Below are 57,019 nucleotides of genomic sequence, written 5' to 3'. Positions count from 1 at the left end.
CATCCTCGATCACCTCGGAATGCATGGGCCGGCGTGCATAGCGCTGGGCCAGCACGGCGCAGACCATGAGCTGCAGCTGGTGGAAGATCATCAGCGGCAGCACGATGGCGCCCACGGCGCTGGACTCGAACAGCACCTTGGCCATGGGCACGCCGCTGACCAGGCTCTTCTTGGAGCCGCAGAACACTAGGGTGATCTCGTCCTCCTTGGAAAAGCCCAGGCGGCGCGCCGTCCATGACGTGATGACCAGCACCAGGGCCAGCAGGATGGACGACAGCAGCAGCAGGCCCAGCAGCGCGGGCAGGGGCGTCTGCTGCCACAGGCCGCTGATGACGGCGGCGCTGAAGGCCGTGTACACCACCAGCAGGATGGAGCCCTGGTCCACGAACTTCACGCGCTTGGCATGGCGCGAGATGAAGCCGCCGATCACGGGCCGCAGCAGATGGCCCAGCACAAAGGGCAGCAGCAGCTGCAGCGCGATCTTGCCGATGGCCTGCAGCGCGTCGCCCCCTTCGGCGCTCTTGTGCAGCAGCATGCTGACCAGGATGGGCGTGATCACGATGCCCATCAGCGTGGAGGCCGATGCGCTGCACACGGCAGCGGGCATGTTGCCGCGCGCCATGGCCGTGAAGGCGATGGCCGACTGCACCGTGGCCGGCAGCGTGCACAGAAAGAGCACGCCCATGTACATCTCGGGCGTGACCAGGGGCTCCAGCACGGGGCGCAGCGCCCAGCCCAGCAGGGGAAAGAGCACGAAGGTGGCGGCAAAGATGGTCAGGTGCAGGCGCCAGTGGCCTATGCCGGCAAAGATGGCCTCGCGCGAGAGCTTGGCGCCGTGCAGGAAGAACAGCAGGCTGACCATGAGCGTGGTCGCCACCTCCAGCCATTGCGAGACGGTGCCCGAGGCGGGCAGGAAGCTGGCCAGTGCCACGGTGGACAGCAGCATCAGCGTGAAATTGTCAGGGGCGAAGCGGGGGCGTGCCATGGGAAAACTCTCTCCAACTAACTATCGGTTCGTGCAGCCAGGCTGCAAGGCCCCGATTGGACGCCACGGCCATTGAAAAGAGAAATGGATTTATCTGATGGTTTTATAATTTTTCCGTATGAATATCAGCCTGCGCCAGCTGCGCGCCTTCCTGGCCGTGGCGGAAAGCCGCAACTTCAGCCGCGCCGGCGAGCTGATGGCGCTCACCCAGCCCGCCGTCAGCCGCAACGTCACTGAGCTGGAGCAGGCCCTGGGCGTGCAGCTTTTGCACCGCACCACGCGCGAGGTGGAGCTGACCGACGCCGGCCGACTGCTGCAGGGCCATGCCACGCGCGTGCTGGACGCGCTGGATGAATGCCTGCTCGAAGTCAGCGGCCTGGCCACCCAGCGCCTGGGCAAGGTGCGCGTGGCCAGCAGCCCCACGCTGTCGGCCCACCTGATGCCGCGCTGCATTGCGCGCTGCCGCGAGCAGGCGCCGGGCATCGAGCTGCTGCTGCTGGACCGCATCCAGAGCGATGTGCTGCAAAGCGTGCGCAGCGGCGAGGTGGACTTCGGCGTGGTCATCGACCCGCAGGGCCGCGATGACCTGTACTGCGAAACCATACTCAGCGAGCCCTTTTGCCTGGTCTGCCCGGCCACGCACCGGCTGGCCCGCAAGCGCCAGGTGGCCTGGAGCGACCTGGCCGGCCAGCCGCTGGTACTGTTGGACCACGCCTCGGGCAGCCGCCGCCTGATCGACGCCGCGCTGCAGGCCCACGACGCCGAGGCCGCCGTGGTGCAGGAAGTCGGCCACACCACCACCATCTTCTGCATGCTCCAGGCGGGCCTGGGCCTGAGCGTGGTGCCGGAACTGGCCGTGCCGCAGGCATGGCGAATTCCCGCGAGTGGCGCCGCCCCCGACGCCCTTGCCAGCCGCCCCCTGCTGCCGCGCGTGCAGCGCGACATCATGCTGGTGCGCCGCCGCCAACGCGAACTGTCGCCCGTGGCGCAAAGCGTGTGGGATTTGATCAGGGGGGAGGCGGGGCAGCTGTGAGGCTCGCGTTGCAGGCTGCCGCATACGGCCGTATCGCCTCGCGCACGCGGTCCAGCACCAGTGCGTGGGGCGAGGGTGCCAGCCGCCCGGCGCGCACGGCCTGGTATTGGGCTGGGAGGAACTGGCTGAGCATGTTCTCGGGCAGGGTGCAGGCGGACAGGTTGTCCAGCAGCCGCGCCACGGCGGCGTTCACCGTGGGGTCGGCCCAGTAGTAGCGGATGCGGTCGCTGTAGCTGTAGATGCGCAGCAGCCTTTGGGCGCCGGGATCGGGCTGCTCGCCGCGGTAGTAGCGCTCCCAGTTGGCGGGGCGGCCCAGCATGGCCGACTCCAGCACGGCGGGCAGGTGGGAGCGCTGGGGTGCATCCACGAGCTGCTCCTCGATGGCGGCCAGCGCGAACAGCGCCTCGCGCAGCGCAAAAGTGGCGCCGGGCCCGACCTTGAGGATGGCAAAGCCGTCCTGCACCAGCTGGCGCAGGGCCTCGGGCCGCTGGTAGTCGGTGGAGTGGGCCTCGAAGACCAGGTGCGGGTGCCGGCGCAGCAACTGCTTGAGGTCGGCCGCTTCGCCGGGCGCGTAGTCCACCACGCGCGTGTGATCGAACTCCACGCCGGGCTGGACCACCATGGCAATGATGCGCGGCCAGACGGGGTCCAGCCCCTGTTGCGCGAAGACGTCGCGGTGCACCTGCAGCGTGCGCTGGGCGTCGGCGCGGGCAGTGACTTGCACATGCTCCAGCGCATGCGCGGCGCCGCCGGGCACGGGCACTTCGGTGCCGATCACGTAGACGGGGCCGGGCGCCGGGCAGGTGCTGCCGCGCTCGGCCGCCTGGCAGAGCAGGGCAGCGCGGCGGGCCACGGTTTCGTCGTCCAGCGCCTGGGGGTCGTCTGCGCAGGCCATGCTGGCGTCCAGGTGCAGCTTCACGAAGCCGGCTGCCGCATAGGCGTGCACCAGGTCCTGCGCCAGATCCATGGCCTCGGCGGCTGGAAGATCGGTCCACGCCGTGGGGCCCAGGTGGTCGCCGCCCAGCAGCACGCGGTCGGGCGGCAGGCCGACGCGGTGGGCGATGGCCAGCACGAAGCGGCGGAAGTCGGCGGGCTGCATGCCGGTGTAGCCGCCGAACTGGTTGACCTGGTTGGCGGTGGCTTCCACCAGCAGGGGCGTGCCGTCGTCCAGCGCCTGGTGCATGGCGGCCTCGATGACCAGGGGATGGGCCGAGCAGATGGAGTAGATGCCGAGTGCGCTGCCTGTTGCGCGCGCATCGCCTGCGGCTGCTGGCGTTTGCCCGGAGCGTGACTGCGCCAGGCGGGTGAAGTGGGTGAGATGGGTGGGGTGGGTGAGGTGGGCGGGCATGGTTTCAGCCCTCCATCACCGCATGCCGCAGGTGCTGCGGCTGTTGTGCCAGCAGTGCGTCGAGCCCCGCAAAGCCGGATGTCCCCTCCATCGGCCCCTTGCTTGCGACGGCCAGCGCGCCAGCCGCATTGGCGTAGCGCAGCGATTGCAGCGCGGTCTTGCCCAGGCGCCGGCAGGCGATGAAGGTGGCACCGAAGCAGTCGCCCGCGCCCGTGGGGTCGGCCACGTCCACGGGGAGGGCGTCGAGGTCGATGCGCTCGTCGGCACTGAAGTAGCTGCAGCCGTCGGCGCCGCGCTTGACCACGATTTCGCGCACGCCGCGCGCAAAGATCTCGGCGATGGCGCCGGCCTCGTCTGCCGAGCGGGCCAGCTGGGTGACCTCGTGGCCGCTGGGCAGGAAGATGTCGGTGAACTCCAGGATGTAGGCCAGGGCTTCGCGCATTTCGGGAATGCGCAGCATCTCCTTGCGCACGTTCGGGTCGAAGGACACGGTGCCGCCCTGGGCCTTGACGATTTCGATGGCCTTCTTCATGGCATCGATGATGCGAAACGAGAACAGCGACGAGCCCATGACGTGGAAATGCGCGCAGTCCTTGAGCACGGCCTGGTTGACCTGCTCGGGCTGCAGCTGGGCCGAGGCGCTGTTGGTGATGTTGAAGATGAAGTCGCGCTCGCCGCTGTCGCGGTAGGTGACGAAGGCGCTGCCCGTGACGGCGTTCTGGCACACGGCGATGGCGCTGGTGTCCACGCCGTCGCGGCGCAGGCGGTCGATGTTGAGCCAGCCAAAATCATCATCGCCCACGCAGCCGATGATGGCAGCCGGATGCCCCAGCCGGGCGACCTGGTCGATGAAGATGGCGGGCGCCCCGCTGGCGTAGGGCCCGGCCAGCGGCCCCGGCGCGCGAAAGCTCTGGCCTTTTCGCTCGGCCATGATTTCGACGAGGATCTCGCCCATGGTCATGATGGATTGCATGCTCTCCCTCCCTTTGGAATCAAACCCCGTGCGCCGTTCGCTGCACCGCCGGCCCATGCGTCAGCGCCTGCGCCTGCTGTGCACATCGATGCACACGGCCACCAGAATCACGCTGCCCTTGACGATGAGCTGATAGAAGTAGGGCACGCTCATCAGGTTCATGCCGTTGTTGATGACGCCGATCATCAGCGCCCCTATCAAGGTGCCCGCAACGCTGCCGTGGCCTCCGGCCAGGCGCGTGCCGCCCAGCACGGCGGCGGCAATGGCGTCCAGCTCCCAGCCCATGGCCGCGTTGGGCTGGGCCGAGTACAGGCGGGAGGTGAGCAGCAGGCCGCCCACGGCCGCCATCAGCCCCGACAGCATGAAGATGGCGATCTTCAGCTGCCCCACGCGTATGCCTGCATAGATGGCCGCCTCGGCATTGCCGCCTGCCAGATAGGTCTTGCGGCCGAACACGGTGCGCGACAGCACGAAGTGGTTGGCAGCCAGCAGCGCGGCCAGTATCCAGATGGGCACGGGCATGCCCAGCAGCTCGCCATTGCCGATCCACAGAAAGGCTTCGCTGTCCACCGGCGCCGGCATGCCGCCCGAGACGATATAGGCCAGCCCCCGGAAGATGCCCATGGTCGCCACCGTCACGATGAAGGACGGCAGATGCAGCAGCGCCGACAGCGAGCCGTTGACCGCGCCCAGCAGCAGGCCGCACAGCAGCACGGCGGGCAGCACCAGGGCAGGTGCCAGGCCCTGGCCCAGCATCAGGCCGGCCGCGCTGCCGGCCAGGGCGACCACCGACCCCACCGAGAGATCGATCTCGCCCAGCAGCAGCACATAGGTCATGCCGAAGGCCACGATGGCGATGATGGACACCTGCAGCAGCACGTTGCGCAGGTTGCCGCCCGTCAGAAAGGCCGGCGACAGCAGGGAAAACAGCGCCACCAGGCCGGCCAGGCCCATGAGCGTGCCGGCATGGCGCCGCAGCGGCTTGCAGGCATGCCGCCAGCCATGCCTGCCGTCATAACGCCGGTCGCCGGGAAGGCGTTCTTCGGGCGCGCCCGTGGCGGGGAGGCCTAGGTCGGAATGGTTCATGGCAGTCCTCCTCCGGTGGCGTGCGCCATCACGGTCTCCTGGCGCAGATGGAGGGTGTCCAGGCTCTGGACCAGGCGCTTGTTGCGCATGACCAGCAGCCGGTCGCTCATGGCCAGTGCCTCGGGCAGTTCCGACGACACCAGGATGACGGCCGTGCCGGCTGCTGCCAGCTCGCGGATCAGGGCATAGATCTCGAACTTCGCGCCCACGTCGATGCCGCGCGTGGGCTCGTCCAGCACCAGCAGCCGGGGGCGCATGGCCAGCCACTTGGCGAACACGATCTTTTGCTGGTTGCCGCCCGACAGCTGGCGCACGGGCTGGTACAGGCCGGCAACGCGTATCTTCAGCCGCTGCACGCAGGCGCGGGCCAGCGATTGCTCGGCGGCCTCGTCGGTGAGCAGTGCGCCACCGCGCCCGCTGTGCACCTGCACCATGCAGATGTTGTGCTGCACGGACTGGTCCAGCACCAGGCCTTGCTCCTTGCGGTTCTCGGTCACGAAGGCCATGCCCTGGCCAATGGCGTCGGCCGGCGAGCGCAGGCGCAGCGGCCGGCCGTGCATGAGGATGCTGCCCGTGCAGCGGTGCATGCCGAACAGCGCATCCATGACATCGGACCGGCCCGAGCCCACCAGCCCGAAGAAGCCCACGATCTCGCCCGCGTGGACCTCGAAGTCAATGCCTTCGAAGCGCCCGGCCAGGCCCAGGCCGCGCACCTGGAGCAGGGCGCGCGTGCTGCGGTCAGGGGCGGGGCCGCGCGGCGGATAGATGTCCTGCATCTGGCGCCCCACCATGAGCGCGATCAGCGCCCCGATGTCGGTCTCGTCCCGCGCCAGGGTGCAGATGGAGCTGCCATCGCGCATGACGGTGATCTCGTCCGAGATGCGCATGATCTCGTCCATGCGGTGCGAGACGTAGATGATGGCGCGCCCCTCGGCCTTGAGGCGGGCGGTGAGGGTGAAGAGAATCTGCGCCTCGCTGTCGCTGAGCGAGGACGTGGGCTCGTCCATGATGACGATGCGCGAGGGCTGGGCCAGCGCCTTGGCGATCTCCACCAGTTGGCGCTGGGCCAGCGACAGTTCGGCCACCTGCGCGTTGGGGTCCAGGTCCATGCCCAGTCGGGCCAGTAGCGCGGCGGCGTCGCGGCGCAGTGCGCGGCGGTCCACGCAGCCGGCCCGCTGCGGGAGGCGCGCGGCAAACAGGTTGTCCGCCACGCTGAGGTTGGGCGCCAGGCTCAGCTCCTGGTGAACGATGGCGATACCGTGGCGCTGCGCATCGGCGGGGCTGGCCAGCTCGGTGCCGGCACCCTCGATCAGCAGCTGGCCGCCATCGGGCCGGTGCACGCCGGCCAGGATCTTGAGCAGGGTGGATTTGCCGGCCCCGTTCTCGCCCAGCAGCGTGTGCACCGTGCCTGCGCGCAGGCGGAAGGAAACGCCTTTGAGCGCCTGCACGGCGCCGAAGGATTTGGCCAGCGCCCGGGCCTCGAGCATGGGGGGCGGCGCAACGGCGTCGAGCATGGCACGGCCTGGGCGGCCGTGTGCAGTGGGGCCTGGCATGGCGGGCTCCGCAGGTCCATTTACCTGGCGGCAGCCGTGTACACGCCGGGCAGCACGGGGTGGAGTTTCTCCACCGGCTTGCCCGACAGCAGCTGCGCGGCAATGGCCACGGCTTGCAGTCCCAACTGGTCGGGGTACTGGCGGATCACGCCCACGAAGGCCGGTTCGCGGTCCACGGCCGCGCGCGCCTCGGCCATGCCGTCAAAGCCGACGATCTTGACTTGCTCCAGCTTTCTTGCGCCCTTGACGCTGGCCAGTGCAGCCAGGGCCGCATCGTCGCCAAACCCGAAGATGCCCGCGAGATCGGGGTGGGCCTGCAGCATGTTCTGCGAGGCGGCCAGGGCCTCGGCCCGCGTGATGCCCGGCTGCACGGAGACGATCTTCATGCCAGGGAAGGTGGCGATGGCGGCCTTGAAACCCTCCACGCGATCGACCACGGACTGTATGGACGGGTAGTGCAGCACGCCGATCTGGCCCTTGCCGCCCGTGGCGCGGCCCATGAGCTGGCCGGCCAGCACGCCGCCGGCGCGGTTGTCGGTGGCCACGTGCGATGCGACCTCGACCCCGCTGGCCGCAATGTCCACGGTGATCACGGGAATGCGGGCGGCGGCAGCCTTGAGCACGGCGGCCTTCACGCCCCGGGAATCGACGGGCGACAGGATGATGGCATCGACCTTCTTGCTGACGAAGTCCTCCACATCGGAGATCTGCTTGCCCAGGTCCTGGTTGGCAATGCTCAGGTCCAGCTTCAGCCCCTGCCGCGCGGCTTCCTGCTGCATGGCCTGGGCCAGCTCCAGGTAGAACGGGTGCTGCTGCGTGAGCAGGGACACGCCGAGGGTGCGCGCGGGGCCGGGGCCCGGCTGTGCAAGCGCCGGGCTGGCCGGCAGGCCGAATGTGAATGCGCCGGCCAGCATGCGCCGGAGAAACGTGTTGCGGTCCATGGCGGTCTCCCTCCCTCTGTCGTTGTGGAAAAACTCAGCTTCTGGCGAACTCGATGCGGCCCTCGGCCTTGTGGGTGGCCTGCAGCCGGTGGCGTTCCAGCAGATCGAAGGCGCCGGGCTCCATGTCCTGGTGTGCGCACAGGCCGTCGAGTTGAGCGATGTCGCAGACCGGGTGTCCGCCCGAGGTGCTGTCCAGATCCAGTGCCAGCGCCACGGCCTTGGCGCTGTGCTCCACGGCTGCCGCGTACAGCCGTGCGGCGCCCGGGTCGCGGCACAGCAGGCGGTTGCGCTCGTCGATGCCACAGATCTCGAAAAGGCAGATGTCCAGCGGCCGGCCGCGCAGGCCCGTTTCAGCGCCGGGGCCGATGAGGCAGGGCTCGTCGCCGGCCAGCGAGCCGCCCGTGACGTGGATGGTGCAATCGAGAAACTGCCGTGCCGTCGCCACCATGGACAGGTCGTGCAGCGTCAGCGCAATGCCCTGGCGGCTGGCCAGCAGCGGCAGCACGCGGTGGGTGATGCGTCCGCTGCCCAGGAAGACCGAGGCGTCGTCCTCGATCCAGCCCAGGGCGCCCTGGGCCACCTGGGCCTGTGCCGGGCCTTGTGCGGCGGCGTGGGCGCCGGGCAGCTCGGCCGCCGTCTTGAGCAGGGCCGGGTTGTAGCGCGCCTTGCCGAAGGCGCGCACCACATAGCCCTGCTGCTCCAGGTAGTGCAGGTCGTTGCGGATGGTGACGGTGGAGACGCCGAAGAGCACGCTCAGCGCCTCCACCCGCACCTCGTCGGTCTTGCGCGCCAGCTCCACGATCTGCAGCCTGCGCTTGAGTGAACTGTTGCCTTGTTCCTGCATGGATTCTTTCGATTCGAAAGGTTTCTATTTCGTATCGAAAGTTTCCCTGCACGCAAAAGCTGCGTCAAGCGCACCCAGGGTATTCACCAGGGATTGCCTGGCCTGGAAGGTTTACCGGCTGGCCGCGCTCAGGGGCACGACCACGGGCCGCTGCAGCTGTGACGTCCAGGCCCGGTAGGTGCGGTGGGCCAGGGCATGCAGCACGGGAATGCGCAGGTCCAGGTGGCGCAGGATCTCGCTCTCGGTCTGCGCCGCGGGGCCGCGTGCGCGCAGCAGCTCGTCATGGCCTTCGGCGCACCAGGCAGCCACGCTGGCGGCAGTCACCTCCATGTGGCCCTGGAAGGCCCAGTGCCGGCCATGTCGAAAACCCTTGTTCAGGCAATGGCTGCCGTACATGGTGCGCACGGCGCCGCGCGGGATCTCGAAGGTGTCGTAGTGCCAATGGAAGATCGTGGCCTCGCGCGGCAGGTCCATGAGCTGCTGGGCGGCGGCCGTCACCCAGATGCGGCTCCAGCCAATGTTGGGGCAGGGGTTGCGCCAGACCCTGGCGCCCATGGCGCGCGCCAGCATCTGTGCGCCGAAGCAGTGGCCGAGCACGGGAACGTCATGCCGCAGCGCGTCGGCCAGCAGGGACTGTTCATCCTCCATCCAGGGCAGGCCCTCGTTGACGCAATGGTTGCTGCCCAGCACCACGATGCCGCTGTAGTCGGCGGCATGCACAGGGGCTCTTCCATCGAGGGCGGGCTGCAACATTCGGTAGGGAATGCACTGCTGCTCCAGGTGTTCACGCAGAACGCCGGGGCCCTGGGTGGATTCGTGCTGGAGGATGGCGACAGGTCTCATGGCGGCGCGGCTTCATCGGGAAGCCATTTGTTGTGAGGCCTTGACTCTAGGGACGGCTGCCTCAAGGGCGGATTGTGTTTGCGCACAACGCCATCAAGGCCGCATCAAGGCAGCACCGGGACAGCACCACGGATGTCGCCCCCGTCCCTCTCAAGCCGTGGATGCTCCAGCCTTGCGCCGGCTCCATTTCAGCTCGCTGACCAGCACCCCGCCCACGATCAGCACTGCCCCCAGGATGGCCAGCCCCGGCAGCCGGTCGCCGGCCATGCGTCCCACGATGCCGGCCCAGACCGGCTCGCTGGCATAGATCACGGTCGCACGCGTGGGCGACAGGGACTTCTGGGCCCAGTTCATGGTCAGCTGGATCAGGATGCTGGCGCAGGCCATGGCCACGGCGGCCGTCAGCCAGATCCACGAGAAATCCGGCACCGACTCGCCAGCCACGGGCATGGCCAGCAGCGCCATGGTGCCGGCCGCCAGCAACTGCACCGTGGTCACGCGCCGCGCATCGACCTTGCCCGCGAAATGCCCGATCAGGAGCACCTCGGCCGCAATGGCCAGCGTGCTCAGCATGGTTGCCATCTCGCCCACGTTCAACTCCATTCCCCCGGACTCGGGCCCCGCCACCAGCACCAGGCCCGTGAAGGCCAGGCCGATGCCTATCCAGCTCATCAATCGCGGCGGCTTGCCCATCACCAGCCATTGCAGCAGGGGCACGATGGGCACATACAAGGCGGTCAGAAACGCCGACTTGCTGCTGCTGATGGTCTGCAGGCCGAAGGTCTGCAGGCCATAGCCCAGAAAGATGCTGGCGCCGATGGCCGTGCCTGCGACCAGCTCGGTGCGCGTGAGCCCGGCCATGACCTTGCGGAACACCAGCAGCCCGATCAGACCCGCCGTGACGAAGCGCAGGCCCACAAAGAACAGCGGCCCGCTGTGCTGCATGGCCAGATGGACCACGAGAAAGGTGCCGCCCCAGACCATGGTGACGGCGATCAGGGCCAGCTCCTGCCGGCTGAGCAGCGGCGTGCGCGAACTGTGAGAAGATGACGTGTGCAACATATTGCGCAGATCATATGAGAAATATATTGCACAGCGCTGGCGAGCGCTCCGATGTCCTGGCTTTCGTCAGCGAAAACCTGCGCCGCCTTCGCCAGCGTGCAGGACTGAGCCAGGCGGCCCTGGCCGAGGCCGCAGGCCTGAGCCGGCGCATGGTCGTGCAGCTGGAAGGCGGCGACACCAATATCAGCCTGTCCAGCCTGGATCGGCTGGCCGATGCGCTGGGCGCCAGCTTCATAGAAATCGTCAGCGACCCGGCCGCGCAGCGCCTGCGCATGGACGCCATGGCCTGGCGCGGCACCCGGCCCGAAAGCCAGGCCATGCTGCTGGGCAGCGTGCCCGCCACGCGCGAGGCTCAGCTGTGGTCCTGGTCCCTGGGCCCCGGCGAACGCTACCAGGCCGAACCCGACCCGGAAGGCTGGCACGAGATGATCGTCGTGGTCGAAGGCCGCCTGCTGGTGGACCTGAGCGAAGGCCCCATGACCATCGAGGCCGGCGACTACGCCATCTACGGCAGCGCCCAGGACTACGCCTACGTGAACCTGCACGAAGGCGTGACGCGGTTCATTCGGAATGTGATTTCCTGAGGGCGCTGCAGCGGTCTGTGCCGTGCTTTGGGCAAGGTACCGTCGTCAGTGAAATGCGGTGGCCTGCGGTGCCACTTCAGACTGGCCGTTGAAGAAATACACAAGATCGGATGCAGTCATGACGCGGCCGTAGTAGGGGTTGGACTGCGTGCCTTCCAGTGACCTGCCCGAGCGACGTGCAATGGCTGTCGCAACGCTCATGTCCAGATCATCACCGTCCAGGCCGAGCTCTTCCTCAAGCCGGTCGGATCCGCGGACAGGAAAGCTCTTTTGGTAGCTGAGCAGTTCTTCCTGAAGCTGTTCATACACAGCGCGGATTACCAAAGGATCTGTGCTGCGCAAATCGAAGGAACGGGCGAAGCCGCAGATCGACTCGCCGTTGCGGGTGGCGGCAAGCGCCTGCAATCTGGTTTTCTCGCGGTTGTTCGACCATGCTCCGCAACTGACCAATGCAGTGACTGTGAGAGCTGTGGCAGCCGGATGAGCCACGGAAAGAGTGCCTAGGGCGCACGCCAAGATTGCAATGAGGCTCCAGAAAGCCAAGCGCTGCAAAACGCCGGGCACGGTGCCCGGTACCGTGCGGGCGGGCGAGGGAAGCTGTCGGCGAGAAGATCTGCGCATGGAGAGAATGCAGCCCGTGAACGGATGCAGGAAGAAAACGATTCTTCGTGGCGATCATAGATGCTCAGCGGCTGGGCGCAAGGAGGCATGGATTGCCACAGGCGATGGCCCCAGCCCATGCACCCTTGCGGCCGTCCCTCTGAACAACGCCTTGTCTCCCATACACCGGCTATGGAATGCTGCCGGCCTTGCAGGTGCGCCGTCCTTGCAATTTCGCTCTTTGCTCTGTATTCCTGGGGTTGATACCTAATGTCTAAGCATGTATAGACAACTAAAGTCATCCCATACCAAGGAGATGCAAATGAGGCGAGGCAGACTTTTCCGGGGCTGGTACATCGTGGGCGCCGTCCATGTGCTGCTGGCGCTGGGCTTTGTGGCCAGCAGCCTGCTGTCCTCATCGCTGGTGCTGTTCCTGGGCGCCTTCTGCATTCTGGTCGGCCTGGGCGTGGGCCTGGTGTATGTGCCCGCCGTCTCCACCATTGCGCGCTGGTTCGTGCTGTGGCGCAGTTCTGCCTCCGGCATCGCGCTGGCGGGCACCGGGCTGGGCACGCTGCTCGGCCCCGTGGTGGCGGGCGCACTCATGGAGCACCCGTCCTGGCAACTGACAATGCAGGTATATGCCGCAGCCATCGCACTGACTGGCCTGGCGGCGGCGGTCCTGCGCGGCCGGCCTGAGGAGCTGGGGCTGCATCCCGACGGCGTGCCGCCTTCGGGTGACCCTGCCGCCGGGCAGTCCGCCCAGGGCATGGACCTGGCCCAGGCGGCGCGGCAGGCCCGTTTCTGGTGGTATTTCGCGGCCATCTTTCTGGGCTCCATCGGCCTGTTCCTGGCGCTGATCCACATCAACCCGCTGGCACGCCAGCAGGGGTTGTCTGTCGCTCAGGCCAATGGGCTGATCGGGCTGATCGGCGTGGGCAATGTGCTGGGGCGCCTTGCGCTGGGCCGGCTGGGCGACAGGATGGGGGCGCTGCGTTTTCTGCTGGTGCTCACCGTGTCCCTGGCAGTGCTGTGCGGGCTGTGGGCCATGGCGCGAGGCTTCGTGGCACTGTCCGGTTTCGCGCTGGTGTTCGGCGCGGCCAACGGCGGCTGCATCGCGCTGTATCCGGCTGTCGCCGCGACCTGGTTCGGCACGCGGAACCTGGGTGCCATCCTGGGGGCGCTCTATGTGGCGGTCGGCATTGCTGCCGTGGCTGGGGGCAGCCTGGCAGGCTGGCTGTTCGATGTCTGGGGTGGCTATACGCCATCCATCCTGCTGGCGGGTGGCAGTGCCGCGCTGTCGGCTCTTGCGGTGTGGCGTGCCGAATGCGCCGGGCGTGATGGCAGGGGCTGACAGGCAGGCCCGCGAACCAGATGGCTGCGGGCCCGGGTATGGAAAAGCCGATGCCCTGGGGGCGTGCCTGAGAAGTATTGAGAGGGAGGGAGGAGAAAGACCTCAGGCTCGGCGGAAAGCGGATGCCGTCAGTATGCCCATCAAAGCTCGAAAAAAGCTCTATGGCGAGCGGCTAGCACGGATGGCCGCAGCGCGATCGATTTTGAGGACGCAGTGGGCCTGGCCACGCTATGTCGAAGGCTGCCGGTCACGCCAATCTTGCGCCTGTGAGAAGCTTCTCTGTGTGATGTCGATGTGGGCTGGTGCGTGGAAAGGCGATTGCCTCCAGATCAAGACATCTTCGTTGTCGCAGGGGCGCTGCGGCGTAAATCGCAGATCATCGGGTAAAGAGCTATCGGGAGCAGGAAGTAGGTCAATAGATATCTGTATTCCCCGGCGCTGGAGAAGAGAAAAATCGCGAACAACTGCAGAATTAGAGAAGCATAGATAACCAGATGGTCGGCCTTCAAGCGTTTCCATGCCATTATGGTGGCAACAGCCAGCATGGCCATGCCGAAAAAAGGTGACCAGAGAATAAACCTGTATTTCCATGAAATGGAATTGAGAAAGGTGATCCATTTGCTAAGAAATGGAGGGGGCGACAGCTCTGAATAATAATCCTGGAAATTCTTCAGAACATAGCTCTTTGTCTCTGCCGTGGGAAAGTGGCCATCAGCCAAGGCGGAAACCATAAAGACATTGACCCGGCTTGACAGGAATGCGGGAATATTGTGCCAGAGATTGTATCTGGAAAACTCCTTGATCAGGATCTCCTTGTCCTCTGGGAGTATTGTAAGAACGTTCGGTGAGTTCGGTTGGTGTACAAGAGAATCCCAGTAGTCTCGATCGTACCAATCGTTGAATTTCTGAATGCCACCGTATTTTTCAAGTACTTCGACGGTGGTCTTGGAGACATTGTATGCAGGCAGGCCGAAGGCCACGGAAAACGGGCGTGGTTGAACAAAGTTGGCTGTCTCGAAAATAACCAATGGATAAGTGGCCTCTTGTGGCTTTCCTGCTTGATGCAGAGTCAGGAACGTGGATGTCAGAGTCCAGAAAATGCCGATTGTGGCGATAATGATGCGGCCGAATCGATCTGTTTTGAATAAAAGATATATAAAAGGTATCAATAATACTATCCCATTCGACCTTGCGAAGATGGTGAAAGGCATGCATAGAAAAATAACGAAAGCGGAGAAGGATGTGACTTTAGAACGCCTCAGGCATATCCATATTTCGAAGATAAATCCAATTCCGCAAATGGCAAATGGTCCGTCCGGGTAGAGCATCCCGGAAAAGTTCAGGATGTGAGGTGTTGCAACAAAGAAAGCAAAAAATATGGCAGATCGCAGTATTCCGTGGTTATTGTAAATGTAGTGGATTATTCTGGAGAAAACGAATGCAGAAACCATCATCTGCAGTGTTGTGATCGTGCCAATACTGCTGTTCAGTGCCAGTGCCAGCTTGATAAAGCCTATCCATATCGCTGTTTTTCCAACCGATATATTTCCTGTTTTATCTGTTGCCTCCATCAAGGCGGCCATGCTGTCATTGCCCAGATTTCCTGGCCAATTGCCATATATCCAGATCCCATAGATAAGAGATATCAATGAGAATATCGTAAGGAAACCTTTGTATTCTCTATGGGTGGTTGTTTTTTCTCTCAAGATAGTGCAAGGTTATCGAGTGATGCTCACGGCATCTTACACCCGCTCTGCATCTGTGGATCTCTATGCACCTGATTTCCGTATTTTCATCAGCATCGACTTTGATGTTCGGGTAATCCATCAGATCCAAGTGCTCTTTCTGTGGTTGACGCAAAGCAATTGGCCGTGTCAATGGTCTTGAACAGTCCATGCGAATTGCTTCACTGTTGGAGACGAACAAGCCCAATCCCGGCCGGTTGGTCTTGGTTCAAGACGTATCGTCGAAAGTCTGTGGGCCTTGTGCCAATACGCCGTGGTCGTGTTCTCGGCAGTAAGGCTTGCCTGCAGTGCAGTGCAACCGGCTGATCGGCATGGGCAATGTCATTGGGATCCTGCTGCTGGGCCGAGTGGGCGACAGGATGGGGCGCTGCGCTTTCTGATGGTGCTTTCCGTGTGCCTGGCCTGGCCTTGCTGTGCGGGCTGTGGGCCCTGACACGGGCTTCATCGCCCTGGCCAGTTCGGCACTGCCAACGGCAGCTGCATCGCGCTGTATCCCTGCATGGCCGCGACCTGGTTCGGCACGCGGAACCTGAGGGCCATCCTGGGGGTGCTCTATGTGGCGGTCGGCATTGCTGTACCGACTGTGGCCGGTGGGCACAGGAGTAGGCCCGCGAGCCGGGTGATTGCGGGCCTGGGTATGGAAAAGCCGATGCCCTGGGGGCGTGCCTGAGAAGTATTGAGAGGGAGGGAGGAGAAAGACCTCAGGCTCGGCGGAAAGCGGATGCCGTCAGTATGCCCATCAAAGCTTAAGAAAAAGCTTTATGGCGGCGCTGTTTTCGGGAATCGCCGCCTTGCTGCAGCCTCTGCGCTGAGGGGGCTCGGGCTCTGGACGGCAGGCCCTGGCTCTTGCGAGCCAGGGCCTGCCGTGCTCCCGGGCGGCCCGCGTGTCAGCGCCGGGCCGTGAACACCTTCCTGCTGCGCAGGGCCAGGCCTCCCAACAGCCCGGACAGCATTGCGAGCGCCCATCCACCCAGCGAGGGAATGGCCTGCGCGCCTCCGGGTGCCACGGCAGCCACCACGGGAACGAACGGATCGCTGACGGAGCCCGTGGCCGGGTTGGTATCGCCCAGACCGTTGTCGGTGATGGTGTAGCTGACCGTGGTGCGGGCAGCGTTCAGGACCACGTTCAGCGAGGTGGCTGCATTTGTGGGGTCGAACCAGCCTCCTGCTCCGTCGGGCTTGCGGAACTGCACGTCCACGGGCAGCGGGCTGGGGTAGACCAGGGTCATCGTCACGGCGCCCGTGCACTGCTCGGCCGTGAAGGCGAATTGGCCGTTGGGCGCCTGCAGGCCTGGCGGTGTGGACGCTGCAGGGCCGAAGCCGCCGGTGGCCTGCAGCGTGCAGGTGGCACCGCCGCCGGACAGCGTCGCTGTTGGCGTGCCGGACATGCCGGGCACGCTGCCTGGTGCGCCCACCAGCTCCAGCTTGCGCGGCGTGGCTTGTACCGCTGCGGAGTCCGCGCTGGTCTGTGCGCCGTTGGTGGCCTTGACGATGAAGTTGTAGACAAATCCATTTGTCAGACCCGTCACGACGATGGGCGATGCCGTGCCCGTCTGCGTTGTCACGGCGGGTGCACCGGGTGCCGCCACTGGCGTGGCGGTCACGGTGTAGCCGGAGATGGGTGCACCGCCGCTGCCCACGGAGGCCGTGAAGTTCACCGTGGCCTGGGCGTCTGCGGCAGTGACGGTGCCGATGGCGGGGATATCAGGCGCGATGGCGTTCACGGCAAAGCTCTGCGTGACCTGGGGTGCGGCGCTGATGGCGGCATCGCCGGCCTGGTCGGCTGCAATGGTGCAGGTGCCCGCGCTCACGAAGGTCAGCGCGCCTGTCGGAGTGACGGTGCATACGCCGGTGGTGGATGACGTGAAGGCCACCGGATAGCTGGCGCCCGCGCTGGAGGTTGCCGTCAGTGTCGGCGTGGTGCCGAAGTTCTGTGCACCGGGGTTGGCAAAGCTGATGGTTTGCGTGGCCTTGGGCGTTACCTGGTTGGATGTGGCCGAGGGCGTGCCGGTACCTGCGGAGTTGGCGCCGGTCACTGTGAAGGTATAGGCCGTGCCGTTGGTCAGGCCGGGCACGGTGATCGGGCTGCTGCCCGTCGCCGTGATGCCTCCCGGGTTGGACGTGGCGGTGTAGGTGACGGCTGCACCCCCCGTGAAGGCGGGCGCGGTAAAGCTCACCGTGGCCTGGGCATTGCCGGCCGTGGCCGTGCCGATGGTGGGCGCACCGGGGGCGACGGCGTTCACGGCAAAGCTCTGCGTGACCTGGGGTGCGGCGCCGATGGCGGCATCGCCGGCCTGGTCGGCTGCAATGGTGCAGGTGCCCGCGCTCACGAAGGTCAGCGCGCCTGTCGGAGTGACGGTGCATACGCCGGTGGTGGATGACGTGAAGGCCACCGGATAGCTGGCGCCCGCGCTGGAGGTTGCCGTCAGTGTCGGCGTGGTGCCGAAGTTCTGTGCACCGGGGTTGGCAAAGCTGATGGTTTGCGTGGCCTTGGGCGTTACCTGGTTGGATGTGGCCGAGGGCGTGCCGGTACCTGCGGAGTTGGCGCCGGTCACTGTGAAGGTATAGGCCGTGCCGTTGGTCAGGCCGGGCACGGTGATCGGGCTGCTGCCCGTCGCCATGATGCCCCCCGGGTTGGATGTGGCGGTGTAGGTGACGGCTGCACCCCCCGTGAAGGCGGGCGCGGTAAAGCTCACCGTGGCCTGGGCATTGCCGGCCGTGGCCGTGCCGATGGTGGGCGTACCGGGGGCGACGGCGTTCACGACAAAGCTCTGCGCGACCTGGGGTGCGGCGCCGATGGCGGCATCGCCGGCCTGGTCGGCTGCAACGGTGCAGGTGCCTGCGGTCACGAAGGTCAGTGCGCCTGTCGGAGTGACGGTACACACGCCCATGGTGGACGAGGCGAAGGTCACCGGATAGCTGGCCCCTGCGCTGGAGCTGGCCGCCAGTGTCGGCGTGGTGCCGAAGTTCTGGGCGCCGGGATTGGCGAAGGTAATGGTCTGCGTGCCCTTGGGGATGACGGTATTGGTCGTGGCTGCTGCGCTGGTCAGGCCGGCGCCGTTGGTGGCCGTGACGTTGAAGCTGTAGCTGATGCCATTGGTCAGGCCGGGCACGGTGATGGTGCAGGCTGTCGGCCCCGTGCAGTATCCGGTCTGGCCTCCGCCCCCGCTGGCCACTGCGTTATAGGTGGAGATGGCCGAACCGCCGTTGCTGGCCGGGGCAGCGAATGTGATGGAGGCCTGGGCATTGCCGGCCGTGGCCGTGGCACCCGTGGGAGCACCGGGGGCCACCGGAACGGCGACCGTGTGAGTCCCGCCGCTGTTGAAGGACGCAGGCGGCCCGTTGCCCACGCTGTCGGCGATGTTGGTGCTGCCGTTCAGGTTGATCTTGATGGTGCCGGTGCCCGTGATGCCCGAAACGTTGACGTTGACGGAGCTGCCCGTGCTGGCCGAGACACTGGATATGGTGCCTGAAGCCGTGCCCGTACCGATCAGGGTGAAGTCGTCGGTGGAGATGTTGGTGACTGGCTTATTGAAGGTTGCCGTGAACGCCACGCTGGCATCGCCCGGGGCTGGCGAGCCGCTGACGGCGATGCTGCTGACGGTGGGGATCAGGGTGTCCACGGTGGCGTTGGCGGTGCTTGCCGTGGTGGTGATGTTGCCGGCGTTATCCGCGGCGCTGATGCTCGCATTGAGGTTGTTTCCTGCAACGCCAGCCTGGAGCGGGTGGGTGGCTGTCCAGATCCCGGCGGCGTTGGTGGCCGGTATGGCCACCGGGCCGTTGAAGGCGGACAGGTTGATGGACACTGCACTGATGGTGTCAGTGTTGTTGTCGCCCGCAGCAGTGTTGTTCCACTGGGCGGTCACGGTGTCACCGGCCTTGAAGGCGCCGCCCACGCCGGACGCTCCCGACAGGGCGATGTTGCCAGGGGTGACGACAGGAGCAATGGTGTCTACCGTGGCATTGTTCGTGCCTGCCGTTGTTGCGGGACCATTGCTGTTGCTTGCCGTGACGGATACGTTGCGATTCGTGGCATCGATGGCGCCAGCCGACAGCAAATGGGTCGCTGTCCAGATGCCTGCAGAATTGAGAGCCGCCACCGAAGCGCCGCCACCGAACTGGGACAAATCGAAGTTGACGCCTGTGATCGGTGTGGCGTTGTAGTCTCCGCTGGCAGTGTTGTTCCAGCGTGCCGTGACGGTGTCACCTATCTTGAACGCTCCGCCTGTTCCCGTGGCTCCTGTCAGGCTTATGTGGTCAATGGAGATGCGTGGCGAGTTCTGCGCCCCTGCGATCGTGAAGCCGCGGAATTCGAAGTCGGCGAACTTGTTTGCCGGGCAGGCGCCACCGTCCCCGCCGCAATCCACATAGAGCTTGAAGCCTTTGAGTTTCTTGCCACTGAAATCGGCAAGCTGGGTTGCCGTGAAGGTGAACGCTTCTCCTGGCGTGGCGCTGCCGTTGATGGTGCTGGACGTGACCGTGCCACCGGATGCCAGCATCCCCACGATACGCACGTTGGTGAACTGGCTGACGGCACCATATTCACCGGCTGACAGGCCCGTCAGCTCGAACTTTGTGGTGTTGATATCGTCCGCTCTGAGATAGAAGTAGGTGCCGGTCGCAGTCCCTCCGTTCTGGATGTAGGCGGCGAAGGGCGCAGCTGAATATATTTGCAGTCCCAGTTGTGTATGTGTGCTGTCCCAGGCGGAGACGCGAAAATCCGTCTGGACTAGATCGAGGCTGTTGACGCTGAAGCTGGAGAAAGACTTTGGTCCGTCACTGGCCAGCAGCACGCCCGAGAAATCAGCCAGAGCCTTGTCCGAAAACGCCAGCTGCGTATCGACGTGGCCGCGCCGCACCTCCAGCTGCCAATCTCCACCCTGGGCCAGGTTGCCTGTGGCATTGCTGGACGCCGCCACGTCCAGCTGCGTTGCATGCTGCACGATGTCCAGCAGTTGCTCGCCTTCGGGCGTGGCTGCGAGATCGCAGCCGTAGAACAGCAGGTCACCGCCGGGACGCACGGCATTGCGCAGTGCGGCCAGCGATTCGATCTCGCCCTTGACGCTTTCGGCCGTGATGCGGCTGCTGCCCAGCAGCAGCACGCCGGCCTCGGCATGCGAGACCACGTGGATGGCTGACAGATTTTTGAACGAAGCCAGGGCCTGGACCAACTGGGGCAGGCCGGGGCGCGAGGCATCGATCTCCACCATCTGCACGCCGGGCTTGAGCGCACGCTGCAGCACGGCCCGGTCCTGCACGGCAGAGTCCACGATCACCAGTTCGCTGACGGGCGACGCCACGACGATCTCCAGCTCTCCCGGGGGGCGAGGCCGCAGGTCGCGCGCCGGCGCGGCACTGCGGGACAGGGGCAGGGCGGTCTGCTCGCCATAGTCCTGGGGCGATCTCAGGTACGAGCGCAGGTACGAGCCCGCTGCCGGGCCTGCGGAACCCAGCAGGCCCAGCGGAAGCAGTGCGGCGGAGAAGCCGCCAAGGAATGTGGTGCCTATCATGGTGTTCCTCTCTGTGTTTCGGTGTCCGTCGCGGACGCTCTCTTGCTGGCGATGATGTGGGCCGAGGTGCCGGTGGTGTCCTGCCAGAAGTCCATGGCCTGGTACCTGGCAAACAGGTCGGGCGGCAGGATGCTGCGGCGCGGCTTGAAGGCCACCTTCCGGCGCACGTCGTGCAGGCCCTTGACGCCCAGTTGCAGGTCGAACTCGCTTTCGGAGTACTCGACGGCATTGAAGTCGTGGGCGAAGGCCTCTTCGCCGAGAAATTGGTAGATGAGTTCCACCGTGCGCCGGGGGTGCTGGGTGAGCAGGTCGTAGTCCACGATCAGCAGGCGCTCGGAAAACTCGCCGTAGTAGGCTTCCTTGAGCGCGGTCCATGCGCTGCCCACGGCACCGGCCACATGGATGAGCGACTCGCAGCGGCTGTACACCGTCTGGCGCGAGGCCGCGTTGAACATGCGGCTGTAGTCGAAGGGGTTCCTGCGGTAGATGGTCTCGAAGCTGTCCATGACCCATGCCGGATTGCGCACGCAGCACACCATCCTGAAGTCGGGCACCAGTTCCACGAGCTGGTGCATGCGTGCCGTCCACTGGCGGTTGGTGTCGAAGAGGACGGGCTGCTGCTGGCCGGCATAGTAGGCATCGACGATGGCCCGGCAGATGGCCTTGCGCCGGGCCTCGTCGAAGAAGGCGTGGGATTCGCTGCCGGCGCCCATCTGCTCGAGGGCGCCGTTGACCAGCCCCGCCACGGGACTGCTCATCGCGGCGTGAAAGCGCGGGTTCTGCCGCAGGATGCCCGCGAGCAGCGTGGAGCCCGAGCGCGGCAGGCCAGAGATGAAATGCAGTGTGCGTGGCATGGGCTGCGGCACGTCAGTTACGTGAGGGGAAGACGCCTTGCAACGCAATGCAGAAGTTCAGCACGAGAAAGGGCTGGCGATTCTCATGCGCGGTGTTGCCTCCGGCCGGAGTCAGCATGTTGGGAGCCATGGCGGCGCTGGGCGTGCCGTTGGTTCGCATGTACCGCACGACCCCAGTACCCCCCCGACCGTCGAACGTCAGGTAGGACGTGCTGTCAGGCGCTGCCTGGGTGCCTGGATTGTTCAGCCCGGTCAGCAAATGGTTGTGCTGGGGCATTTCAGTGGTCAGCAGCGTGACGGAATCAGTGCCTTCCGTGGAGCCGATGTTCCAGGACTGCTGCGGGTCGGCTCCGGTGACGACATGGCCTATCAGATTGGGCAGGCCGAAGGTTGTGGTTCCGTTGCCGCCATAGAAGGTTCCGATGATGGAAAACAATGCGGGGTTGGACTGGATGGCCAGCAACTGGCCATTGCACAGCGCCCAGTTCTTGGGGGCGAAGTTGAACGGAAATTGGCGAATTTCGCCGATGAAAGCGTCCATTGTGCTGTCCTAGTTCCTGGAGGGGTAGATGCCGTAGAGCGCAATGATGTAATTCATCGCCATGCTGGGCATGATGTTGTCGTGCGGTTGGCTGTTGCCTGCGACCGTGACCGATGCGGGTGCCATGGTCTGTGGGTTGGCCCCTGCCACCGGCTGTGGCGCATAGAAGAGATCGGACCCGTTTTGTGCAGGCACCAGCCCTGTGGCCTGTGCTGCGGTAGCCAGGGAGGTGCTGGCGACAAGACCGTGGGAATGGGTGGGGATCTGGTTTGTCGTGAGCGAGACCTGTGCCACTCCGAACTGCTGACCCACGGCGCGACTGGTCAGCCCCGGGCCTGCTCCCTGCCCCACGGGCACGCGGGATCGAAGGTCCGGCAGCTTGAAGGTGGTTTGCCCGTCTCCTCCGTAGATCGTTCCCAGCAGCGAGTACAGGGCGTCGTATTCAGAGATGTTGAGCGTCGCGCCATCGCACAGGTGCCAGCCTGCGGGTGCAAAACTGCCTGCGAACAGGCGGATCTCTCCAAGGTAATAGTCCATTGCGTATTCCTGTGGGCGCGTGTCAGTTGCGCGAAGGGTAGATGCCGGTCAGCGCGATGCACGGTGTCAGCACCAGCGAGGGTTGGCAGTTCTCGTGCGGCTGATTGCCGCCGGTGTTGGAGACGCTGGCCGGCGCGATCGGCTGCTGGCCAGCGGTGCCTGGTGCATAGAAATTGGTGGGGGCGCTGGTGGCCACGAGCGTGGCCGTGGCCATGCTGTTGTTGCTGAACGCGGGCGCATCCCCGCTGTCCGTGCTTGCCATGACGAAGTGGGTGTGCTGGGGAAGATTGTTGGCGACCAAGGTGACGCTTTCCACGCCACCGGGCAAGCCTTGCTGCAAGCCGCCGCCCGTGTGCCGTGCGACCCGGCCACGAAGATCGGGAAGCGCGAAGGTAGTGCTGCCGTTTCCGCCGAATTGCGTACCCAGCAGCGAGAACAGTGCCTGGTTCTGGTTGATGGCCAGAATCTGTCCGGCGCACATCGCCCATCCCTTGGGAGGCCAGCCATAGGGATACAAGCGGATTTCTCCAATGAAGTTTTCCATGGAAGCGTTGCCTTTCTGTTATCGCTTTGTGGGGGTGCAGGAGGGGTATGAAGGTGTTCAGGCGGCAGGCGGATGCCAGGCCATGCCCAGTTGAACGGCATCGATGCCCGATGACGCGAAGCCCAGCCGGGCGTACAGCCTTTGCGCGCCGTGGTTGGCTGCATCGACGCTCAGCGTGACCCGGCGGCCCAGCACGGCGGCACTGCCTTGCACCCAGCGCAGCAGAGCCGCGCCGTATCCTTGTCCGCGTACGGCAGGCGTGATCACGATGTCCACGATGTGCAGGTCCGCTCCGTTGTCATGCACCGTCAGTGCGCCTATGGGCACGCCCCTTTCCTGCACGATGAGGCGGGGTGCGCCGGCAAAGCGGCGCTGGTAGTCGGCCTGCTGGAAGTCGTACTGCTGGTCCAGCAGCTGGGCGAGGGCGGCCCCGGGCAGTGGCAGGGATTGCAGGTGCGGGCGCGCGGAGAGAAACAGTGCGCGCTGGAAGTTGCGGTCTTCGGGTTCAGCGGGACGGGTGAACAGGCCGGGGGGGCGCAGCGCTTCAAGCAGCATGCAGGGCCTCCGCATCCATCAGGGGTTGTGCGCACTGCAGCAGCTGTGCGTGCAGCGGGCCCAGGCGCGCTTCGATATCCTGGCGATCGCTTGCGCCAAAGACGGCTGCCTTGTCCTGCCCATCAGGCGAGAAGCGTTGGTCCAGCGCCTTGGCATGCTGGCTGAGGCGCACGGCGATGCGCTGGCGTGCGGCCTCGCTCGCATGAAGGCCGAAGCGCCGGGCTATCTGCTCCATGGCCCCGGCACCCAGCTGGCTGTAGTGCAGCACAGGAACGCCCTGGCTTTCGTGCAGGCCCCGCATCTGCTCCATCAGTGCCTGCAGCACGCGCATGCGATGGTCGAGCATAGAGACAAAGGGTTGGCTGCTCCTGCCGCAACAGAACACCGGACTGGCGCCAGCCAGCGACGGGTCGCCTGACATGTGCCGGCCGGCCTGCCTGTGGTGCGAGGCCAGGATCTCCACAGGATCGCGCACCAGCATCAGGCTGGGCACCTCGGGGTAGAGGTCCTGCAGTAGCTCCCACTGGAAGATGTCCCAGGCATTCCACTTGACCACAAGGTCATGGCGCCCAGGCACGGCGACGGTGATTGCCGACACCAGACCGGCAATGCCCTCGCGCTTTTGCGCACGGTCCAGCGAGGTGTCCAGCAGCAACTCGGTGAACACCGGCGGCTCCGACAGAACCAGCGTGCTGTCCAGCTCGGAAAGGCTGCCCGAGACCAGGGTGGAGCCGCAGCGCGAGAGGTGGAAGATGAAGCCGGCAGGCCGATGGCCCCAGCGCCTGGGAGCGCTGGCTGCGCACAGCTCGGCCAGCGGCGTGCGTGGCCGGATGAACTGATTCAGCAGCCTGCGCTGCAGGCAGCGGCTGATGTACTCGTCATGGAACGGCTCGGTGGCAGGACCGTCCGGCAGGCACCACTGGATGCTGCGCGTGCGTGCCTCATACCTGTGTGGAAGCCAGCCACCGGCCAGCAGCGCGGTGGCTGGCACGGCAGCCTCCTTGCTCAACTGCTCCAGAGTCTGGATGAGCCGGGCATCGCCCCAGCCGTGAAGACGCCACAGCAGCCGCAACTGGGCGAGCACCGATTCCACACTTCCAGCCCGCTCAAACAAGGCCTGCTGCGACGGGCTTGCGATCAGTGCGGCAAAAGCGACCTGCAGCTCATGCATAGGCCTGCCCCTTGCCGATGCGGTCGGCCAGCCAGGCGTTGGCAATGCAGTCGATGACCAGATGGGTGCGGTCCTGCGTGCTCTGGTTCAGCACTTCATGCGTGGCGTCGGCATTGAAGTACCAGAGCTCTCCTGGGGCCATGGGGATCTCCAGGCCTTCCACGATGAATCGCACATCGGGGTGTGTGTAGACGGGCACGTGCAGTCGCGCCTGGCCATGCTCCAGGCTCAAGCCATGGTCGCGATGCGGCTTGATGGATGAGCAGGCCTTCAGCTGCATCAGGCGCACGGAGCGCAGCGGGCATTGCAACTGGTCCAGCACCTCGCGCATCGCCGGGCTGTGCTGCAGCGAGGGCAGATCGTCCCATTCTTCGTCAGGCGCCTCGATGGAGAAGCTCTGAAGAAGGGGGTGGGCCGCCACATGCTGGCGCTGGCAGCGCAGCGGCACCACGCGCCATGCACCTTCGTAGCCGCGGTGGTTCACATGGTCACACCAGTGTGAGGACAGCAGCGCATCGACCTCGTCCCGCAGTCCCTGCAGCCGTACCTCGGCCTCCAGCCGGGCAAACAAGGGTGCGTCGGCGCATGCGTCGGCAGGTGTGCAAGACGGAATGGCCCTGGCATTCATTGCAGTGCCTTGGCCAGCGGCAGGGGTGAGTTCACCAGCGGCACCACGCCACATGCTGCCGGGCCTGGTTCGGCCGCCTGCTCCATCTGCAGCAGCGCCTGTATGCGCGAGACGCAGGCAGCGATGCTGAGCTGGTGCGTGGCCAAGGCCAGGTCCGGAGCCGGGGGGGCCTCGTAAGGAGAGTCGATGCCGGTGAACTGGCGCAGCTCGCCGCGGCGCGCTTTCCTGTACAGGCCCTTGGGGTCGCGCTGCTCGGCGACGGACAGGGGGACATCCACGAAGATCTCGAAGAAGTCGCCCTTGTCGAACAAGGCCCGTGCAGCATCGCGCTCGGCCCGGAAAGGGGAGATGAAGGCGGCGATCACGATGGTTCCCGCATCCACGAACAGCCGTGCGACCTCTGAAACCCTGCGGATGTTCTCTGCACGGTCTTCGTTGGAGAAGCCCAGATCGCGGTTCAGGCCCTGGCGGATGTTGTCGCCATCAAGCACATAGGTGCGTCTGCCGGCGGCATGCAGGCGGGCCTGCAGCGCATTCGCGATTGTCGATTTGCCAGATCCGGAAAGACCGGTGAGCCATATGGCGCATGCCCTGTGTCCATGCAGATTTTCCCTGTCTTGCCTTGTAATGCAAAACGGTTGTGCATGTACGTCGGGCGGTGGGGTATGGCCGGAAAATGGCATGGCTTGGGTGGGAAAGCGGGAAAACGAAAGACGGGTCAATCGGACAGGGCGAATATCTACGAATTGTTAAGAAATTTCAAGAAAAATTACTGACGGCACCATTCGCTGCTTCGCAATGCGAACGCATCCGTCTCCCCTGGGAAATACGTGTCGTAGCGTCCTGTCAGGGGAGTGGGGAGTGTCAATAGCCATTGGCGATGGTTGTTGGCTATTTATTTGTCTCAAGAAGGTGTTTTCAATAGCTTTTCCTGAAAACGTTTATCGACTATTCTCGCAAATGAGATTCTTGTTGAAATGATTTTTCATTTTCATTAATACCATTTGCTCCAATGAATATCGCTGAAATGAGAGGAAGCCGCGATCATAGGAGACGCACGGAAAGTGGTATATCACTGGAAATAGGTATTTGTATGGGACGCTCCGTTGCCGGCATCAAGTTCATATCGGCTGCCGAGCGTTCCTGCGCGTGCACGGGCCCGCAGCCCTTTTTCCGTCCGGCGCCGGCAGGTCACGTGTGATGGAGGTTGGAAGCAGGACCGCTGCGTGTATTTCGCCCGAACGGGCTGCAGGCGGCGCAGGCGGCAAATGACGGGTCCCGGCTGCGACCCGAAGCAATGGCAGAGGCCGGCCCTGCCTGCGAGCCGTTGCGCGACAGAGGGCTGGCAGCGCTCCTACCGGCAGGACGCAGGGGGGTATGCCCGCGGCAGCATGAAAAAAGCCTCTGGCTCTTGCGAACCAGGGGCTTCCTGTTTGGTGCCGGAGAAAGGAATCGAACCCTCGACCTTCTCATTACGAATGAGCTGCTCTACCAACTGAGCTACACCGGCGACAGAAAAAAATTATAACGGCAAATTCATGCCTCGGAATGGTATTGCGTCACTTTTTCGACTTCGTTCTTCGAGCCGAGGATGACGCTCACACGTTCGTGCAGCTGCGTGGGCTGGATGTCGAGGATGCGCTGCTTGCCGTTGGTGGCGGCGCCGCCGGCCTGCTCGACCAGCCAGGCCATGGGGTTGGCTTCATACATCAGGCGCAGCTTGCCGGGCTTGTTGGGCTCGCGGCGGTCCCAGGGGTACATGAAGATGCCGCCGCGGGTCATGATGCGGTGCACGTCGGCCACCATGGAGGCGATCCAGCGCATGTTGAAGTCCTTGCCGCGCGGGCCTTCCACGCCGGCCAGGCATTCGTCCACGTAGCGCTTGACGGGGGTGTCCCAGTGGCGCATGTTGGACATGTTGATGGCGAATTCCTTGGTGTCCTCGGGGATGCGGATGTTTTCCTGCACCAGCACGAAGGAGCCTTGCTCGCGGTCCAGCGTGAACATGGAGACGCCGTCGCCCACGGTCAGCACCAGGGTGGTCTGCGGGCCGTAGATGCAGTAGCCGGCCGCGACCTGCTGGGTGCCGGGCTGCATGAAGTCCTGCTCGGTCACGCCGGGGTGGCCTTCGGGCTTCTTGAGCACGCTGAAGATGGTGCCGATGGAGACGTTGACGTCGATGTTGGACGAGCCGTCCAGCGGATCGAACATCAGCAGGTACTCGCCGTGCGGGTAGCGGTTGGGCACCAGGTAGATGCCTTCCATTTCCTCGGAGGCCATGGCCGCCAGGTGGCCGCCCCATTCGTTGGCCTCGATCAGCACCTCGTTGGCGATGATGTCCAGCTTCTTCTGGACTTCGCCCTGCACGTTCTCGCTGCCGGCCGTGCCCAGCACGTCGCCGATGGCGCCCTTGTTGACGGATTGGCTGATGCGCTTGCAGGCGCGTGCCACGACTTCCAGCAGCAGGCGCAGCTGGCCGGGGATGAGGCCGTCCACGCGTTGCTGCTCGACCAGGTAGCGGGTCAGGCTGACGTTTTTCTTCATGGGTTCAACTCCTAAAAATCCGGGAGCAGATGCGGCATGGCGTATGCATCTGCTGATGAACAGCATTTCAGTGATTCCTGGCTTGCAGCATAAAACAGGCGCTGCTCAAGCCAGGGACACCGAGGAAGAGCCGCCTCGCACCGAGGGTGTCGTCCCCCTGCAAGGGGGAAGGCGCGAAGCGACTCAGGGGGTGGCTCGTCAATCCGCGAGGGCGCGGGTGACGACTTCACGCACGTCGTTGCTGAGTTCGGCGCGAGCCGCCACGCGGGCGATGGCTTCACGTGCAGCCGTGCGGTAGGGCTCGGCCAGCTTGCTCCAGCGGTCCAGGGCACGCGCCAGGCGGGCGGCGACCTGGGGGTTGATGGCGTCCAGCTCGATGACGCGCTCGCTCCAGAACACGTAGCCCGCCGCGTCGGCGCGGTGGAAGGCGCCGGGATTGGCGCTGCAGTAGCTGAAGATCAGGCTGCGCGCGCGGTTGGGGTTCTTGATCTGGAAGTCGGGGTGCTTCATCAGCTGCTTGACGGCCGGCAGCACGTTGCCGCCACGGTCGCAGGCGCCGCCCTGCAGCGCGAACCACTTGTCCAGCACCAGTGCATCGTGCTGGAACAGCTTGTGGAAACGCGCCAGGGCCTGGGCGGCCAGCGGGTGGCCGCTTTGCACCAGTGCCGTCAGGGCGCTCATGCGGTCGGTCATGTTGCCTGCGTCCTTGAAGCGCTGCAGCGCCTTGCCGGGCCAGACCGTGTCGCCCGAGGCGCGCGCGGCCAGGCACAGCATGGACAGTGCCATGCCGGACAGGGCGCGGCGGCCGGAGCTGACGGGGTCGGGGCGGTAGGCGCCGGTGTCGCTGTGCTCCTGCCATGCCTGCTGCCAGTCGGCCTGCAGTTCGGTGGCCAGTTGCTGGCGCATTGCTTCGCGCACGGCGTGCACGCGCTGCGGATCGACCACGGCCAGTTGCTCGGCAATGTAGCTTTCGCCGGGCAGGGTCAGCATCAGTTCCTTGAAGGCTGCATCCAGCTGCGGATGGCGCAGCACGCCGCGCATGGCCTCGACGAAGGAGGAGGGCAGCAGGGCAGCGGCGATCTGGCCGCTGGCGTCTGCCGTGATGGAGGTGTCGCCAATGGCCTGCAGCGCGATGCGTAGGCCCAGGCGCTGGCCGGCTTCCCAGCGGTTGAAGGCATCGCTGTCATGGGTCAGCAGGGTCAGCAAGGCGGCATCGCTGTCGCTGTGCTGCAGCACCACGGGGGCGCTGAAGCCGCGCAGCAGCGAGGGCACGGGCTCCTGGTCCACGTCGGTGAAGACGAAGCTGTGGCTGGGTTCGGACAGCACCAGCAGGCGGCTGTCGCCGGCTGCCTGCGCATCTTCGCCCTGCAGGCGCAGGGTCAGCGCGCGGCCGTCCTGGCCCAGCAGGCCCATCTGCACGGGGATGACGAAGGGCAGCTTCTCGGCCTGGCCGGGCGTGGGCGCGCAGCTTTGGCTCAGGGTCAGCGTGTAGGTGCGGGCGGCCGCGTCATAGCTGCCTTCGGCGCGCAGCTGGGGCGTGCCGGCTTGGCTGTACCAGCGCTTGAACTGGTCCAGGCGCCGGGCCAGTTCGCTGTCGGGGTTGGCGTCGGCCATGGCCTGGGCGAAGTCGTCGCAGGTCACTGCGTGGCCGTCATGGCGCTCGAAATACAGCTTCATGCCCTTGGCGAAGCCTTCGCGGCCCACCAGGTTGTGCTGCATGCGCACGACCTCGGCACCTTTTTCGTAGATGGTGACGGTGTAGAAGTTGTTGATCTCGATGTAGCTGTCGGGCCGCACCGGGTGGGCCATGGGGCCCGCATCCTCGGGGAACTGGGCGGTGCGCAGCACGCGCACGTCCTCGATGCGCTTGACGGCGCGTGCCGAGGGGCTGCCCGCCATGTCCATGCTGAATTCCTGGTCGCGGAAGACGGTCAGGCCTTCCTTGAGCGACAGCTGGAACCAGTCGCGGCAGGTGACGCGGTTGCCGGTCCAGTTGTGGAAGTACTCGTGGCCGACGACGGACTCGATGTTGGCGTAGTCGGTGTCGGTGGCCGTGGACTGGCTGGCCAGGACGTACTTGGTATTGAAGACGTTCAGGCCCTTGTTCTCCATGGCGCCCATGTTGAAGTCGCTGGTGGCGACGATCATGAAGCGGTCCAGGTCCAGCGACAGGCCGAAGCGGGCCTCGTCCCAGGCCACGCTGGCCATGAGGGAGTTCATGGCGTGCTCGGTCTTCTCCAGGTCGCCGGGGCGCACGTAGACCTGCAGCAGGTGGTCGCGGCCTGCGCGGCTCTTGATCTTTTGCTCGCGCGCGACCAGGTTGCCGGCCACCAGGGCGAACAGGTAGCTGGGCTTGCGGTGCGGATCGGCCCACTTGGCGAAGTGGCGGCCGTCTTCCAGCGCGCCTTGCTCGACCAGGTTGCCGTTGGACAGCAGCACCGGGTACGCGGTCTTGTCGGCGCGCAGCGTCACGGTATACATGGCCATCACGTCGGGACGGTCCAGGAAATAGGTGATGCGGCGGAAACCCTCGGCCTCGCACTGGGTGAAGAACGTGCCCTGGCTCACATACAGGCCCATGAGCTTGGTGTTCTTGGCGGGCGCGCAGGTGGTGAAGATTTCCAGATCGACGGGGTCGCCGCCCTCGGGCAGGTTCTCCAGCACGAGCTGGTCGCCGTCCATCTTGAACGAGGTGCCGCCGCCGTTGACCAGCACGCGCGCAAGGTTCAGTTCATCGCCGTCCAGGCGCAGCGGCTGCGCCGGCACCTCGGTGTTGCGGCGCACGCGCATCTTGTTGAGCACGCGGGTCTTGGCCGGATCGAGATCGAAGGTCAGGTCCACGGTGTCGATCCACCAGGCAGGAGCCTGGTAGTCGGCGCGGTGGATGGCGGTGGCAGGGGCCTGCCCGTCACGCAGTTGCAGCATACAGATTCCTTCCTATGCCAATATCAGGGGACAGAGTTCAAGCCCCTGTGCGGCCGGTGCCGCCCAGGGGCTTGAAATCAGAGGCCTTGCTTGAGCGAGGCTTCGATGAAAGCGTCGAGGTCGCCGTCCAGCACCTTCTGGGTGGCCGAGATTTCGACGTTGGTGCGCAAATCCTTGATGCGGCTGTTGTCCAGCACGTACGAGCGGATCTGGTGGCCCCAGCCCACATCGGTCTTGGTGTCCTCCAGCTTTTGCTGCTCCACCATGCGCTTTTGCATCTCGTGCTCGTAGAGCTTGGAGCGCAGGCGCTGCCATGCGACGTCGCGGTTGCTGTGCTGGCTGCGGCCATCCTGGCATTGCACGACGATGCCGGTCGGGATGTGCGTCAGGCGCACGGCCGAGTCGGTCTTGTTGATGTGCTGGCCGCCGGCGCCCGATGCGCGGTAGGTGTCGGTGCGCACGTCCGAGGGGTTGATCTCGATCTGGATCGAGTCGTCGATCTCGGGATAGACGAACAGCGAGGCAAAGCTGGTGTGGCGGCCGCCCGAGCTGTCGAAGGGCGACTTGCGCACCAGGCGGTGCACGCCGGTTTCGGTGCGCAGCAGGCCGTAGGCGTACTCGCCCTCGATGTGGATGGTCGCGCTCTTGATGCCGGCGATGTCGCCCGGCGTCTCTTCCTCGACCGTGGCCTTGAAGCCCTTGCGTTCGGCGTACTTCAGGTACTGGCGCAGCAGCATGCCGGCCCAGTCGCAGGCTTCGGTGCCGCCGGCGCCGGCCTGGATGTCCACGAAGCAGTTCAGCGGATCGGCTTCCTTGCCGAACATGCGGCGGAACTCCAGTTCCTCGATCAGGGGCTGCAGCTTGGCGGTCTCGCCCTCGATGGTGAGCAGGCCGGTCTCATCGCCTTCTTCCTTGCTCATCTCGAACAGCTCGGCGTTGTCGGCCAGCTCGGTGGTGAGCTTTTGCAGCGTCAGCACGACGCCGTCGAGCAGCTTCTTTTCCTTGCCCAGCTCCTGGGCCTTCTTGGGGTCGTTCCAGACGCTGGGATCTTCCAGCGAGGCATTTACCGTGCGCAGTCGTTCGTACTTTGCATCGTAGTCAAAGATACCTCCGTAGATCTGCCGTCCGCTGCGACAGATCTTCGAGGGTGTTGCCGATGAGGTTGATGCGTTCTGCTTCCATGATGTGTTCCGTCTTCTGATGAATGTGTTCTTGGCTGAATCGCCGATTTTCTCATGCTGGGGCACCGTGCCGGGCCAAGCGCCTGTCGCGCGGGGCTGCGGGAGGGCGGCAGACTGGCGAGGGCTTTCAAAACAAGGGCTTGCAGCGGTCGATCATGGCAGATTTGAAGGGCTTGGCCATGGCAGGGGCGTGATCCGCCTGCGAGGCGCCCGGAAAAAAGGCCCGGCCAGCAGGAGCTGGTCGGGCCTTGGCCGGTGTGTCCGCCCCCGGGCGGGGCGGGTGAAAACCTGGTTCAGAAGGTTTCCCAATCGTCGTCGGAGGCCGTGCTGGCCGCCTTGGCCTTGGCCCTGGCAGGTGCGGTCACGGCAGGCCGGGCCGGCTGCGCCGGCTGGGCCGGGCGCGCGGCGCCTGCCGGAGCAGGGGTTGCACCGGCCGCACCAGTTGCAGAAGGCAGGGCGGCCGATGCGCGTGCGGGCACAGCGCCTTTGGGAGCGGCAGGCGCCAGATGCGGACGGGGCGCCGCCGGTGTTTGGCGGGGCGCTGCCACGGCGGCGGCGTGGTTGACACCGCGGCTGCTGCTCAGCATGCCGGTGGACGGCGAGAGCTTGAACACGCTCACCACCTCGGCCAGCGCCTTGGCCTGGGCCTGCAGGGCGCCGGTGGCCGCCGCCGATTCCTCGACCAGGGCCGCGTTCTGCTGGGTCATCTGGTCCATCTGCGTGACGGCCTGGTTGACCTGCTCGATACCGGCCGTCTGCTCATGGCTGGCGGCCGAGATCTCGCCCATGATGTCGGTCACGCGGCGCACGCTGGCCACGATCTCCTCCATGGTCTTGCCGGCCGAATCGACCTGGGCGCTGCCTTCCTCGACCTTGCCCACCGAGTCGTCGATCAGCTGCTTGATCTCCTTGGCGGCGGCGGCCGAGCGCTGGGCCAGGGTGCGCACTTCCGAGGCGACGACGGCAAAGCCCCGGCCCTGGTCGCCGGCGCGGGCCGCTTCCACGGCGGCATTCAGCGCCAGGATGTTGGTCTGGAAGGCGATGGAGTCGATGACGCCGATGATGTCCACGATCTTGCGCGAGGCATCGTTGATGGCGGACATGGTCTGCACCACCTGGGCCACGGCCGTTCCGCCGCGCACGGCGACCTGGGACGCGGCGGCGGCCAGCTGGTTGGCCTGCTGGGCGTTGGCGCCGTTTTGCTTGACGGTGGAGGTCAGCTCCTCCATGGAGGCGGCGGTCTGCTCCAGCGAGCTGGCCTGCTCCTCGGTGCGGGCCGACAGGTCCTGGTTGCCCGATGCGATCTGGCCGCTGGCCGTGGCGATGGAGTCCGTGCCCTGGCGCACCTGGCCCACGATGCGTTGCAGGCTTTCGTTCATGTGCTGCAGGGCCAGCAGCAGCTGGCCGGTCTCGTCCTTGCCATGCACCTCGATGCGGCTGCCCAGGTCGCCTGCGGCCACGGCCTGCGCCAGGCTCACGGCCTGCTGCAGGGGGCGCGCCACGCTGCGGGCGATCAGCAGGGCCATGGCCAGGCCGAAGACCACGGCGCCCACCAGCAGGGCGATCACCCACCAGCGCGCAGCCGTGAAGATGTCGTCACCGGCCTGGTTGGCATCTTCGATGCCTTGGGCGTTGAGCTTGATCAGTTCATCGAGCTTGCTGTTGATGGCGCGGCTGGTCTTGACCGAATCGCCGCGCAGCAGCTCGGATGCCTCGTCGGTGCGCAGGGCGTGGGACAGGTCCACGATCTTTGCCGTGTGCTGCGCGTACTGGCCCAGGTCGTCCTTGATGCCGGCCATCAGCTCGCGCTCGCGTGCCGTATTGGCATAGCGCTCGAAGGCCTGCTGGTTCTTCAGCAGCTCGGACCACAGCGCAGGCATGTTCTTGTCGTAGACGGCCATCTCTTCCATGGAGGTGGCCAGCACATGCTGCATGGTCTGCGAGCGGTAGCGCTGCAGCTGGTAGCGCATCTCCAGGAGCACGCGCTCGGCAGGCATCCAATGGTGGGCCAGGTCGGTGGCGGTCTGGTTGACGCGGTCCAGCTGGACCACGGAGAACAGGCCCAGGCCTGCGGTCAGCAGCAGCAGGGCGATGAAGGAGGCCAGCAGCTTGGGGGCCAGCTTCAGATTGCGGAAAAACATCATGGTGGGGGAGTGCCGTATGGCGAAGAGCGGAAGCGGATGAGCGGCTGGGGCTGGGAGTCGGCGGAAACGGTGGCGATCTGTGGCGATCAGCGGGGCCGACACTCAGCCGCCGCCATGCCGCAGATATCGGTCACTTGCCGGCGAGGCTTAGGGAAAAATAGGTCCAGTCCGAATATTTATTGCGGATTGTTACTTTTGCCGGCCAAGGTCTCCGCGCGCATGGCCTGGTCCGCTCACACGTCCGTCGTCAGGCCGGCCTGCGCGCTCGATGCCTGCAGCCACCGCTCCAGATCAGCGGCCGGCAGCGGGCGCGAGAACAGATAGCCCTGTGCCACCGGATAGCCCTGTTCGCGCAGGATGGTGTTCTGCGCTGCCGTCTCCACGCCCTCGGCCACCACGGTCAGGTGCAGGCTGCGGCCTATGCCCAGGATGGCGTTGCTCAGCGCCTGCGCGGCCTCGTCGTGCTCCAGGTCGGCGACGAAGCTGCGGTCCAGCTTGAGCTCGCTGACCGGCAGGCGCCGCAGGTAGCTGAGGCTGGAGTAGCCCGTGCCGAAGTCGTCCATGGACAGGCGCACGCCCTGGGAATGCACGGCCTGCAGCGTGCGCATGGTGCCCGGGTTGGTGTCCAGCAGCAGGCTTTCGGTGATCTCCAGCGTGAGGTCCTGCGGCTTGAGCGCGTTGTGCTCCAGCGTGTCGGCAATCATGCGCGGCAGGTCCAGGTTGTGAAAGCTGGTGGGCGAGAGGTTGACCGACATGGCCGGCACGTCGATGCCCCGGCTGCGCCACTCGCCCAGCTGGCGGCAGGCCTCGCGCAGTGCCCAGGTGCCCAGCTCGCCGATCAGGCCGCATTCCTCGGCCAGCGGAATGAAGCGTGCGGGCGAGATCTCGCCGAATTCCGCATGGCTCCAGCGCGCCAGGGCCTCCACGCCGTAGAGGCGCCCGTCCTTCAGGTCGAGCTGGGGCTGGTAGTGCAGTCGCAGGCCGCCGCTGCGCAGGGCATCGCGCAGCGCCGTCTCCAGCACCAGGCGTTCCTGGGCCAGGCGGTTCATCTCGGGGCTGAAGAAGCTGTAGAGCCCGCGCCCGCCGGATTTGGCCTGGTACATGGCCATGTCGGCGCGGTGCAGCAGGGTCTCCATGTCGCGCCCGTCGGCGGGAAACACGGCAATGCCGCAACTGGCCGTGCTGGCCAGGGACACGTCGTCGATCATGCAGGGCTCGCCAAGTGCCGACTGCAGCCGCTCTATCACCTCGGCCGCCTGCGCACCGCCGCAGTGTGGCAGCACGATGACGAACTCGTCGCCCGACAGCCGTCCGGCAATGTCGCCCGTGCGCAGCTCCGCCTGAATGCGCTGGGCCACGCTGCACAGCAGCCGGTCGCCGGCCGGGTGGCCCAGCGAATCGTTGACCTGCTTGAAACGGTCCAGGTCGATGAAGACCACGGCCAGCTCGTGGCCCTCGTGCGAAGCCACGGACAGCGCCTGCTCGGCCTGGGCCAGCAGCAGGCTGCGGTTGGGCAGGGTGGTCAGCCCGTCGTAGAAGGCCAGCTGCCGGATGCGGCGGCGTGCCTGCTCGCGCTCCAGCGCCAGCGCGCACAGGTCGGTGCAGGCCTCCACCAGCCGCTGGTGGAAGGGATCGGGGCCGGGCCGGTTGAAATGGCGGTAGTAGAAGGCAAAGGTGCCGGCCACGCCGCCCTGCAGCCCGCAGATGGGCGTGGACCAGCAGGCCGTATACCCCAGCGGCAGGATGAGGTGCTTGTAGTCGGCCCACAGCGGGTCGGTGGCGATGTCGCCCACCAGCACGGGCCGGTTGTGAAAGGCCGCCGCGCCGCAGGAGCCGACATTGGGGCCGATGGGCACGCCGTCCAGCGCCGCCGAATAGGAGGCCGGCAGGCTGGGCGCGGCCAGCGGATGAAGGCGGTTCTGGTCATCGACTTCCAGCACCGAGACCGCGATATCGGGCGCAATGCGCTCGACCTCGCGGCACACCAGGTCCAGCACCTCGGTCAGCGGCTGGTCGCGGGCCATGGCCTCCAGGGCGCGCCGCTGCAGCACCTCATGCATCTTGGCTTCGGTAATGTCGGTGATCACCGTCACCGTGGTCTGCAGCCGCCCGTCCGGCCCCATCACGGGATTGGCCTGGGCGCTGACCCAGTAGCGCTCGCCGTCCTTGCCCACCAGGATCTCCTCACGGTACACGGGCTTGCCCGCGTCCAGCTCGGCACGGTAGGCGGCCGTGAACTCGGGCGAGGCATGGGGCACCAGCAGGGCGATGGGCGCACGGCCCACCACTTCCTCGCTGGTCCAGCCGAACATGCGGCTGAAGCCCGCATTCACATAGCTGATGGTCCAGTTGCCATCGGCGATCACCACGGCCGCGTCGGTGGCGTCTGCCACCAGGGACAGGCGCCGCATGTGCTCCTGCCGCCGGCGGTCGGCCAGCATGCGGGCCGAGACATCGGTGGCAATGCACAGCACATGGCTGAGGGCGCCGGCCGCATCGAGCACGGGCGCATAGGTGGCCTCCAGCCAGCACGTGCTTCCGTCGCGGCGCCGGTGCTCTCCCACGCGCGAAACCGTCTCGCCCGCGCCCCAGCGCTGGCGCCACTGACCGTAGGCGGCCGGGTCGGCCTGGGCCTGCGTGCACAGATCGCTGTGCAGCAGGCCTTCAATGCCGGTGGCCGGATAGCCGAGGATGGCCTCGTAATTGGCATTGGCGCGCATCAGCCGGCCTTCGGGCGTAAATTCCGCCAGCGCCATGGCCTTGTCCAGCGTGCTCCACAGCGCCTGTTGTCCTGCCGTGCCTGCTACCCGCGTTTCGAACATGGTTCGCTCTCCTGATGGATGCTGAGCTGATGATTGATTGTTTCTAAATGATACCGATCCGGCGCAGCAGCTGGATGTCAGCCACTCTGGTCGCACTTGCTCCCACTGTTCGCCTTTGGATGGTCCGCCTGATGGCACTCTTAGGCAAGTGATTCCGCTGGTTACAATGATTTGAGAATGATTCTTGTTTGATGGTGCCTCCCGCCTTCAAGCCATCGGGTCCTACCATGCCATCCGCCCCAGCCTCCACCCCCCAGCACCGAGAAGCCGCCTCCCTGTACGCCGCCCACCATGGCTGGCTGCAGGGCTGGCTGCGCCGCAGGTTGGGCAACGGGGCGGATGCGGCGGACCTGGCGCAGGACACCTTTGTGCGCATCCTGGGCGTGCGCGACCTGGCCGGTGTGCAGGAGCCGCGTGCCTACCTGACCACGGTGGCCAAGGGCGTGCTCGTCAACTGGTACAAGCGCCAGGCGCTGGAGCGCGCCTACCTCGAAGCCCTGGCCGCCTTGCCCGAGCCCGTGGCGCCTTCGCCCGAGCAGCGCGCCCTGGTACTGGAGACCCTGCACGAGATAGACGCCATGCTGGACGCGCTGCCGCCCATCGTGCGGCGCACGTTTTTGCTGTCCCAGCTGGACGGCATGAAGTACGAGGACATCGCGCAGCAGCTGGAGGTCTCGCTCACCAGCGTCAAGCGCTACATGGCCCAGGCGTTTCGCCAATGCCTGGTTGCAATGGCGTGATGGAGACGCCCCTGCAAGCGCGCGTGCTCGACGAGGCCGCCGAATGGCTGATGCTCCTGCACGACAGCGGCGCCACCGACGCCGACCGCGCCGCCTGCGAGCGCTGGCGCCAGGCCGACCCACAGCATGCCCTGGCCTGGGAACGCGCCGAGCGGCTGCTGGGCAAGTTGGGCGGCCTGCCTGCAGCGCTGGCCATGCCGGCGCTGGACCGGCCCCGAAGCCACCGCGCCCAGCGCCGCGCCGCCGTGGCCCGGCTGGCCGCGCTGCTGGCCGTGGCGCCTGCAGGCTGGCTGGCCTGGCAAGCCTGGTATGCGGCGGACCAGCGCGGCTGGGGCGCCGACCTGCGCACCGCCACCGGCGAGCGCCGCACCGAGCATCTGGCCGATGGCAGCCGCCTCCTGCTGGACACGGCCAGCGCGGTGGACATCCGGTTTGATGGCGCACTGCGCCTGCTCACCTTGCGCCAGGGCGCGATTTCCATAGAAACGGCGGCCGATACCGCCACGCCGCACCGCCCCTTTGTCGTGGATACCGCCCATGGCCGGCTGCGCGCGCTGGGCACCCGTTTCACCGTGCGGCAAGAAGGGGGCAGGGCGGACGGCGGCCCCGTGCGCCTGGCCGTGACCGAGGGCGCCGTGGAGGTCACGCTGCGCGGCGCCGCCAGCCCGGCGCTGGTCGTTCAAGCCGGTCAGCAAACGGTATTGCGAGCGGGGGAGGTGACCTCGCCCCAGCCCCTGCAGCCCGAGGCCACGGCCTGGACCCACGGCATGCTGATGGCCGACGCCATGCCGCTGGCCGCGTTCTGCGCCGAACTGTCGCGCTACCGCCCCGGCCTGCTGCAGTGCGCGCCCGAGGTGCGCGCGCTGCGCGTGTCCGGCTCCTTCCCGCTGGGCGATACGGACCGGACGCTGACCATGCTGGCCTCCACCTATCCCGTCGACGTGCAGACGCGCATGCGCGGCTACTGGATCACCGTCGTCGCCAGGAACTAAAAAAATCGAGGCAGGGTGACACTTTTTCGGATCTCGGCTGGCAACGGGGAAAGAGCTTCTTTCTTCACCGCCTCCAAGGACCGATTTCCATGTCTGCCTTACCCATGCCGCATCCCGTCTTCCATCCCCTGGCGCATGCCGCCCGCCTGGCCCTGCTGGGCATGGCATTGGCCGCAGGCGCCGTGCAGGCGGCCGAACCGGCCCCCGCAGCCCAGACCTACCAGATCGCGCCTGGGCCGCTGGGCCGCACGCTGGCCGGCGTGGCCACGGCGGCGGGCATTTCGCTGTCCTTCGATCCTGCGCTGACCGAAGGGCTGACCAGCCCGGCCCTGTCCGGCCACTACGCGCCGCAGCAGGCGCTGCAGCGCCTGCTGGCCGGCAGCGGCCTGGACATGGTGGCGCGCAGCGACGGCAGCTACACGCTGCGCAGGCAGGCGACCCAGGCCCTCCAGGCGGCAGGCGCCACCGCGCTGGGCGAGGTGCTGGTCACGGCGCAGGCCGAGCGCAGCGCCGTGACGCAAGGATCGGGCAGCTATGCCGCCACCGGACCCAGCAGCACGGCGACACGGCTGGGCCTGTCGCAGCGCGAGACCCCGCAATCGCTGAGCGTGATCACGCGCGAGCAGATCGAGGACCGCGGTTTTCAGTCGCTGGAGGAGGTTGCCCTGGATGCCACGGGCCTGAGCACACGCCAGATCGGAGGCGGCGAACGCACGCAGTTCTTTCTGCGCGGCTTCGAGGTCAACTCTTTCCTGGCCGATGGCGTGCCGCTGGCCTTCGACTACGACACGCAGGGCCTGGCCACCATGGCCATGTACGACCGCGTGGAGGTGCTGCGCGGCGCTGCCGGACTGATGACGGGCACGGGCAATCCGTCCGGCACCATCAACCTCGTGCGCAAGCGCCCCACGGATGCCCCTCAGGTCTCGCTGACGGGCAGCCTGGGCTCCTGGAACAACCTGCGCGGCGAAATCGACGCATCCGGCCCGCTCAATGCGGCCGGTACGCTGCGCGGCCGCGCCGTGGTGGCCCTGCAGGATACGGACACCTTCAAGCGGGCGTACCGCCATGAGCGCCAACTGGTCTACGGCACGCTGGAGGCCGATATCGCCCCGCGCACGCGACTGAGCCTGGGCGGCTACTACAACAGGGAAGACAACCCCGGCGCCGACTGGAACGGCCTGCCCACGCGGCGTGACGGCAGCTTCTACCCGCTGCCGAGATCGGCGCGCGTGACGCCTGACTGGGCCTACTGGAACAAGGAAAACGCCAGCCTCTTCGCTGAACTGGAGCATGGCCTGGGCAACGGCTGGAAGACCCAGCTGACCGCACGCGTGCTGCAGGCGAAGATGGACATGCTGGGGACCTACCTGTATCCGCTGGAAGATTCCGCCGACTTCGGCCAGGGCGTGGGAGCCTATGCCTACAAGAAGACCCAATACAGTCTCGACGCCTTCGCGCAGGGGCCCTGGCAATGGTTGGGCCGCACCCATGAAATGGTCTTCGGCGCCAGCGTGAGGCAAAACAGCGACGACGACGGGCCTGGCGGGTGGCCGTCGGACTACCAGCAGATCGTGGACCCCATGACCTGGGACCCGGGCTCCGTTGCCCGGCCGGCCATCAACACCCTGTGGTCGCGGCGCGGCCACCAGCGGCAGCTGGGTGCCTACGGAACACTGCGGTTGAGCGTCGCGCAGCCCCTGACCGCGCTGCTGGGCGCGCGCGTGGATTCCTACTCCTACGACATGCTCACGCGCTCGGGGGAATGGAGCGATTCCAGCAGGTACCGGGTCCATGACCGCATCACGCCCTATGCTGGCCTGGTCTATGCGCTGGACAGCCGGCATTCCGCCTATGCCAGCTGGACCAGCGTGTTCCAGCCCCAGAGCAATCAGGGCGCCAGCGGCGCGCTGCTGGACCCGGTGACGGGACGCAACCTCGAGCTTGGCATCAAGGGCGAGTACGCCCAGGGCCGGCTGCAGGCCAGCGCGGCGCTGTTCCAGATCAACCAGAAGAATCTGCCGCTGCAACTGCCGCAATCGCAGTGCAGTCCCGCTGTGGCGTCCTGCTACGCGCAGACCGGCGAGGTGCGAAGCAGGGGGGTGGAGTTCGAGGTGGCGGGTGCCGTCACGCCGTCCCTGCAACTGATGGCCGGCTACACCTACAACAGGGCGCAGCATGTCCGCGACTCGGACGTCGCCAAGGCCGGCACGCCCTATGACACCCAGACCCCGCGCCATCTGCTCAAGCTGTCGGCCCGCTACCAGCTGCCGGGCGCCTGGCAGCGCTGGTCCCTGGGCGGATCCGTGCGCACGCGCAGCGAGACCCGCTCGGCCGGCTACGGCGTGCGTCAGGGGGGCTATACGCTGGTGGACCTCATGGCGAGCTACCAATTCAGCCGGCAGCTGGATATACGGCTGAACGTCAACAACCTCACGGACAAGTACTACTACCAGGCCATTGGCAGCACCCAGGACAACAACCATTTCGGGGCGCCGCGCAATGTGCTGCTGACGGCGCGCTACCGCTTCTGAAACAGAGACAGGTTGGCATGGATACAATCGAATAAGAATGATTCTTGTTTGATTGCGGGCCCCGCCCTCAAGGGAATCGGGACCTGCCATGCCATCCGCCTCCGCCCCCCAGCACCGAGAAGTCACAGCCCTGTACCTGGCCCACCACGGCTGGCTGCAGGGCTGGCTGCGCAAGAAGGTGGGCAATGCCTTCGACGCGGCCGATCTGGCGCAGAGCACCTTCCTCAAGGTGCTGGGCGCCAAGGGGCTGGACCAGCTCCAGGAGCCGCGCGCCTACCTGACCACCATTGCCCGCAACCTGCTGATCAACCAGGTGCGCCGCCGCGCCATCGAGCAGGCCTATCTCGATGCCCTGGCCGCCATGCCCGAGCCCGTGGCGCCGCCGCCCGAGGTCCGGCTCATGGTGCTGGAGACCCTGGTGGAGATAGATCGGCGCCTGGGCCGCCTGCCCGCGCTGGCCAAGCAGGCCTTCCTGCTGGCCCAGCTCGAAGGGCTCGGCCATGGCGAGATCGCGGCCGAGCTGGGGATTTCCGTCTCCACCGTCAAGCGGCATCTGGCCAAGGCGGCCATGCGCTGCTTCTTCCCGGAGTAGGCGGCATGCAGGCGTTCCCTTCCGCTTCTTCCCCCATTTCTGCCGAAGTGGCCCGCCAGGCCGTGCAATGGTGGCTGCAACTGAACTCCGGCCAGGCCCAGGCCCGGCAGCACGATGGCCTGCAGCGCTGGCGTGCGGCCAGCCCCGAGCATGAGGCCGCCTGGCAGCGCATCGAATCCATGGGCAGCCAGATGGCCGGCATCCCCATGCCGCTGGCGCGGGCCGCATTGGCCGCACCCGGCTCGGCCGGCAGGCGTCGTGCGGTGCAGGCGCTGGCCGTGTTGCTGGTCTCGGGCGCAGGCTCCGCAGCTGTCGTGCGCTCGCAGGCCTGGCGCGGCTGGACGGCCGACCAGGTGGCTGCCGTGGGAGAGCAGCGCCGGCTGCCGCTGCCCGATGGCGGCAGCGTGGTGCTCAACACCGGCAGCGCCCTCAACCTGCGCTACGGCGCGGCCGAGCGCGTGCTGGAGCTGGTGCGTGGCGAAATCCTCGTGCAGACCGCGCCGGACAGCCTGCACCGTCCCTTCATCGTGCAGACCGCCATGGGCGCCGTCCAGGCCCTGGGCACGCGCTTCACGGTGCGCGAGCGCGCGTCCGGCATCGAAGTGGGCGTGCTGCAAGGCGCCGTGCAACTGCGGCCCGCGCATGCCCCGCATGCCGCGCAGCGCATAGCTGCGCGAGAGCAGGGCACGTTCACGGCCCAGCAGGCCGTGCACTCCGGCGCGCTGGACACGGCGGCCAGCGCCTGGGCCGAAGGCATGCTGGTGGCCTCGCGCATGCGGCTCAAGGATTTCCTGGCCGAGCTGGGCCGCTACCGGCGCGGGCGCCTGGGCTGCGACCCGGCCGTGGCCGGCCTGCACGTCTCCGGCGCCTATCCGCTGGCCGACACCGACCGCGTGCTGGCCGCGCTGACTTCCTCGCTGCCCGTGGAAATCCATTCCTTCTCGCGCTACTGGGTGATGGTGCGGCCTGCGGCGCCGCACAAGGCATGAAGGCCTTCGCCTCTCTTTTGAAAAAAATTTGAGCTGATTTGCCGGCGATGGCTGTCAACAGAGACAGGAGCGCACCGCAGCGTGCGCCAACGCTTCTCTACAACCATTGCAACAAGGCCTTTCCATGCGCCCTCAGACCATGCGCCAGAACTCCATGCGGCAGGCTGCCGCCCCCACTGTCCGCCCATCCCAGGCGGCCCCGGCGTTACGTCCGGTGGCGCTGGCGCTGCAGGTGCTGTGCGCTGGCACGCTGGCGGGGCTGGCTGCCGCAGGCGCCCTGGCTCCGGCACAGGCCTGGGCGCAGCCGGCTGCCGGTGCTTCGCAGCAACGCCAGTACGACATTGCCGCCGGCCCGCTCGAAAGCGTGCTCAACCAGCTCGGGCGCGAGGCCGGCGTGCTGGTCACCTTCGGCTCGGCCGTCACCGAAGGGCTGCGCAGCGGCGGCGTGAACGGGCGCTTCACCGTGGAGCAGGCGCTGGACCGCGCCTTGCTGGGCACGCCGCTGGCGGCCGTGCGCTCGGCCGGCGGCGGCTACACCCTGCGCGAGATGCCCGTGGTGCCTGCCACCTCCGGCGCGGCGGGTGCTGCGGGTGCGGCAGGCGCGCCGTCCTCCCAGACACTCAGGACCGTGCTGGTCACGGCCTCGGCCCAGGCCAGCCCCACCACCGAAGGCTCGGGCTCCTACACCACGCCGGCCACGGCGGCGGCCACGGGCCTGAGCCTGTCGCTGCGCGACACGCCGCAGTCCGTCAGCGTGCTCACGCGCCAGCAGATCGAGGACCAGGGCCTGCTCTCGCTCAACGACGCCATGCGCAGCGTCACCGGCATCCATGTCGTCAGCTCGGACAGCGACCGCTCGGACTTCTACTCGCGCGGCTTCTACGTGGACAACCTGCAGTACGACGGCGTGCCCACCTCCATCGGCCTGTCGTTCTACGGCGAATCGGGCAACGACACCACCATCTATGACCGCGTCGAAGTGGTGCGCGGCGCCACGGGGCTGCTCACGGGCGCGGGCAATCCGTCGGCCTCCATCAACATGGTGCGCAAGCACGCCAACAGCAAGGTGTTCACGGGCTCGGCCTCGGCCAGCGTGGGCTCGTGGAACCACCATCGCGGCACGGTGGACCTGTCCATGCCGCTGACGCAGGACGGCCGCATCCGCGCACGCGTCGCCGGCATGGCCGAAGAGCGCGACTCCCATGTGGATCTCTACCACGCGCGCAAGCAGGTCTTCTACGGCGTGATCGATGCCGACCTCACGCCCGACACCACGCTCAGCGTGGGCGCCGACTACCAGGCCAACCGGCCCACCGGCTCGACCTGGGGCGGCCTGCCGCTGGTCTTCACGAACGGCATGCCGGCCGACTGGAGCACCTCCAAGACCACAGCTGCGAACTGGACGCGCTGGAACAGCACCAACAAAAGCATCTTCGCCAACCTGCAGCACCGCTTCGGCAACGACTGGAAGCTCAAGGCCAACTTCGTGCACCGCGACAGCGCCTACGACGCCAAGCTGCTGTACCTCATGCGCCAGCCCGACATCACCACCGGCCTGGGCATGGCGGCCCTGCCCAACTACTCCGAATACAGCTTCCAGCAAAACAGCGCCGACCTGCAGGTGACGGGCGGCTGGGAACTGGGCGGGCGCCGCCATGAGGCCGTGGTGGGCCTGACCAGCAGCCGTGCCCGCGAGCACAAGGCCGGCCATGCGCGCACCAGCCCCCTGCAGGACGTGGGCAACTACTACCAATGGGACGGCTCCTATGCCGAGCCCACCTGGGGGCCGCTGACCACCAGCAGCCTGGACCACACGCGCCAGGACGCGCTGTACGGCGCGCTGCGCCTGTCGCTGGCCGATCCGGTCAAGCTCATCGTGGGCGGGCGCCAGAGCAGCTGGAAGGTGCGCAGCCTGAGCGAGAACCGCTCGCACGATGTCTTCATCCCCTATGCCGGCGTCGTCCTGGACCTGAGCGAAGGCTTCTCGGCCTATGCCAGCTACACCGATATCTTCCAGCCCCAGAACTACCGCGACCGTGGCGGCAGCTACCTGGACCCCGTGGCAGGCAAGAGCTTCGAGATCGGCATCAAGGGCGAGCACCTCAACGGCAGGCTCAACAGCTCGCTGTCCGTCTTCCGCATCCAGCAGGACAACGTGGCCCAGCTGGACGAAGGCCAGGTCGTGCCCGGCACCACCGACTTCGCCTACTACGGCGCCAAGGGCGTGACCAGCAAGGGCTTCGAGGCCCAGGTCTCGGGCGAGCTGGCCACGGGCTGGAACCTGTCGGCCGGCATTGCCCACACCGTCGCGCGTGACGCCCAGGGCCTGTCCATCAACGCCTGGGCGCCCAAGACCCAGGCCCAGCTGTTCACTTCCTACCGCCTGCCCGGTGGATGGAATCAGCTCACCGTGGGCGGCGGCCTGCAATGGCAAAGCCGCACCCGCGCCAGCGTCTTCGTGGCGGGCAATGACCTGGTCTTCGAGCAGAAATCCTTCGCCACCGCCAGCCTCATGGCGCGCTATGCCTTCAGCCCCAGGCTCTCGCTGCAGCTGAACCTGAACAACCTCTTCAACAAGAAGTACTACGTCAACATCGACGGCCAGGGCCAGTTCGGCACGCCGCGCCAGGCCATGGCGGTGCTGAACTACAAGTGGTGAAGCTTTCCCTGTGAGGATGGGGTGGAGTTGGCGCGGCAGCAGCTGAGGACGGCGGTGCAGGCCGCTGGCGCCCATTGCGGAGCCAGCGGCCTTGCAGAGTCATCGCGGGGTAGGCTGCGGATGGGGCTACACCACGCGCCGGGCCTCCACCTTCACATGGCCGGCCAGCAGGTCGGCGCTGTCGCGGATGGCGCGCAGCGCATGGGCCAGGGCCTGCTGGCTTTGGTGCTCCTGCGGTGCATGCACTGCCGCCAGGGCCAGTTGCGCCAGGGCCGAGATCTCGGTGCAGTTTTCCTGCACGCTGCCGTGGATCTCGGTGATGGCGCTGGTCAACTGGTGCAGGCTGGGGGGCTGTGTTCTGGGGATGTCCTTGTCCATGGCCATGCCTCAGCCCTGCGGGCGCACCGGCTCATGGGTGCGGCAGTCGAGCAGTTGCGCCATGGCTTTGGCGGCTGCCTCGGCCGCTTCGGCGCGGCGCATCTCGGCCGCGTCTTCAAACCCGCAGCCCATGGCCTGGGCCTCGGTGCCGGCGTAGTCGGCCAGCGTCTCGGCGCTGTCGCGGATGCTTTGCAGGGCGCGGGCCACCACGTCCATGTGGCGATGGCCCTTGGGCGTCTCCAGCCATGCCAGGGCGAGCTGGGCGATGGAGGAGATTTCTGCACAGCCTTGCTGCACGAGATGGTCCACCTGGGTGAGGGCATTGGACAGTTGCCGGGTGCTGTGGCTGTCCGTGGCGGATTTGGGCTGGGCGGGGTTCATGCCTGGGACCTCCGTGTGGAAAGGGCGGCGCCAAAAGAGGGCGCGCAGGCGAGTGCCAGAGAAACGGCAGTCATGTTTCCGTGCTCCTTACTGAGACTGAAACCACCGACTCCGCGTTTTGAAGCACGAAACAGGTGGACGGGATGTTCAAAACACACAGCAAGATGTGCGGACGCCCTTACGGGTAGCCCCATCCCGCCCGAAACCGCAGGGGCGTGGACGAGCGTCCACAGCCCGGAATCCAGACGTGATAAGGCCTCGCTTTCGGGGAGGCAGCACCGCTTACTAAATGGGTGTTTTGAAGCACCGGCCCCGGGACAGGGGGCTGGTGCGGATGATAGCGCGTGCGGCGTGCGCAAAGTCGCTTCGCGGCCCGTCGCACCTTGCAATCGCGCCCTTTCAGGGATGGCCCAGGAACCGCTGAAAGAGCCCGGCATGCATTGCGTTTATTGAGAATGATTCTTCTTTGCGCGGTTATGATCCAGCCCCATGGATTTGTCCGCCTCCTTCACCGCACTCCGCGTGCAGGGTGAGCGCCAGCCCCATGCCGGCCTGCGGGCGGGCACAGCAACACCGGGCGTAGGCCGGCAACCACCCAGGCCGCTGTCCATTGCGGCTGGCCTTTTTTTCAATCTCGTTTGTCATGTATCAGGAGGGCCGTCACGGCCATTGCTTTCGGCATTTGCATTGCCGCTTTTCTGAACAACCCACTACATGTCCCTCTCCCATTCCGGCCAATCCGGCCAATCCGGCCATTCCGCCAAACCCACCCATCCGGGCCTGCTTGTCCTGTCCCGCCTGCTGGCCGCCGTCTTCGGCGGCTATGCGCTGGCCAGTGCGCTGGCGGCCTTCCTGGCCGCTGCGTTGCCCGGCGCGCGTGTCGATGCCGTGATCGCCGGCATGCAGTGGAGCTTTGCGCTGCACGCGCTGGCGGTGATCTGGGCGTTCTCGCCGGTTTCGGCGGGCCGGGTCTGGCTGGGGTTGCTGGTGCCTGCGGCCCTGATGGGCAGCGCCGCGCTGCTGCTGGCGCGCAATGGCGCGGGAGGCTGAGATGGCAAAGGCGCAGATCAGCAAGGTCCCCGGCAGCGGCGCTGCCACGGGCGGTTTCCGCCAGGCCCAGGCCTGGCTGCATACCTGGTGCGGGCTGTGGTTTTCGTGGCTGCTGTTCGCGGTGTTCCTCACGGGTTCGCTGGCCGTGTTCCAGGAAGCCATCACGCACTGGATGACGCCCGAGCACCATGCCGAGGAGGCGGCCGAGGCGGCAGCGCGCGCCGCCGCACCGGCCGGGCAGGGTGCGGACCTGGGCCAGCGCCTGGCCTGGGGCGCGGCCTACATGCAAAAGCACCACCAGGGCGCGCAGATGTGGGAGATCTGGCCGTCCGACGACAAGGGCGGCGGCGACCTGCGTGTCTACTGGTTCGACGCCAACCGCCAGTACGCCGATGCCGAGCTGGACACCGCCACGGGCGAGGAAATGGGGGCCGGCCACGGCCATGGCCACGGTGCCGCGCGCGCCACCATGGGCGGCAACCATTTCGTGGACTTCCACTATGAACTGCATGCAGGGCAGGTGGGGCTGTGGGTGATCGGCATTGCCGCCATGGCCATGCTGGTGGCCCTGGTCAGCGGCGTGATCACGCACAAGCGCATCTTCAAGGACTTCTTCACCTTTCGCGCACGCAAGGGCCAGCGCAGCTGGCTGGACGCGCACAACGCCGTGGCGGTGCTGACGCTGCCCTTCCAGTTCATGATTGCCTACACCGGCATCGCCATCTCCAGCCTGAGCTTCATGCCCGTTGGCGTCTGGACGGTCTATGGCACGGACCAGGCCGCCCGCACGGCCTTCATCGCCGACATGAACGAGGCCGGGCCGCCCGCGCTGTCCGGCAAGCCCCTGGCGGTGCCCGATCTGGAGCCCTTTGCACGGCGCGGCCAGGAGCTGATGGGCCAGGCGGTGCGCGCGGTGGTCATCGACCATCCCGGCGATGCCTCGGCACGCATCGGCGTCTACGGCTGGAACAGCGATGACCGTGCGCATCAGCGCCTGAGCCCCAATTCGGGCATGGCCATGTTCTCCGCCGCCACGGGCGAGGTGCTGCAGGTACGCCTGCCCGGCGGTGCCGACGGCGGCGCCCCCTCGCTGGCCCAGGCGGTCATGGGCGGGCTGCACATGGTCAAGTTCGGCGGGCTGGCCATGAAGTGGCTGTACTTTCTGTGCGGCCTGGCGGGCGCGGCCATGATGGCCACGGGCGCCATCCTCTTCATGGTCAAGCGCCGCAGCCGCCACCAGGGCGAGTTCGGCAGCGCCACGGCGCGCGTGTACCGGCTGATCGAGGGCCTGAACGTGGCGGCCATCGCCGGGCTGGGCCTGGGCTGCATCGGCTACCTGTGGGCCAACCGCCTGGTGCCCGTCGGCCTGGCGCACCGCGATGACTGGGAGCTGGCCGTGTTCTTCGGGCTGTGGGGCCTGGCGCTGGTGCATGCGCTGGCCTGCGCGCCAGCCACGGCCTGGCGCCAGCAGATGGGCCTGCTGGCCATGCTGTGCCTGCTGCTGCCGCTGCTCAACTGGATCACCGTGGGCGAGCCGCTGTCGGCCCACATGCTGGAGGGCGACTGGGAAAGCGCCGGGGTGGAGCTGTTCTGCCTGGCCACGGGGCTGGCGGCCGCCTGGGCCTGGCGCTGGCTGGCGCGGCGCGGCGCGGGTGCCGCCGCCAAGGCAAGGACGGCCAAGGGGCAGGCCGCCGTGGCCGGCCCGTCGGAGGTGCAGGCATGAGCACGTTGCACGCATCCCTGGCCGCACTGGCCCTGGCCTTTGCAGGCATGGTGGCCCTGGCCTTTGCCATGGACCGCCACTACGAACAATTGACCGGCGCGCGCGAGCTGCCGGCCCGCCGTGGCCCGCAGTTGCGCGGCCTGGGCACGGCGCTGCTGGCGCTGGCCCTTGTGCCCGTTGTCTCGGGCTGGGGCGGCACGGTGGGCACGGTGGCCTGGCTGGGCTTTGTGTCCGCCGGCGCGCTGATGGCCGTGGCCCTGATCAGCGCCCATGCGCGCTGGGCGGCGCGGCTGGCCTGGTTGGCTGGCGTGCTTGCCGTGGCGGATTTGGCGTGGATTGTTTTCAGTTTCGGCATTACGGGGTTTTTCAGATGAGTTTCCTGCTTTCGTTCCAGTTCGGGGTGTGTGTGGTCGGGAGGCAAGCATGACGCGCACGCAGCAACGCTGGAAAGCCATCGCCGTGGCGGTGGTCCTGTTGGCGGCGGCCGGGGGCGCGGCCGCCTGGTGGTCCAGCCGGCCTGCCGTGGCCTATCAGACCGAGACCGTGGCACGCACCGATATCGAGTCCACCGTCACGGCCATCGGCACGCTGCAGCCACGCCGCTATGTGGACGTGGGCGCCCAGGTGTCGGGCCAGGTCACCCGGCTGCGCGTGGAGCCCGGCGCCCAGGTGGAGAAGGGCGCGCTGCTGGTGGAGATCGACCCCAGCGTGCAGCGCGCCACGGTGGATGCGGGGCGTGCCTCGCTGGCCGGCCTGCGCGCCCAGCTGGCCGAGCAGCAGGCGCTGCGCAAGCTGGCCGAGCAGCAGCTCACGCGCCAGCGCCAGCTGGCCCGCGACGGGGCCACGCGCGAGGAAGACCTGCAGACCGCAGAAGCCAACCTGGCCGCCGCCGGCGCCCGCATGGAGCATCTGAAGGCCCAGATCGACCAGACCCAGGCCACGCTCAAGGCCGACGAGGCGCGCCTGGGCTATACGCGCATCTACGCGCCCATGGCGGGCACCGTGGTGTCGGTGGAGGCGCGCGAGGGCCAGACGCTGAACGCCACCTACCAGACGCCCAACATCCTGCGCATTGCCGACCTGTCGGCCATGACGGTGTGGACCGAAGTGTCCGAGGCCGACGTGCGCCGCGTGCGCGACGACATGCCGGTGTACTTCACCACGCTGGGCGGCGCCGACCAGGCCAGGCCCCGGCGCTGGTCCAGCAAGGTGCGCCAGGTGCTGCCTTCGCCCTCTACCAGCCAGGCGCCGGCCGGCGGCAATGCGGGCCAGGCGCCTGCGCCCGCCACCAAGGCCGTGGCCTATACCGTGCTGTTCGATGTGGACAACGAGGACGCCGAGCTGATGCCCCAGATGACGGCCCAGGTGGTCTTCGTCACCGGCCAGGCCGCGCAGGCACTCACCGTGCCGCTGATGGCCGTGGCCGACAAGGCGGGAACGACTGGCAAGGCGGAAAAGGCAGAGAAGGCAGAGACGGCCGAGAAGGCAGGCAGCACGCAGACCGTGCGCGTGCTGGACGCCAAGGGTCAGCCCGAGCAGCGCACCGTGCGCCTGGGCGTGCGCAGCCGCCACCAGGCCGAGGTGCTGGAGGGCCTGAAGGAAGGCGAGCGCGTCATCGTCGGCGAGACGCCTCTGGACCGTGGCCCGCGGTGGCTGCAATGGTGATGGCGCAGGGCATGCAGGCCGGCGCGCCGCTGACCGCACCGTTGATAGAGCTGCGCGGCATCACCAAGCACTACGGCGGCGGCGACAGCGGCCAGCCCGCCGTCACCGTGCTGCACGGCATCGATCTGGAGATACGCGCGGGCGAGTTCGTGGCCGTGGTGGGCAGCTCGGGCTCGGGCAAGTCCACGCTGATGAACATCCTGGGCTGCCTGGACCGGCCCAGCGAGGGCAGCTACCACTTCCAGGGCCAGGACGTGGCCACGCTGGACTCGGATGCGCTGGCCTGGCTGCGGCGCGAGGCCTTCGGCTTCGTCTTCCAGGGCTACCACCTGATAGCCAGCGAAAGCGCCAGCGAGAACGTGGAAATGCCCGCCATCTACGCGGGCCTGCCCAAGGAAGAGCGCGTGCGGCGCGCCCGAGCGCTGCTGGAGCGCCTGGGCCTGGGCTCGCGCCTGGGCAACCGGCCCAACCAGCTGTCGGGCGGGCAGCAGCAGCGCGTGTCGATTGCGCGCGCGCTGATGAACGGCGGCCAGATCATCCTGGCCGACGAACCCACGGGCGCGCTGGACTCGCACAGCGGCGCCGAGGTCATGGCCCTGCTGCGAGAGCTGGCCGATGCGGGCCACACCATCATCCTCATCACCCACGACCGCGCGGTGGCCTCCCAGGCGCGCCGCGTGATCGAGATCAGCGATGGCCGCATCACCAGCGACAGCCGGCGCGACGATGCCGCCAACGCGGTGAATGCGGTGAATGCGGCAAATGCGGCGAATGCGGCGAATGCGGGCGCCGCTGCCCTGCCGCTCACGCCGCAGCGCGGCAGCGTCGGCGCGCCCTGGCTGGCCGAGCTGTTCGAGGCCGCGCGCAGCGCCTGGCGCGGCATGCGCATGAACCGCGTGCGCACCAGCCTGACCTTGCTGGGCATCGTCATCGGCGTGGCCTCGGTGATTGTGATGCTGGCCATTGGCGAGGGCGCGCGGCGCAAGGTGGTCGAGCAGATGGGGACCATGGGCACGGCCATCCTCTACATGGGCAGCAAGCCGCCGGCCACGGGCGGGCCGGCCGGGCAGATGACCGAGGAAGACCTGGCCGCCGTGCGCGAACTGCCCGAGATACGGCGCGTCATGCCCGTGATCGGCGACCCCATCACCGTGCGCTACGGCAAGGCCGACAAGCAGATCTACGTGTTCGCGGCCAGCGAGGAGATGCCCCTGGTGCACCACTGGAAGGTGGCCCAGGGCCGCTACTACACCGAGGCCGAGGACCGCGACCTGGCGCCCCTGGTGGTCCTGGGCCACAAGGCGCACCAGCATTTCTTCCCCGACACGCCCAACCCGCTGGGCCGCCAGCTGATCATCGGCACATCGGCCTTCGAGGTCATCGGCGTGATGAGCGAGCGCGGCGCGGACTCGGGCGCGCAGAACTATGACGACATGGTCTTCATTCCCTACCGCTCGGGCCGGGCGCGCGTCTACCAGTCGCAGACCCAGCCCGACTATGTGGTGATCGAGGCCATGTCCTCCGACGTGGTGCACGAGGCGGAGGAGGCCATGCGCAAGCTGCTGCTGGCGCGCCACGGCGGGCGCGAGGACTTCGGCATCGGCAACGCGGCCGCGCGCATCCAGGCCGAGGCGGCCACGCGCCAGAGCATGGCGGTGATGCTGGGCCTGATTGCTGCCGTCTCCCTGGTGGTGGGCGGCATCGGCGTGATGAACGTGATGCTGATGACGGTGCGCGAGCGCACGCGCGAGATCGGCATCCGCATGGCCACGGGCGCGCGCCAGCGCGACATCCTGCGCCAGTTCCTGACCGAGGCCAGCCTGGTCACCTTCGTGGGCGGCACGGTGGGCCTGCTGGCCGGGCTGGCCGTGGGCGTGGTGCTCATCGTGGCGGGCGTGCCCGTGGTGTTTTCGGTGCGCGCCATGCTGGGCGCCTTTGCCTGCGCCGTGGTGACGGGCCTGGTGTTCGGCTACATGCCTGCCAAGACGGCGGCGCGGCTGGACCCGGTGCGCGCGCTGGCGGGAGAGTGAGATGAAAGACATGAACGACAAGACGCTGGGAAATGCGCGCCTGGGCTGCATGGCCCTGGCCCTCGCGGCACTGGGCGGCTGTGCCGCGCAGCAGACGATGCCGGACAGGACAGCTCCTGCGCTGGCCGCTTCCTGGAAGCAGCAGGGCGAAGCCGTCCCTGCCTATGTTTCACCGCAGTGGTGGCAGGCCTTTGGCAGCGCGGAGCTGGGCGGCGTGGTGCAGGCCGCCCAGGACCAGAGCCTGGACATGGCTGCCGCCATGGCCCGCGTGCGCCAGGCCGAGGCGGCCACGCGCCAGTCAGGCGCGGCGCTGCTGCCGTCGCTCAGCGGCGAGCTGCGCGCCCAGCGCATGAACCATGCACAGGTGGCGGGCGGGCAGGCCAGCGTCTACGGCGCCGCGCTGACGGCCTCGTATGAGGTGGACTTCTGGGGCCGCAACCGCGCCACGCGCGATGCGGCGGCGGCGGCCTGGCAGGCCAGCCGGTTCGACCAGGACACGGTGCGCCTCACGGTCACCGCCCAGGTGGCCCATGGCTGGCTGCAGGCCGTGGCGCTGCGTGAGCGCCAGGCCATTGCGGCGCGCAACGTGGCCAATGCCGAGCGGCTGCTGGGCCTGGTGGAGTCCCGCGCGCGCGCAGGCGCCGCCACCCAGCTGGAGCTGGCCCAGCAGCGCGGCCTGGTGGCCAGCCAGCGCCAGGCCCTGGCCACGCTGCGCCGCCAGGGCGAGGATGCCGATGCCACGCTGGCCGTGCTGCTGGGCCAGGCCCGCCGCCCCGCGCTGGCCACGGATTCGCTGCAGGCCCTGCAGCTGCCCGAGATCGGCGCAGGCCTGCCCACGCAGCTGCTGCAGCGCCGCCCTGACATTGCCAGTGCTGAGGCGCAACTGACCGCCGCCAGCGCCAACCTGCAGGCGGCCCGCGTAGCGCTGTGGCCCCGGCTGACCCTTACGGGCAGTGCAGGCACCAGCGCTGGGCGCGCCAGCGACTGGCTGCGCGAGCCCGTGTATTCGCTGCTGGCCGGACTGGCCGGCCCCATCTTCGACGGCGGCCGTCTGGCGGCCGAGCGCGATGGCGCCCAGGCCCGGCGCGAAGAACTGCTGGCCGGCTATTACAAGTCCATCGTCGCGGCCTATGGCGATGTGGACCTGGCGCTCAACGCCGTCCACGGCCTGAAGGCCCAGGCCGAGGCCCAGGCCGAGGTGCTGGCCCAGGCCCGCCAGGCCGTGTCGCTGGCCGAGCTGCGCTACAAGGCCGGGGCGGAAAGCCTGCTGTCCCTGCTGCAGGCCCAGACCACGCTGTACGCGGCCCAGGACGATGCCGTGCTGCAGCGCCTGCTGCAGCTGCAGGCGCGCGTGGCGCTGTACCGGGCGCTGGGCGGGGGGTGGGAGGCGCCTGCCATGGGCGCTGAAATGCCGGAAAGGCAGGCACAAAAAAGCCAGGGGGCATTGCCACCTGGCTGAGAGGGCAGGGCCAGGGCCGCCACCCGGTCCTGCCGGGTGTGCGGCCTGAGGCCTCAGGCTTGAAGCCTGCTCAGCTGCCGCGCGTGATGGGCACGCCGGCATCCTTGCCGTAGGCGCCGTACTTGCCCAGCTCCCACTTGGCGATGGCGTTGCGGTGCACCTCGTCCGGGCCGTCGGCAAAGCGCAGCGTGCGCGCGTGGGCGTAGGCGCTGGCCAGCGGGAAGTCGTCGCTCATGCCGCCGCCGCCGTGCACCTGCATGGCCCAGTCGATGACCTGGCAGGCCATGCTGGGGGCCACCACCTTGATCATGGCGATCTCGCTGCGTGCCACCTTGTTGCCGGCGATGTCCATCAGCCAGGCGGCCTTGAGCGTGAGCAGGCGCGCCATGTCGATGCGGCAGCGTGCCTCGGCGATGCGTTCCTGCGTCACGGTCTGCTGCGCCACGCTCTTGCCGAAGGCGATGCGCGAGCTGGCGCGCTTGCACATCAGCTCCAGCGCGCGCTCGGCCAGGCCGATCAGGCGCATGCAGTGGTGGATGCGGCCGGGGCCAAGGCGGCCCTGGGCGATCTCGAAGCCACGGCCCTCGCCCAGCAGGATGTTGCCCACGGGCACGCGCACGTTCTCGAAGTACATCTCCATGTGGCCGTGCGGCGCGTCGTCATAGCCCATGACGTTGAGCGGGCGCACGATGCGGATGCCGGGCGCGTCGCCGGGCACGATGATCATGCTCTGCTGCGAGTGCTTGGGCGCGTCGGGGTCGGTCTTGCCCATGGTGATGAAGACCTGGCAGCGCGGATCGCCGGCACCCGAGATCCACCACTTGTGGCCGTTGATCACGTACTCGTCGCCCTGGCGCTCGATGCGGGTGCAGATGTTGGTGGCGTCGGAGGAGGCCACCTCGGGCTCGGTCATGGCGAAGGCCGAGCGGATCTTGCCGTCCAGCAGCGGCTTGAGCCAGCGCTCCTTGAGTTCGGTGCTGCCGTAGCGCGCAATGGTCTCCATGTTGCCGGTGTCGGGCGCAGAGCAGTTGAACACCTCGCTGGACCATGGCACGCGGCCCATGATCTCGGCCAGCGGCGCGTATTCCTGGTTGGTCAGGCCGCCGCCCTTGTAGCCTGCGGCCTCGGCGCTGTCCACGGGCAGGAACAGGTTCCACAGGCCTTGCTCCCGGGCCTTGACCTTGAGCTTCTCGATGGTCTGCAGCGGCGTCCAGCGCTTGCCTGCGGCGGTGTTGGCTTCCATCTCGGCGGCATAGTCCTTTTCGCCGGGATAGATGTGCTCGTCCATGAACTTCAGCAGGCGTTCCTGCAGGTCCTTGGTCTTGGGCGAATATTCAAAGTCCATGGATGCGCTCCTTCTCTTGGCTTGTCGCTTGTGGTGGAAACGGGGTGATCGGTGAGTGATGGGGGCGGTCTAAATGGCTCAGCTGCGCTGGGCGAAGGACCAGGCCAGCTCGGCCATGGGCCGGGCGGTGTCGCCGGAGGCCTTGGCCTGGGCGCTGGAGGCCGTGCCGGCCTCCACGCGCTTGGCAATGCCCTGCAGGATGGCCGCGATGCGGAACATGTTGTAGGCCATGTAGAAGTTCCAGTCGGCGCGCAGCGTGTCCACGTCCTTGAGGCCCGTGCGCTCGCAGTAGCGGCGGATGTATTCCTCTTCGCCCGGAATGCCCAGGGCCGCCAGGTCCTTGCCTGCGATGCCCCGGCCCAGCGTGGCGGGGATGTGCCAGCTCATGCAGTGGTAGCTGAAGTCGGCCAGCGGGTGGCCCAAGGTGGACAGCTCCCAGTCCAGCACGGCGATGACGCGCGGCTCGGTGGGGTGGAACATCAGGTTGTCCAGGCGGAAGTCGCCGTGCACGATGGACACGCGCGAGGCATCCAGCGCGCTGGCCGGCATGTGGGCGGGCAGCCACTGCATGAGCTGGTCCATCTCGGGGATGGGCTGGGTGACCGAGGCCACGTACTGCTTGCTCCAGCGGCCGATCTGGCGCTCGAAGTAGTTGCCGCTCTTGCCGTAGTCGGCCAGGCCCTGGGCAGCGAAGTCCACGGTGTGCAGGGCCGAGATCACGCGGTTCATCTCGTCGTAGATGGCGGCGCGCTGGGCCGGCTCCATGCCGGGCAGGGACTGGTCCCAGAGCACGCGGCCTTCCATGCACTCCATGATGTAGAAGGCACGGCCGATGATGGACTCGTCCTCGCACAGCGCATACATGTGGGGCACGGGCACGTCGGTGCCGGCCAGGCCCTTCATCACGCGGAACTCGCGCTCGATGGCATGGGCCGAGGGCAGCAGCTTGGCCACGGGGCCGGGCTTGGAGCGCATCACGTAGCTGCGTCCCGGGGTGATCAGCTTGTAGGTGGGATTGGACTGGCCGCCCTTGAACATCTCCACCTGCAGCGGGCCGGCAAAGCCCTGCACATGGCCCTGCATCCAGGCGGTGAGCGCGGGCACGTCGAATGCGTGCTGGTCGGAGACGGCGCGTGTGCCTACGAAATGGTCGAAAGTGCTCATGGGGCAGTCAGTCCTGTGATCGGTTCGAGAATCGGTTCAACAAACGGGAACAGCCGCGCAGCACGGGCGCGGCAAGGCACCGGCCGGCGAGAGCGTCCGGTCGGTGCAAGAAAAGGGGAGGGGGCGCGGCGCGGGCCGCGCAGGTTCAGGCGTCGGGCGCGGCGATGCGCAGCAGCGTGTCGCGGTCGCAGACCACCAGGCCGCCCGGCTCGATGCGGATGGCGTTCTCGCGTTCCATGGCCTTGAGTTCCTGGTTCACGCGCTGGCGCGAGGCGCCCAGCAACTGCGCCAGTTCCTCCTGCGCCAGGTGCAGGCCGATGCGGATCTCGCTGCCATCCGACAGGCTGGTCACGCCATAGCTGCGCACCAGGTGCAGCAGCTGCTTGGCCAGGCGCGCGCGCAGCGGCAGGGTGT

Annotated in this window: 45 protein-coding genes and 1 tRNA gene (2 of these 46 cut by a window edge); 15 read left to right on the top strand and 31 right to left on the bottom strand. The window is 66.9% G+C overall.

Annotation, left to right across the window (positions count from 1 at the left end):
• Positions 1 to 985 carry the 5' portion of a bile acid:sodium symporter family protein gene (locus ACRSCF_RS16925; protein WP_034368328.1) on the bottom strand. 59 nt of this gene lie to the left of the window's left edge, so the window shows 985 of its 1,044 coding nt (coding positions 1-985); its start codon is at positions 983 to 985; its stop codon lies beyond the left edge, outside the window.
• Positions 986 to 1,103: 118 nt separating this feature from the next.
• Between ACRSCF_RS16925 and ACRSCF_RS16920 the strand changes: the two genes are divergently transcribed.
• Complete coding sequence (locus tag ACRSCF_RS16920; RefSeq protein WP_016448084.1) at positions 1,104 to 2,018, top strand: LysR family transcriptional regulator; 915 nt, start codon at positions 1,104 to 1,106, stop codon at positions 2,016 to 2,018.
• Here the strand turns inward: ACRSCF_RS16920 and ACRSCF_RS16915 are convergent.
• The 8 genes from ACRSCF_RS16915 to ACRSCF_RS16880 form a co-directional block, all read right to left on the bottom strand.
• On the bottom strand, positions 1,993 to 3,366 hold the full coding sequence (locus ACRSCF_RS16915; RefSeq protein ID WP_034368331.1) for a D-tagatose-bisphosphate aldolase, class II, non-catalytic subunit: 1,374 nt from the start codon (positions 3,364 to 3,366) through the stop codon (positions 1,993 to 1,995). The genes ACRSCF_RS16920 and ACRSCF_RS16915 overlap by 26 nt on opposite strands.
• 4 nt (positions 3,367 to 3,370) lie before the next feature.
• Entirely contained in the window at positions 3,371 to 4,339 is a 969-nt protein-coding gene (locus ACRSCF_RS16910; protein ID WP_034368335.1) for a tagatose kinase, read from the bottom strand.
• Positions 4,340 to 4,399: 60 nt separating this feature from the next.
• Entirely contained in the window at positions 4,400 to 5,293 is an 894-nt protein-coding gene (locus ACRSCF_RS16905; protein WP_411165111.1) for an ABC transporter permease, read from the bottom strand.
• A gap of 128 nt (positions 5,294 to 5,421) precedes the next feature.
• A complete protein-coding gene (locus tag ACRSCF_RS16900; RefSeq protein WP_034368338.1) occupies positions 5,422 to 6,978 on the bottom strand; it encodes a sugar ABC transporter ATP-binding protein in 1,557 nt (518 codons plus the stop codon).
• A gap of 20 nt (positions 6,979 to 6,998) precedes the next feature.
• Positions 6,999 to 7,919, bottom strand: coding sequence for a substrate-binding domain-containing protein (locus tag ACRSCF_RS16895; protein WP_034368342.1), 921 nt, complete (start codon positions 7,917 to 7,919; stop codon positions 6,999 to 7,001).
• Between the two features lie 34 nt (positions 7,920 to 7,953).
• Entirely contained in the window at positions 7,954 to 8,763 is an 810-nt protein-coding gene (locus tag ACRSCF_RS16890) for a DeoR/GlpR family DNA-binding transcription regulator (protein ID WP_244386186.1), read from the bottom strand.
• Positions 8,764 to 8,874: 111 nt separating this feature from the next.
• Entirely contained in the window at positions 8,875 to 9,606 is a 732-nt protein-coding gene (locus ACRSCF_RS16885) for a type 1 glutamine amidotransferase (protein ID WP_016448076.1), read from the bottom strand.
• Between the two features lie 150 nt (positions 9,607 to 9,756).
• Positions 9,757 to 10,668 carry a DMT family transporter gene (locus ACRSCF_RS16880; RefSeq protein WP_034368349.1) on the bottom strand — a complete coding sequence of 304 codons (912 nt, stop codon included), beginning with the start codon at positions 10,666 to 10,668 and terminating at the stop codon, positions 9,757 to 9,759.
• A gap of 14 nt (positions 10,669 to 10,682) precedes the next feature.
• On the opposite strand from ACRSCF_RS16880, the gene ACRSCF_RS16875 reads away from it, so the two are divergent.
• Positions 10,683 to 11,252 carry a helix-turn-helix domain-containing protein gene (locus ACRSCF_RS16875; RefSeq protein ID WP_026062195.1) on the top strand — a complete coding sequence of 190 codons (570 nt, stop codon included), beginning with the start codon at positions 10,683 to 10,685 and terminating at the stop codon, positions 11,250 to 11,252.
• A gap of 45 nt (positions 11,253 to 11,297) precedes the next feature.
• On the opposite strand, the gene ACRSCF_RS16870 is transcribed toward ACRSCF_RS16875, so the two are convergent.
• Positions 11,298 to 11,873: a hypothetical protein gene (locus ACRSCF_RS16870; protein ID WP_016448072.1), complete on the bottom strand. Its 576-nt coding sequence runs from the start codon at positions 11,871 to 11,873 to the stop codon at positions 11,298 to 11,300.
• A gap of 301 nt (positions 11,874 to 12,174) precedes the next feature.
• Here ACRSCF_RS16870 and ACRSCF_RS16865 point away from each other — a divergent pair, with 301 nt between their 5' ends.
• On the top strand, positions 12,175 to 13,203 hold the full coding sequence (locus ACRSCF_RS16865; RefSeq protein ID WP_244386184.1) for an MFS transporter: 1,029 nt from the start codon (positions 12,175 to 12,177) through the stop codon (positions 13,201 to 13,203).
• A gap of 329 nt (positions 13,204 to 13,532) precedes the next feature.
• Here the strand turns inward: ACRSCF_RS16865 and ACRSCF_RS16860 are convergent, their stop codons facing one another.
• From ACRSCF_RS16860 to ACRSCF_RS16785, 16 genes are all read right to left on the bottom strand, one after another.
• The gene (locus ACRSCF_RS16860; protein WP_244386182.1) at positions 13,533 to 14,786 is read right to left on the bottom strand and encodes a hypothetical protein; all 1,254 of its coding nucleotides are present in this window, start codon (positions 14,784 to 14,786) and stop codon (positions 13,533 to 13,535) included.
• Positions 14,787 to 15,835: 1,049 nt separating this feature from the next.
• The gene (locus tag ACRSCF_RS16855; RefSeq protein WP_244386167.1) at positions 15,836 to 20,458 is read right to left on the bottom strand and encodes a DUF4347 domain-containing protein; all 4,623 of its coding nucleotides are present in this window, start codon (positions 20,456 to 20,458) and stop codon (positions 15,836 to 15,838) included.
• Positions 20,455 to 21,312: a sulfotransferase family protein gene (locus tag ACRSCF_RS16850; RefSeq protein WP_034364027.1), complete on the bottom strand. Its 858-nt coding sequence runs from the start codon at positions 21,310 to 21,312 to the stop codon at positions 20,455 to 20,457. The genes ACRSCF_RS16855 and ACRSCF_RS16850 overlap by 4 nt, the downstream gene beginning before the upstream one ends.
• A gap of 13 nt (positions 21,313 to 21,325) precedes the next feature.
• Positions 21,326 to 21,853 (bottom strand): phage tail protein, encoded by a 528-nt coding sequence (locus ACRSCF_RS16845; RefSeq protein WP_034364007.1) that lies wholly within the window; start codon positions 21,851 to 21,853, stop codon positions 21,326 to 21,328.
• 9 nt (positions 21,854 to 21,862) lie between these two features.
• Positions 21,863 to 22,390, bottom strand: coding sequence for a phage tail protein (locus tag ACRSCF_RS16840; RefSeq protein WP_047219765.1), 528 nt, complete (start codon positions 22,388 to 22,390; stop codon positions 21,863 to 21,865).
• 22 nt (positions 22,391 to 22,412) lie between these two features.
• Positions 22,413 to 22,934 (bottom strand): phage tail protein, encoded by a 522-nt coding sequence (locus ACRSCF_RS16835; protein WP_034364006.1) that lies wholly within the window; start codon positions 22,932 to 22,934, stop codon positions 22,413 to 22,415.
• Positions 22,935 to 22,991: 57 nt separating this feature from the next.
• The gene (locus ACRSCF_RS16830; protein ID WP_047219766.1) at positions 22,992 to 23,489 is read right to left on the bottom strand and encodes a GNAT family N-acetyltransferase; all 498 of its coding nucleotides are present in this window, start codon (positions 23,487 to 23,489) and stop codon (positions 22,992 to 22,994) included.
• On the bottom strand, positions 23,479 to 24,660 hold the full coding sequence (locus ACRSCF_RS16825; protein WP_034364005.1) for a hypothetical protein: 1,182 nt from the start codon (positions 24,658 to 24,660) through the stop codon (positions 23,479 to 23,481). The genes ACRSCF_RS16830 and ACRSCF_RS16825 overlap by 11 nt, the downstream gene beginning before the upstream one ends.
• Positions 24,653 to 25,288: an aspartyl/asparaginyl beta-hydroxylase domain-containing protein gene (locus ACRSCF_RS16820; protein ID WP_047219767.1), complete on the bottom strand. Its 636-nt coding sequence runs from the start codon at positions 25,286 to 25,288 to the stop codon at positions 24,653 to 24,655. Before ACRSCF_RS16820 ends, ACRSCF_RS16825 begins: the two co-directional genes overlap by 8 nt.
• Positions 25,285 to 25,971 carry an adenylyl-sulfate kinase gene (gene cysC / locus ACRSCF_RS16815; RefSeq protein WP_016450619.1) on the bottom strand — a complete coding sequence of 229 codons (687 nt, stop codon included), beginning with the start codon at positions 25,969 to 25,971 and terminating at the stop codon, positions 25,285 to 25,287. Before cysC ends, ACRSCF_RS16820 begins: the two co-directional genes overlap by 4 nt.
• A 751-nt stretch (positions 25,972 to 26,722) precedes the next feature.
• Positions 26,723 to 26,798, bottom strand: a tRNA-Thr gene (locus ACRSCF_RS16810).
• Between the two features lie 26 nt (positions 26,799 to 26,824).
• A complete protein-coding gene (locus ACRSCF_RS16805) occupies positions 26,825 to 27,832 on the bottom strand; it encodes a class 1 fructose-bisphosphatase (RefSeq protein WP_012205101.1) in 1,008 nt (335 codons plus the stop codon).
• A gap of 198 nt (positions 27,833 to 28,030) precedes the next feature.
• Complete coding sequence (gene pepN / locus ACRSCF_RS16800) at positions 28,031 to 30,757, bottom strand: aminopeptidase N (protein WP_244386155.1); 2,727 nt, start codon at positions 30,755 to 30,757, stop codon at positions 28,031 to 28,033.
• Positions 30,758 to 30,834: 77 nt separating this feature from the next.
• Positions 30,835 to 31,939, bottom strand: a protein-coding gene (gene prfB / locus ACRSCF_RS16795; RefSeq protein WP_126312227.1) for a peptide chain release factor 2 whose coding sequence is annotated in 2 segments (ribosomal slippage) — positions 30,835 to 31,857 and positions 31,859 to 31,939 — 1,104 coding nt in all. Because the reading frame shifts where the segments join, the coding sequence is not laid out codon by codon here.
• Between the two features lie 292 nt (positions 31,940 to 32,231).
• Positions 32,232 to 34,082 (bottom strand): methyl-accepting chemotaxis protein, encoded by a 1,851-nt coding sequence (locus ACRSCF_RS16790; RefSeq protein WP_244386150.1) that lies wholly within the window; start codon positions 34,080 to 34,082, stop codon positions 32,232 to 32,234.
• Positions 34,083 to 34,315: 233 nt separating this feature from the next.
• Positions 34,316 to 36,904, bottom strand: coding sequence for a sensor domain-containing protein (locus ACRSCF_RS16785; RefSeq protein ID WP_034364002.1), 2,589 nt, complete (start codon positions 36,902 to 36,904; stop codon positions 34,316 to 34,318).
• 227 nt (positions 36,905 to 37,131) lie between these two features.
• Between ACRSCF_RS16785 and ACRSCF_RS16780 the strand changes: the two genes are divergently transcribed.
• From ACRSCF_RS16780 to fhuE, 6 genes are all read left to right on the top strand, one after another.
• Complete coding sequence (locus tag ACRSCF_RS16780; RefSeq protein WP_154834539.1) at positions 37,132 to 37,644, top strand: sigma-70 family RNA polymerase sigma factor; 513 nt, start codon at positions 37,132 to 37,134, stop codon at positions 37,642 to 37,644.
• Positions 37,623 to 38,636, top strand: coding sequence for a FecR domain-containing protein (locus tag ACRSCF_RS16775; protein WP_244386148.1), 1,014 nt, complete (start codon positions 37,623 to 37,625; stop codon positions 38,634 to 38,636). Before ACRSCF_RS16780 ends, ACRSCF_RS16775 begins: the two co-directional genes overlap by 22 nt.
• Before the next feature lie 89 nt (positions 38,637 to 38,725).
• Positions 38,726 to 41,170 (top strand): TonB-dependent siderophore receptor, encoded by a 2,445-nt coding sequence (locus tag ACRSCF_RS16770; RefSeq protein ID WP_244386146.1) that lies wholly within the window; start codon positions 38,726 to 38,728, stop codon positions 41,168 to 41,170.
• Between the two features lie 88 nt (positions 41,171 to 41,258).
• A complete protein-coding gene (locus ACRSCF_RS16765; protein ID WP_034364000.1) occupies positions 41,259 to 41,762 on the top strand; it encodes a sigma-70 family RNA polymerase sigma factor in 504 nt (167 codons plus the stop codon).
• Positions 41,763 to 41,767: 5 nt separating this feature from the next.
• A complete protein-coding gene (locus ACRSCF_RS16760; protein ID WP_034363999.1) occupies positions 41,768 to 42,751 on the top strand; it encodes a FecR domain-containing protein in 984 nt (327 codons plus the stop codon).
• Between the two features lie 124 nt (positions 42,752 to 42,875).
• On the top strand, positions 42,876 to 45,410 hold the full coding sequence (gene fhuE, locus ACRSCF_RS16755) for a ferric-rhodotorulic acid/ferric-coprogen receptor FhuE (RefSeq protein ID WP_034363997.1): 2,535 nt from the start codon (positions 42,876 to 42,878) through the stop codon (positions 45,408 to 45,410).
• A gap of 126 nt (positions 45,411 to 45,536) precedes the next feature.
• Here fhuE and ACRSCF_RS16750 read toward each other — a convergent pair whose 3' ends face one another.
• Together ACRSCF_RS16750 and ACRSCF_RS16745 are read right to left on the bottom strand one after the other, a co-directional pair.
• Positions 45,537 to 45,794: a hypothetical protein gene (locus ACRSCF_RS16750; protein WP_034363995.1), complete on the bottom strand. Its 258-nt coding sequence runs from the start codon at positions 45,792 to 45,794 to the stop codon at positions 45,537 to 45,539.
• A gap of 3 nt (positions 45,795 to 45,797) precedes the next feature.
• Complete coding sequence (locus tag ACRSCF_RS16745; protein ID WP_016450746.1) at positions 45,798 to 46,169, bottom strand: hypothetical protein; 372 nt, start codon at positions 46,167 to 46,169, stop codon at positions 45,798 to 45,800.
• Positions 46,170 to 46,883: 714 nt separating this feature from the next.
• Here ACRSCF_RS16745 and ACRSCF_RS16740 point away from each other — a divergent pair.
• The 6 genes from ACRSCF_RS16740 to ACRSCF_RS16715 are packed head-to-tail and all read left to right on the top strand — an operon-like array spanning position 46,884 to position 54,096.
• Positions 46,884 to 47,219: a DUF3649 domain-containing protein gene (locus ACRSCF_RS16740; protein WP_034363994.1), complete on the top strand. Its 336-nt coding sequence runs from the start codon at positions 46,884 to 46,886 to the stop codon at positions 47,217 to 47,219.
• A gap of 1 nt (position 47,220) precedes the next feature.
• Positions 47,221 to 48,942, top strand: coding sequence for a PepSY-associated TM helix domain-containing protein (locus ACRSCF_RS16735; protein ID WP_244386142.1), 1,722 nt, complete (start codon positions 47,221 to 47,223; stop codon positions 48,940 to 48,942).
• Positions 48,939 to 49,316 (top strand): DUF3325 domain-containing protein, encoded by a 378-nt coding sequence (locus tag ACRSCF_RS16730; RefSeq protein ID WP_034363991.1) that lies wholly within the window; start codon positions 48,939 to 48,941, stop codon positions 49,314 to 49,316. The genes ACRSCF_RS16735 and ACRSCF_RS16730 overlap by 4 nt, the downstream gene beginning before the upstream one ends.
• 49 nt (positions 49,317 to 49,365) lie before the next feature.
• Positions 49,366 to 50,607 carry an efflux RND transporter periplasmic adaptor subunit gene (locus ACRSCF_RS16725; protein ID WP_017405378.1) on the top strand — a complete coding sequence of 414 codons (1,242 nt, stop codon included), beginning with the start codon at positions 49,366 to 49,368 and terminating at the stop codon, positions 50,605 to 50,607.
• Complete coding sequence (locus ACRSCF_RS16720) at positions 50,607 to 52,637, top strand: ABC transporter permease (RefSeq protein WP_052151635.1); 2,031 nt, start codon at positions 50,607 to 50,609, stop codon at positions 52,635 to 52,637. The genes ACRSCF_RS16725 and ACRSCF_RS16720 overlap by 1 nt, the downstream gene beginning before the upstream one ends.
• Before the next feature lies 1 nt (position 52,638).
• Positions 52,639 to 54,096: an efflux transporter outer membrane subunit gene (locus ACRSCF_RS16715; RefSeq protein WP_244386138.1), complete on the top strand. Its 1,458-nt coding sequence runs from the start codon at positions 52,639 to 52,641 to the stop codon at positions 54,094 to 54,096.
• 70 nt (positions 54,097 to 54,166) lie between these two features.
• On the opposite strand, the gene ACRSCF_RS16710 is transcribed toward ACRSCF_RS16715, so the two are convergent.
• The 3 genes from ACRSCF_RS16710 to ACRSCF_RS16700 all read right to left on the bottom strand — a co-directional run.
• A complete protein-coding gene (locus ACRSCF_RS16710; protein WP_016446718.1) occupies positions 54,167 to 55,441 on the bottom strand; it encodes an acyl-CoA dehydrogenase family protein in 1,275 nt (424 codons plus the stop codon).
• A 78-nt stretch (positions 55,442 to 55,519) separates the two neighbouring features.
• Positions 55,520 to 56,605, bottom strand: a complete 1,086-nt coding sequence (locus ACRSCF_RS16705; RefSeq protein ID WP_016446719.1) for a phosphotransferase — start codon at positions 56,603 to 56,605, stop codon at positions 55,520 to 55,522.
• 145 nt (positions 56,606 to 56,750) lie between these two features.
• Positions 56,751 to 57,019, bottom strand: partial view of a Crp/Fnr family transcriptional regulator gene (locus ACRSCF_RS16700; protein ID WP_012205125.1) — the final stretch only. Its footprint extends 451 nt past the window's final position; the window shows 269 of its 720 coding nt (coding positions 452-720); its start codon lies beyond the right edge, outside the window — the gene reads right to left on this strand; its stop codon occupies positions 56,751 to 56,753.

Origin of the sequence: Delftia sp. 11MD (assembly GCF_050907895.1) — a bacterium.
Classification (GTDB): Bacteria; Pseudomonadota; Gammaproteobacteria; order Burkholderiales; family Burkholderiaceae_C; genus Comamonas; species Comamonas tsuruhatensis.
The sequence above is the reverse complement of the archived record's forward strand: the minus strand, read 5'-3'. Positions and strand labels throughout refer to the sequence as shown.

Excerpts from the sequence above, each read along its gene's own strand:
- ACRSCF_RS16920 (WP_016448084.1), top strand. The coding sequence starts at position 1,104 with ATGAATATCAGCCTGCGCCAGCTGCGCGCCTTCCTGGCCGTGGCGGAA.
- ACRSCF_RS16915 (WP_034368331.1), bottom strand. The coding sequence starts at position 3,366 with ATGCCCGCCCACCTCACCCACCCCACCCATCTCACCCACTTCACCCGC.
- ACRSCF_RS16845 (WP_034364007.1), bottom strand. The coding sequence starts at position 21,853 with ATGGACGCTTTCATCGGCGAAATTCGCCAATTTCCGTTCAACTTCGCC.
- ACRSCF_RS16875 (WP_026062195.1), top strand. The coding sequence starts at position 10,683 with ATGAGAAATATATTGCACAGCGCTGGCGAGCGCTCCGATGTCCTGGCT.
- ACRSCF_RS16735 (WP_244386142.1), top strand. The coding sequence starts at position 47,221 with ATGGCAAAGGCGCAGATCAGCAAGGTCCCCGGCAGCGGCGCTGCCACG.
- ACRSCF_RS16725 (WP_017405378.1), top strand. The coding sequence starts at position 49,366 with ATGACGCGCACGCAGCAACGCTGGAAAGCCATCGCCGTGGCGGTGGTC.
- pepN (WP_244386155.1), bottom strand. The coding sequence starts at position 30,757 with ATGCTGCAACTGCGTGACGGGCAGGCCCCTGCCACCGCCATCCACCGC.
- ACRSCF_RS16890 (WP_244386186.1), bottom strand. The coding sequence starts at position 8,763 with ATGCAGGAACAAGGCAACAGTTCACTCAAGCGCAGGCTGCAGATCGTG.
- ACRSCF_RS16715 (WP_244386138.1), top strand. The coding sequence starts at position 52,639 with ATGAAAGACATGAACGACAAGACGCTGGGAAATGCGCGCCTGGGCTGC.
- ACRSCF_RS16765 (WP_034364000.1), top strand. The coding sequence starts at position 41,259 with ATGCCATCCGCCTCCGCCCCCCAGCACCGAGAAGTCACAGCCCTGTAC.
- ACRSCF_RS16750 (WP_034363995.1), bottom strand. The coding sequence starts at position 45,794 with ATGGCCATGGACAAGGACATCCCCAGAACACAGCCCCCCAGCCTGCAC.
- ACRSCF_RS16860 (WP_244386182.1), bottom strand. The coding sequence starts at position 14,786 with ATGGCCGCCTTGATGGAGGCAACAGATAAAACAGGAAATATATCGGTT.
- ACRSCF_RS16745 (WP_016450746.1), bottom strand. The coding sequence starts at position 46,169 with ATGAACCCCGCCCAGCCCAAATCCGCCACGGACAGCCACAGCACCCGG.
- ACRSCF_RS16905 (WP_411165111.1), bottom strand. The coding sequence starts at position 5,293 with ATGGGCCTGGCCGGCCTGGTGGCGCTGTTTTCCCTGCTGTCGCCGGCC.
- ACRSCF_RS16740 (WP_034363994.1), top strand. The coding sequence starts at position 46,884 with ATGTCCCTCTCCCATTCCGGCCAATCCGGCCAATCCGGCCATTCCGCC.
- ACRSCF_RS16895 (WP_034368342.1), bottom strand. The coding sequence starts at position 7,919 with ATGGACCGCAACACGTTTCTCCGGCGCATGCTGGCCGGCGCATTCACA.
- ACRSCF_RS16785 (WP_034364002.1), bottom strand. The coding sequence starts at position 36,904 with ATGTTCGAAACGCGGGTAGCAGGCACGGCAGGACAACAGGCGCTGTGG.
- ACRSCF_RS16730 (WP_034363991.1), top strand. The coding sequence starts at position 48,939 with ATGAGCACGTTGCACGCATCCCTGGCCGCACTGGCCCTGGCCTTTGCA.
- ACRSCF_RS16835 (WP_034364006.1), bottom strand. The coding sequence starts at position 22,934 with ATGGAAAACTTCATTGGAGAAATCCGCTTGTATCCCTATGGCTGGCCT.
- ACRSCF_RS16760 (WP_034363999.1), top strand. The coding sequence starts at position 41,768 with ATGCAGGCGTTCCCTTCCGCTTCTTCCCCCATTTCTGCCGAAGTGGCC.
- ACRSCF_RS16710 (WP_016446718.1), bottom strand. The coding sequence starts at position 55,441 with ATGGACTTTGAATATTCGCCCAAGACCAAGGACCTGCAGGAACGCCTG.
- ACRSCF_RS16855 (WP_244386167.1), bottom strand. The coding sequence starts at position 20,458 with ATGATAGGCACCACATTCCTTGGCGGCTTCTCCGCCGCACTGCTTCCG.
- ACRSCF_RS16850 (WP_034364027.1), bottom strand. The coding sequence starts at position 21,312 with ATGCCACGCACACTGCATTTCATCTCTGGCCTGCCGCGCTCGGGCTCC.
- ACRSCF_RS16775 (WP_244386148.1), top strand. The coding sequence starts at position 37,623 with ATGCCTGGTTGCAATGGCGTGATGGAGACGCCCCTGCAAGCGCGCGTG.
- ACRSCF_RS16910 (WP_034368335.1), bottom strand. The coding sequence starts at position 4,339 with ATGCAATCCATCATGACCATGGGCGAGATCCTCGTCGAAATCATGGCC.
- ACRSCF_RS16780 (WP_154834539.1), top strand. The coding sequence starts at position 37,132 with ATGCCATCCGCCCCAGCCTCCACCCCCCAGCACCGAGAAGCCGCCTCC.
- cysC (WP_016450619.1), bottom strand. The coding sequence starts at position 25,971 with ATGCCATTTTCCGGCCATACCCCACCGCCCGACGTACATGCACAACCG.
- ACRSCF_RS16885 (WP_016448076.1), bottom strand. The coding sequence starts at position 9,606 with ATGAGACCTGTCGCCATCCTCCAGCACGAATCCACCCAGGGCCCCGGC.
- ACRSCF_RS16870 (WP_016448072.1), bottom strand. The coding sequence starts at position 11,873 with ATGCGCAGATCTTCTCGCCGACAGCTTCCCTCGCCCGCCCGCACGGTA.
- fhuE (WP_034363997.1), top strand. The coding sequence starts at position 42,876 with ATGCGCCCTCAGACCATGCGCCAGAACTCCATGCGGCAGGCTGCCGCC.
- ACRSCF_RS16790 (WP_244386150.1), bottom strand. The coding sequence starts at position 34,082 with ATGATGTTTTTCCGCAATCTGAAGCTGGCCCCCAAGCTGCTGGCCTCC.
- ACRSCF_RS16825 (WP_034364005.1), bottom strand. The coding sequence starts at position 24,660 with ATGCATGAGCTGCAGGTCGCTTTTGCCGCACTGATCGCAAGCCCGTCG.
- ACRSCF_RS16830 (WP_047219766.1), bottom strand. The coding sequence starts at position 23,489 with ATGCTGCTTGAAGCGCTGCGCCCCCCCGGCCTGTTCACCCGTCCCGCT.
- ACRSCF_RS16720 (WP_052151635.1), top strand. The coding sequence starts at position 50,607 with ATGGCGCAGGGCATGCAGGCCGGCGCGCCGCTGACCGCACCGTTGATA.
- ACRSCF_RS16880 (WP_034368349.1), bottom strand. The coding sequence starts at position 10,668 with ATGTTGCACACGTCATCTTCTCACAGTTCGCGCACGCCGCTGCTCAGC.
- ACRSCF_RS16900 (WP_034368338.1), bottom strand. The coding sequence starts at position 6,978 with ATGCCAGGCCCCACTGCACACGGCCGCCCAGGCCGTGCCATGCTCGAC.
- ACRSCF_RS16865 (WP_244386184.1), top strand. The coding sequence starts at position 12,175 with ATGAGGCGAGGCAGACTTTTCCGGGGCTGGTACATCGTGGGCGCCGTC.
- ACRSCF_RS16805 (WP_012205101.1), bottom strand. The coding sequence starts at position 27,832 with ATGAAGAAAAACGTCAGCCTGACCCGCTACCTGGTCGAGCAGCAACGC.
- ACRSCF_RS16820 (WP_047219767.1), bottom strand. The coding sequence starts at position 25,288 with ATGAATGCCAGGGCCATTCCGTCTTGCACACCTGCCGACGCATGCGCC.
- ACRSCF_RS16770 (WP_244386146.1), top strand. The coding sequence starts at position 38,726 with ATGTCTGCCTTACCCATGCCGCATCCCGTCTTCCATCCCCTGGCGCAT.
- ACRSCF_RS16705 (WP_016446719.1), bottom strand. The coding sequence starts at position 56,605 with ATGAGCACTTTCGACCATTTCGTAGGCACACGCGCCGTCTCCGACCAG.
- ACRSCF_RS16840 (WP_047219765.1), bottom strand. The coding sequence starts at position 22,390 with ATGGACTATTACCTTGGAGAGATCCGCCTGTTCGCAGGCAGTTTTGCA.